The organism is Marinomonas sp. 63XJN7_9_ISO-PGPR-S23-217, from assembly GCF_056173515.1.
In genome coordinates this window covers 1205515-1263185 of the sequence record NZ_CM149678.1, presented here as the reverse complement: position 1 = coordinate 1263185, position 57671 = coordinate 1205515, and the positions used below count along the sequence as shown (strand labels likewise).

Sequence of the window (57671 nt, the reverse complement as noted above, 5' to 3'; positions counted from 1 at the left end):
GAGAGACTTCAATTTCAGACTGGCGCAGATAAACAACCTCAGAAACCGCATCCACCAAAATACCAATGACATGCCCTTCCACTTCCATAATCATAATACGAGACGAATCCGTGATATCTCCTGAAGGCAGATCAAAACGCTGACGCGTATCGATAACCGTCACAACCGTACCACGTAAATGGATAATACCCAATACAAAACTGGGCGCCCCTGGAACCGGAGCAATCTCAGTGTATCGCAGGACCTCCTTGACTTGCATAACATTCACACCGTAGATCTCATTTTCTAAACGAAACGTCACCCACTGAAGAATTGGATCTTCCGATTGCTTAGACTCATTTAACGCTATGCTCTTTGTTGTCATCGTCTCTCTCCATGATCACTCAGCATGATCAATCAACTTTGTTTAAGGTGTTTTTTAAACCCATTGTCGGGGTCTTCCAAAAGCTCGATAAACCCCTGCACATCTAGTATGGCACACATATGATCAATTACCGTACCTGCCAACCAAGGTCGTTTACTCCTATCACTGCGCCACTTCACTTGCGACGGTTCTAGTGAAATGGCTTCAGCCACTTTTTCACAAGCAATAGACCAATCAGATCGGTCCAGTTGAATCACAAATTTAAAATGTTCTTTTAAATCACCTTGATAGTGATTTGGCATCACCCAACGTGCCGTATCCACGGTACGCAAGTTGAAATCGCCGACATTCGCGACTCCCATAAACCAATCAGGCTGTCCAAAAATGGCGGTAAGTTTGTCATGGCTACTTTGGTGTATACCACCAAGTTCAACTAAAGGAACCGCCATTTTTAGCCCGCCAACGTAAAACAAGAGACATTCAAAACGACTCTTAGCCCAAGGCAAAGGTTCTGTTTTCGCCACCCATCGGCTTTTTATGGGCTCTGGCTCTGGCTCTGGCTCTGGCTCTGGCTCTGGCTCTGGCTCTGGCTCAATAGCCTCTGCTTCAGTTGTACTTTCTTGCAAGGCCTCTCCTTGCATACCAGAAATGGCGTTCTCAAAATCGGCAAAGGAAGCATCTAACGCCTCAAGAGACGCTTCACTGTATTCTTTTTCAACACCATCCGCCGTTAACCCCCAGTCCTCAAGAGAAGGAGCTTCAGAGAAACTATCTTCTGAATCGGTGACCTGCTCCTCTTTTGTCTCTCGTTCTTCAGCGTCTTCTGTAACCTCACCAAATGAATCGTCTATATCTTCTTCATTGACTTTCTTTTCATCCGATGCTTCTTCTAATGCATCCGGTTCAGAAGATTCAGGCTCATCTGAATCAACGATCGTCGCCTCTTGCAGCAAATCATCAAGATACCTCTGCACCGCAAGTTGGGGACCAACCAATTGATCTTTTGTTTTCGTTTCTTTCATAACCATTTAACCCACTGGGTTCAATAAGGAGTCCATCAGACTCGCATACGCTTTTACACCTCGCGCACTCGCATCAAGCGCAGAAGGAGCAACACCTGCGGTACTGGCATCTCGTAACTTAGTGTCGACGGGGATAACAGAATGCCACACCAGTTCCTCATAAGAATCTTTCAGGCTTCTCAAGCTTTTATTGGACGCTTGCGTACGTCGGTCAAATAGGGTTGGCACAATCAAATAAGGAACAGGGCGTTTCCTTGCACGGTTAATCATAGTCAAGGTGCGCACCATTCTCTCCAAACCTTTGATGGCCAAAAACTCGGTTTGTACCGGAATCACTAACTGTTGGCAAGCCGCCAATGCATTAATCATAAGTACCCCAAGAACAGGCGGACTATCAATCAATACATAGTCATAATCATCCCATAGAATCGCAAGTGTTTTGGAAATCACCAACCCCATACCACCCTGTGCTTGGGCATGACGTTCCAAGGTCGCTAATGCCGTTGAAGCAGGCAATAAAGAAAGATTAGGATGCCCCGTTTCTAGAATAAGTTGCCGAGGCAGAGTGTCTGGTATTTTCCCGCTGACTTGAAAAAGGTCATAAGCACTATGTTCAATCGAGTCTGGGTCAAAACGAAAATAACTCGTTAATGATCCATGTGGATCAAGATCTACCATCAGAACTCTGTTGCCAGCGTCTGCCAATAATCCTGCCAATGAAACCACCGTGGTTGTTTTTCCTACTCCACCTTTCTGATTTGCCACTGCCCAAATGTGCACTCTATGTCCCCTGAGTTCTATGCTATTATTTTGCTTACACTTTCATTGCAATCATATACAGTATTGCGCTATTTAAACAAGTAATCATAAAGATTATCGGAGTTACTTTTACTAATTCGCAAGGTAACACGGCGATTTTTTTGTCTATTCTCCTCGCTGGTATTACTGACTTTTGGATCTTCGCTGGCAAACCCAATCGGCGCAATTAGTTTTGGATTTACCCCTTGATACACCAATTCATCAACTACCGAAGCCGCCCTTAAACTAGACAAATGCCAATTCGACATTAATCGACTCGACTTCACAGGTAAATCATCGGTATTACCTACCACTAATACAGGGGATGGGTAAGCTTTTAATACCCTAGAAATAGCCATTAACACAGCAACGGCCTCATTTGTCAGCTGATATTCCCCTTCTCCAAACAACAAACTAGACTGGAATTCCAAATTAACCCAATGTTTTGATTGGCTCACAGCGATTTTTCCAGACTCACTTAATCCTTGAAATTGATTGCTAATAGTAGTGTTAAGCACATCATAAATCGTCATCGGTAACGGGGAGGTATTGCTATCTTTTTTCTCGGTATTAGAGGGGGTTGTTGGAATCATTTTTGCGTCCACCGCCGCCTGCTCAGTTGACTGACCTATAATAGGCTTACCAACAGTAATCGGCTTAATCGATTTTTGCACCGCCTCAAACACACCATTTAGCGTTTCAGCTATTTTTTTATCATCCCCTTTGTGCTGAATAGAAATGGAATAGAGAGCAACAAAGAAGGCGAATAATAAGGTAATAAAATCCGCATAGGATAGTATCCAACGATCTCGACTTTGGGCACTCGACGGTCGTTTCTTTTTTAGAACTCGCCGACGACGCGAGGGCTCAGGTGAAGAAACCTCATCACTCATAACTTGTTAGCTCTCGTTCTATGCGTTGCGGATGTTTACCTGTGGCGATACCGTAAACACCATCAATCAACAACTGATTATACAGCAGTTCTTGATCTGCGTAGCCAGACAGCTTTCTAACGATCGGGAACACAACCAGATTCGCGACCCCCTGACCGTAGAGCGTAGAAACAAATGCCACAGCGATACCATGCCCTAGTGCCTCAGGGCTATCAAGATTCGCCATTGCTTGGATCAACCCCAATACAGACCCCATAATCCCAAGCGTCGGCGCGTAACCACCAATGGATTCAATAAAGGTCACGCTGGACATCCGGCGGTCATGGATGCGATTGGCTTCATCATGCAAGCGATCTGCCAATGACTCGGGATCATCACCATCGATAGCCATTTGAAAAGCCCGCGTGGCAAACTCATTAGAAAGCTGGGTTATGTCGCTTTCTAATGCGATTAAAGAGAGTCGCCTTGCCTTATAAGCCAAGGTAATCATGGAAGATCTAGCAAACGAGAAATCAAAAGTGGGGGGGAACAAACTCCATTTAGCTAGAGAAATGGCTCTTGAAGCATCTTGAATATTACTTTGCATCAAGGTTGCGCCAAAGCTCCCCAAAATAACAATAATTGCAGAAGGTAAATTAAGAAGGAGAATGACTTCTCCTCCACCAAGCCAATTAGATAAAAGGACAGAGCCAAACGCGAGAAGAAGTCCAGCCAGCGTCACCAAATCCACTAGCTAACCTCACGCGCTAGGCGCTCACCAATATGATTGAGGTCGATAATATCATCAGCCAAATTGGCTTTTTCCACCGCCATTGGCATACCGTAAATGACACAGGATTCTTCACTCTGAATCCATACTCGAGAACCAGAGCTTTTCAACATACGTGCGCCTTCTCGACCATCCACCCCCATGCCGGTCATAACAACTGACAGCACTTTACCAGGATAACATTTAGAAGCGGATCCAAAGGTCACATCAACTGAAGGCTTATAATTGAGCCGCTCATCACCATCCAAAATACGGACACAGCCCCCATTTCTAGAGTCCACCATCATTTGCTTACCACCCGGTGCCAATAAAGCAACGCCCGGCTGCAAACGATCGCCATCTTTGGCCTCTTTCACAGTAATCTTACAAATGTTATTCAATCTTTCAGCAAATGCGCCAGTAAACGCAGCAGGCATATGCTGAACCAACACCAAAGGGGCCGGAAAATTAGCGGGGAGTTTTGTTAGTACCGCTTGAAGGGCCATAGGCCCACCCGTTGACGTACCTATTGCCACTAAACTCACTTTCTTTCTAGAACGCGGGATAATCACCCCACGATCAGTAACGATAGGCTTTGGTGCCTCACGCGGCGCTAGACTCTGAACGGGCGCTCTTGACCCTCCTAGACGCGTTCGAGAAACCGTTAGTACCCGTTCCACTAACGTATGTTTCACCACCGCAGAATCTCGAGAAATATCCTCGAAATTCTTCGGCATAAAATCAACTGCCCCCGCTTCAAGCGCATCAAGGGTAACTTTGGCTCCTTCATGCGTCAAAGATGAAAACATTAATACAGGCGTTGGTTTGAGCTTCATAATATTAGCAACAGCGGAAATGCCATCTAAAACAGGCATTTCGTAATCCATTGTTACTACATCAGGCGACAAAGACTGTACTTTATCAACCGCTTCCTTGCCATTATTAGCTGTTCCAACAACGACTAATCTTGGATCTGCTTCGAAAATTTCTACTAAACGACGTCGGAAAAAACCGGAGTCATCTACAACCAGTACCTTTACCGGCATACCGCCACTCCCAAATCGAAATCTACCTACCTAGAGGCGTAACTCTTTAACATGCTAGGTACATCAAGAATTAATGCGATACGGCCATCACCAGTAATCGTCGCACCAGCCATGCCAGCGGTTCCTTGTAACATTCGGCCCAAAGGCTTAATCACCACCTCTTCTTGGCCAACCAACTGATCTACTACAAAGCCAACTTCATTAATACCCACTTGGACCACAACCACATGCGCTTCTTTTGGTGTTGTTTCACGCGTTCCGCCTTTTATCAACCAACTTTTAAGATGGAAGATGGGAAGTGTTTTGCCGCGAATAACGACCACTTGTTGACCATCTACAATGTTGGTTTTTTGTAGATTCAAGTGGAATATTTCATTCACGCTAACCAGCGGGAAAGCAAACGATTGATCTGCCAAAGTCACCATCAAGGTCGGCATAATCGCCAAAGTCAATGGTACCTTGATAATAAAACGCGATCCTTGCCCTAAAACGGATTTAATCTGTAGCGTGCCGTTTAGCTGGGAGATTTTCGTTTTCACAACGTCCATTCCCACACCACGACCCGATACATCTGTAATCTCAACCTTAGTTGAAAAGCCTGGGGCAAATATTAAATTAAATGCTTCTTCGTCTGATAATCTTTCAGCAGCGTCCGCATCCATCAAGCCTTTTTCTACGGCTTTTTTACGTAGCACATCAGGATCCATACCCGCACCATCGTCATCGATGGATAGTAGAATATGGTCGCCTTCCTGCTCAGCCGACAAAATAACATGGCCGACTCGCGGCTTACCTTTAGCTTCTCGAACATCAGGTGCTTCAACACCATGGTCAACAGAGTTTCTCACTAAGTGAACAAGTGGATCTGCGAGCGCTTCTACTAAGTTTTTATCTAGATCCGTTTCTTCCCCACGAAGTTCAAGATTCACCTCTTTCTTCAGGTTTCGAGCCAAATCACGCACCACACGAGGAAACTTACCGAATACCTTTTTAATAGGCTGCATTCGGGTCTTCATCACGGCGTTTTGCAAATCCCCCGTGACTACATCTAGGTTAGAAACCGCCTTACCCATGGACTCGTCTTCACTTTGCAAACCAAGACGAACCAGACGATTTCGTACTAAAACAAGCTCACCCACCATATTCATGATGTCATCAAGCCGTTTAGTATCCACTCGTACCGTTGCTTCTTGTGTTACTGGTACACCTGCAACTTTGTCTTTTGCCTGATGTGATGGCTGACTGTCTTCTGACTTAGGTACTCTTGGAGCTGGCTTAGGTTCCACTTTTGGCTCCACCTTTTTAGGTGCAGCTTTCGGTTTCGCTGTCTCTTCTTTCTTTGTACTAGCCGTATCAGTATTACCTTTAGGAGCACCCTTCTTACCATGAAGACTGTCTAGTAAGGATTCAAATTCATCTTCTGTGATCAAATCGGAATCAGCTGCGGAGGCACCTGACTCACTGGCAGCCTTCTTATCTTCTGAAGGCTTACTGCTGTCTTTTGCCTTAGCTTCTGTTTCCTTAGTCGTTTCCTGAACTTGATCAGAACTATCTAGGCCAGGTGCACTGCCCCCGTGCAATTGATCGAGTAGCTTTTCAAACTCGTCTTCTGTAATTTCATCTGATTCAGCAGACGATTCTTCTGATACATTTTCAGAAGCGTCACTGCTTTTGGCTTCCTTAGAACTATCAAGGCCAGGTGCTCCATTACCATGTAGCTTATCAAGCAGCTGATCAAACTCATCCTCGGTGATTTCATCAGAAGCATTATCTGAATTCACCTCAGCTTTAGTGGTTCCGCTGTCTGCTTTTTCTCCAGGAGTATCCTCACCACCTAGAGCATTAAGCAAAGATTCAAATTCATCGTCGGTAATATCAACAGGCTCTTCTGACTCATTCGCATCGGATGAGTCATCGATTAGCTCTTCTTCAACAACTTCGTCTTCCTCAATCGCCATGCTTTCATCAGACGAATCATCTTCTGGTTCCTCATCGGCATCAACACTACCTCCGGCTAACTCTTCAGCAGTGGGCGGTTTTGCATAGACACTAAGAGCCTGAATCAAATCAGGATCAGCACGCTCGGGCTCATTACCGGAGCGAACGGCTTCAAACATCTCATTGATTGCATCAAGAGCCTGTAGTACCACGTCCATTAAATCAGAGTTAATAGTACGCTGGCCATTACGCAAGATATCGAACACGTTTTCCGCATAATGACAACAATCGACCAATGCTGTTAACTGTAAAAACCCCGCCCCGCCTTTAACGGTATGGAAGCCCCTAAAGATAGCATTCAACAATTGCTTATCGTCCGGGTTTTGCTCTAGATCTACTAATTGTTCGGAAAGCTGTTCCAGGATCTCTCCAGCTTCTACCAAAAAATCCTGTAAAATTTCTTCATCGACCTCGAAACTCATCCTCAGCTCCCTTTAGAAACCAAGACTTGATAGCAAGTCGTCTACTTCGTCTTGACTATTCAGTACTTCTGGGTTGTTTTGTTTATTAATAGCTGGACCATGACCACGCGTGTCATCATGCTCGGCTTCGCTCTTGTCATGCTCCATTCCGGAGATACTATCAACTCGTCCTGCAACAGCAACGAGATGTACAAGACGTTCTTCTACATCTCGAATTAGATCATTCACTCTCGTAATTACTTGGCCAGTTAAGTCTTGATAACCTTGCTCTAAAAGAATTGTGTTAAGATTGGAATGCAAGGTCGTCGCACTGTCATCCGCATACTTTAAAAACACATCAATACGTTTGTATAATTCACGGAACTCTTGAGGCGATAAATCACGTTGAATTAAACGATTCCAGTCTTTTCGTAACTCTCTCGCTTGATTTTGCAGCTCACTCGCCACAGGAACACTTCCATCCACCATATCCATGGTCTTATTGGCCGCCGAACTTGTTAATTCAATAACATATTTCAAACGATCAGAGGCATCTGTAATTTTGGTATTACCTGATCCAGCATGCTCTTCACCAACCACCAAGTCCATTGAATCAACTTGAAAATCGCGAATTGCGTCATGGAGACTTCTTGTTAGCGTCCCGACTTCTTTATAGAAACTATTATGTCGAGCCTCGCTAAGCTCTTGAATAACCTTTATCGCACTACTAAAGTCACCGACTTCAATGTGATTCAAAAGATCAACAGCACCATCCTTCACTAGGGATTCAAAATCCCCCAAGCCTGATCCAAGTTTCTTTGACATCAAAAGCCCCTATTTAGCAGCATCTATTCGTTCGAATATTTTCTCAATCTTTTCCTTGAGTGCGACGGCAGTAAAAGGCTTAACAACATAACCGTTCACCCCGGCTTGAGCCGCAGCAATAATCTGATCACGTTTGGCTTCCGCTGTTACCATCAATACAGGAATACTTTTGAGTTTATCATCAGCCCTAACCGCTCGAAGCAATTCAATTCCAGTCATACCTGGCATGTTCCAGTCGGTTACTAGGAAGTCAATTGTCCCTGCTTGAAGAATCGGTAATGCCGTCGTTCCATCATCCGCTTCAACTGTATTGGTAAATCCCAAATCCCGTAACAAGTTTTTGATGATACGTCTCATTGTCGAGAAATCATCAACAATCAGGATCTTCATGTTTTTATCCAATGCAACCTCCACAACCCAAAGGTAGTATTTCACAATTCATAATTTAATCTCGCCAATCACTTAATCGAGCTCTTAATCTAAGAGCAGCCTGACTATGAATTTGACTGACTCTCGATTCACTAACACCTAGAACAGCGCCAATTTCTTTTAAATTCAATTCGTCATTATAATATAAAGATAAGACAAGTTTTTCTCTTTCTGGTAATTGATCAATTTCATTTGCTAATTGATCTTGAAACCCACTTTCCTCAGCCAATAAGTAAGGAGTGCCACTTGCTTCATCACTGAATGTATCCAGTACACCACCATCATCTGACTCCAACATTTCTTCATAGCTAAAAAGCTGTGTTGTCATCGATGAATGGATGATATCGTGATATTCCTCAATACTGATATTCATATGGGCTGCTACTTCCATATCGGAAACATCACGCCCAGCTTTAGCCTCCAGTTCTTTAATCGCGGCACTTACGGCTCGTCCATTGCGCCTTACCGAACGTGGAGCCCAGTCAGTTTTACGAATTTCATCCATGATAGAGCCACGAATCCGAATACCAGCATAGGTTTCAAAACTGGCCCCCTTATCAGACTCAAAACGTTTATAGGCCTCTATTAGCCCCATCATTCCGGCTTGTGTCAGATCATTTACATCCACAGTATTGGGTAAACGCGCTAACAAGTGATAAGCGATTTTTTTTACTAAATAGCCGTATTGCTCGACAATGGCATCAATCGATAATGTCGCTTTTCTAGTATAGGTGTCGTATCCGTTTTTGGTCTGCATAAAGATAAATCAGCAACCTTTTACTATTTGAGTCTGATGCACAGAATAACTGTACTACATAGTTCCATATCGCGCTCATCCAAATAACATAATTTTACTAACTACCATATCTTAGTGACCCATAGATCTGGCTGTAGTGCTCGGCGGTATAAACAGCTCGGCTGATTAAGTTATGCGCACGAGCAGGTTCTATGTCATCAGGAATTCTTTGTCCATCGGCGATGTAAACAACAGGTAAGCCCTCTTCGATAACCACGCTAATGGCTTCACCAAGAGACGCTGATTCGTCTAATTTACTTAATACACACCCGTCTAGCTGAACTTGAGAATACACATCAACGACAGACTTAAGCACCTGTCTTTGACTAGTACAAGGTAAAACTAACAATTTTTTCAAACTGGAACGCGCTCTTTTGATCATTAGCAATTGCCGCTCGAGGTTAGAATCTCTTGGATTCATACCTGCAGTGTCCACTAAAACTAAAGAATAATGAGCGTATTTAGCAAGTACTTCATTTAAATCAGAGTATTCATTCACCACTTCTACAGGAATATTTAAAATCCGGCCAAAGGTGCGTAACTGCTCATGAGCAGCAATCCGGTAAGTATCGGTTGTCACTAAGACTATGCTGTCTGAACCATATTTCAAAACATGCTGGGCCGCAATTTTACCAATGGAGGTTGTTTTTCCTACCCCTGTCGGCCCCATAAAAGCAATGCACCCTTTTAGCTCTGCCGAATTTGAACGCACTGGAATATAATCCGCAAGATGAGCAAGCAAACGATTCCAATCGTCCTCCCGACCTTTTAGGTCAATATCATCCAGCAAACGAGAGGTCACCAAATCAGACAAACCTAAACGCTTTAATTTTTCTCGGGCTTTCGCTTCAACTGAATTTTCTTTGGGCTGCGTTGCTGACTGCTGACGCTGTTGCTCCAACATTTCTTTGACACGGTGCAACTCCTGCTCCATGGCATGGAGCTGGTTATCGCTCCCTTTGTTCTGTTTTAGAGAGAGCGCCTCTTCCAACATCGGTTCGTCTTCATCATTTTCAATAGGTGGCATATCAAATGATGGGGATGATGCTCGGGGGCTATTAGTATCGGTTGGAGTTTGTTGCTTTGCCCTTTCTATACGTTCAAAATACTCAGCTGACGGGTCTTGATAAGCCTCTTTTCGTCGCTCTTTAGAGGGCCTATATGTTGATGTTGAAGGCTTTTTTTGCACCATACTAGAAGGCAAAGAGCAATCATAGTCCAACGCAATGACGATCTCTATCTCACCAGTAGGGAGGCGTTGATTCGATAAAATAACCGCATCAGGGCCCACAGCGTCACGGACTTTCCGTATCGCTTGGCGCATGTCGGGAGCTCGAAACCGCCTAATTTGCATGTATAATTGAATCCTTCTAGTGTATTTAACCTTACAAATCCATAGCTTACCCGAAAGACTTTGATAAATATAGAGACTAATTGATCACAATTGCTACAGACTATTGACCAATCACACCAACAACAGTAATTCGCTTATGATCTGGCACTTCTTGGTAAGACAGAACAGACATATTCACCATACCATAACGCATAAAACGGGCTAGCATTGGCCTGATTGGTGCTGACACTATCAGTATAGGAGTATTTCCCATTGCTTCCTGCTGTTCTGCAGACTGTTTAAGGGAAGCTTGTAATTGTTCGGCCATTTTCGGCTCTAAAATAAGCGCTTCTTCATTCTTAATACCTGATTGCTGACTCTGCTGAACCGTTTGCATCAGCATTTTTTCTAATTGAGGATCAAGCGTTAGCACAGGAATTTCTTCTACCCCATCTGCCAAAGTTTGGATAATCAAACGAGACAAGGCCGTTCGAACAGCTGCGGTTAGTACCATAGGGTCCTGACTTTTCGGCTGCACTCCCATAATGGCTTCGGCGATAGTACGCATGTCGCGAAGCGGAACCCCCTCAATCAATAAGTTTTGCAGTACTTTTAACAAGATACTCAAAGGAATGGTATTCGGCACCAATTCCTCAGCCAGCTTCGGATTATATTGTTTAAGCAAGCTAAGCAATTGCTGCACTTCATCGTGACCAATTAACTCATAGGCATGTTTATGCATAATTTGGTTAATATGCGTTGCCACCACCGTACTCACATCCACCACAGTATAACCGTAGGTTTGTGCTTGATCGCGTTTTTTAGGATCAATCCAAACAGCATCCAAACCAAACGACGGATCCTTACCTGCAATCCCATCAATAGAACCAAATACTTGCCCAGGATCGATTGCCAAATCTTTATCGGGATGCACTTCCGCTTCCGCCAAGCTAACCCCCATCAGCGTGACACGATAGGCATTGGGCATCAAATCCAAGTTATCTCGAATATGAACACTGGGCACAAGAAAGCCCAAGTCTTGCGACAACTTGCGACGAACCCCTTTAATCCTTGCTAATAACTCCCCGCCTTGAGATTTATCCACCAGAGGAATCAAGCGGTAGCCAACTTCTAACCCCAACATATCAACCGGCGCCACATCGTCCCAGCTAAGATCTTTGCTTTCTGCTGGAGGCGAGGCATCAGACGATGAGGATTTGCCTGTCGACAAAGCTCCAGCCATCGCTTTGCGCTTTTTGCGGTACTCAAGAAAGTAAGCGAAACTACCTAAAACGATGGCTAGGGACAAAAACGCAAAATGTGGCATGCCCGGTACAATGCCCATAATCCCCATAATCGCAGCGGCAATATACAATGCCTTTGGCGAACCAAACATTTGCGAGACAATCTGCGTCCCCATATCGCCCGACTCGTTAACCCGAGTCACCATGATGGCGGCCGCAGTAGAAAGCATCAAAGAAGGGAGCTGAGCCACCAGACCATCACCAATAGTCAGCAGAGAATAGCGCTGAATGGCTTCGGAAAAAGACAACCCGTGTTGCGACATACCAATCGCCAAACCACCGATTATATTGATCCCCAAAATCAGCACACCCGCAATAGCATCCCCTTTTACGAACTTAGAGGCACCGTCCATAGATCCATAAAACTCTGCTTCTGAGGCGATTTCCATTCGCCGCTGTTTGGCTTGATCCGCATCAATCATCCCTGCGTTCAAATCCGCATCAATGGCCATTTGCTTACCCGGCATGGCATCCAAAGTAAATCGAGCACTTACTTCAGAGATACGCCCCGCCCCTTTTGTCACTACGGCGAAGTTGATGATCATTAAAATGGCAAAGACCACAAAGCCGACGACATAGTTGCCACCAATCACCACCTCACCGAAGGCTTGAATCACCTTACCAGCCGCATCTCCCCCCTCATGACCATACAATAAAACAACACGGGTAGAGGCCACGTTTAATGCCAAACGCATCAAGGTAGACACCAACAAAACAGTTGGAAAAACGGCAAAATCTAAAGGGCGCAAAGAGTAAATCGCGACTAATAAGACCACAATGGCGAGCGCAATATTAAAAGTAAATAAAACGTCGAGCAGAAACGCAGGAATCGGCAGTATCATCATGGCTAAAAGTGACAGAAGCAAAATAGGAATCCCCAGATTCCCGCTCACTATCCCTTTAAACTGACCAGTCACTTTTTGGCGATCAAAATTCACACGTGGTTCCCGCAGATATTAACAATCAATTTAGCTAGGATGGCGTATTACCATCCCATTGAAACTCTTCTGGCACATCAAAACGCGGCATGGTTTCCGGCCTTGGCGCACCATGTCGTGCATTACGCAGCTGATAAACATAAGCGAGCAATTGTGCGACTACTTTAAAGAGACCATGGGGAATCTCCTCTCCGATCTTCGTATGATGATAGATCGCTCGCGTTAGTGCGGGGGATTGTACCACAGGGATATCATAGTGATTGCCTACTTCACGAATTTTCAATGCCATAAAATCACTCCCCTTAGCAATCATTATAGGAGCCTGCCCCCCACTTTGATCGTATTTTAACGCCACAGAAAAGTGTGTTGGGTTGGTAATAATAACATCCGCTTCAGGAACATCGGACATCATGCGATTCATCGCAGCCTGACGCTGTAGCTGTCGGATACGCCCACGCACTTGCGGATCCCCTTCTTGCTGCTTGTACTCATCTTTCACCTCTTGTTTGGTCATTTTCAACTTTTCTTTGTGAGACCAAATCTGAAACGGCACATCTATCGCAGCAATCAGTGCCAAAGACAAACTAATAAAAATAAACGCCCACATCACCATATCAATACCGTGAGAAATGGCAGGACGTATGGACTGAAAGGTCAACTCCAGTGCTTCGGGTAAATAATGATAAATAACCAGTGTCGATACAAAAGCAACGAGGACAACTTTGGCTATAGACTTAAGCAATTCGACTAAAGATTGAACGGAAAACATTCTTTTTAAGCCAGTAATGGGATTAATCTTACTGAGCTTAGGCATTAAGGGCTCCCATGAAAAATTCAGCCCACCCAACATAATACTGCCAATAATCCCTGCTACAGCCAGTACCAACAAAGTCACGATTAACGATTTCATCATTTCAACCGTCGAACCGTAAAGATGAAAAATCATTCGACTAATATCAAACAGATCCGACCTATCTATATTAAAGTTGAAGCGAAATACATCCCCCAAGTCTTTCGCCATTAATACACCAGTACTGTATATCGCCACAGCAGCCACAATTAGCAACAGAGCAGAACTTAACTCTTTGGAGCGAGCGATATTGCCTTTTTTTCGAGCGTCTTCGAGCTTCTTACTACTGGCACTTTCCGTTTTTTCGCTACCGTCTTCGTTTTCAGCCATGCAAACGAGCCCCCCATGTATCTTTCATCCAAGCCGTTATCTCATGGAAAAATAAACGATAGATATCCAAAAAGTCCCCTAACATCATCCAGAAAAAGAACAGAGAAAAGAGCATAATGATAGGAAAGCCTAACGCAAAAACGTTTAACTGAGGGGAGGCCTTCGCCACTACCCCAAAGGCTAAGTTCATAATTAAAACTGCAATAGCCAAGGGTAACACCACTAGCAACGCCTTCTCAAACATCCAGCTCCCTAATTGAACCAGTTGCCAATAGTGTCGACTATCAAATCCACTGCCAATTGGCCAATACTTAAAACTCTCTGCTAAGTATTCGATCATCACCAAATGACCATCTGTACCTAAAAATGCTAAGGCTACCATCGACATATAGTATTGACCCATGGTTGCAACCGATACCCCATTTGCAGGGTCATTCGACATCGCAAAACCTAGCCCCGCCTTCATGGCTGCCAACTGCCCAGCCATGGAAAAGGTTTGGAATAAAATCGTCACGACAAACCCTAATGCAAAACCAATAACCAATTGCTCCGCAATAAGTACCACAAATGCAGGGGAAATCGGATCGTAATGGGGTACTTTCACAACAGGTGTAATAATGATAGCAACTAAAAATGAAAATGCGATACGGACACGGGTGTTGACCAGCCGACTACCAAACAGCGGCAACGCCATGAAAAAAGCACCGATACGAAAAAAAGGCAGTAAAAAGCTAACAACGAGATTAATCAATTGATCCGGATGAAGCTCAAGCATCAGCCAATCATCATTGGAATATTAATAAACAGATTAGTGGTGAAATCCATCAACTTAGTCAAAATCCAAGGACCAAGCTGCATAATGACCAAAATGGTCACAATTAAGCGAGGCAGAAATGATAGGGTTTGCTCGTTAATTTGTGTCGCAGCCTGAAAAACACTGACTATCAAACCAACAACCAAACTCGGTGCCATCACCGCTGCGACGATCACCACAATGAGATAAAAGCCTTGCCCATAAAGATCTAAAACAACTTGTGGATCCATAACTACATCCCAAAACTTGCTGCAAGCGTCCCCATAATCATAGACCAACCGTCTACCATTACAAAAAGCATGATCTTAAACGGTAAAGAAATGATCACCGGAGACAACATCATCATCCCCATTGCCATCAAGACGCTAGCCACCACCATGTCGACAATCAAAAATGGAATAAAGATCATAAAGCCAATTTGAAATGCCGTCTTTAACTCACTGGTCACAAAAGCAGGCATTAGGATTGTGAAAGGTAAAGTATTAAGCGACTGGATCTTCCCTTCTTTGCCTGCCAATTTCACAAACAAAGCAATGTCAGCTTTGCGGGTTTGGGCGAGCATAAAGTCCCGCATGGGCTTTTCTGCTGCCTCGACCGCCTGTAATGAGGTCATTTTATTATTCAAGTAAGGCTGTAAGGCCACAGCATTTATCTTATTCATTGTTGGCGTCATAATAAACAAAGTCAAAAAAAGCGCCATACCAATCAGAATCTGGTTAGAAGGCGTCTGCTGCAAACCAATTGCCTGACGCAAAATGGCTAAGACCACAATAATTCTAGTAAAAGCCGTCATCATCATTAATGCCGCAGGCAACAAGGTCAGCGCGGTCATAATAAAGAGAATTTGCAGCGATACAGAATACTCTTGACTACCGTCCGGGTTAGTTACCACATTGACCGCAGGCAACCCCACCTCAGCCCACGAGACGGACGGTAGTATTAACAAACTAAGTAGCAGCAGAAGACGAATCACGATGATGCCCCGCGAGGTGAGACACTGTCATCTTGAGCAATATTATCGTCTGCTTTGTCTTGCAACGGCGCTTCTCCCATTAATTGAGCAAAGGCTTTACTATTCGGTGTGAAACTTTTGATGTGATTAATCGAATGCGATGTGACACCAATCAGAATTTTCTCGCCTTCCACTTCCACAAGAATCAATTTCTCTTTTGCCCCAAGCGACTGGCTACTAATAATTCGAATATCAGACTTACTCAATCTCATCTGAGCAAACTGCAACTTTTTCACAACCCAAAGGCTTGCAGGAATAAAAGCAATAATAAAAATCAGCGACGCAACCACCTTCCAGATGGAATAAGTCGATGTCATGGTAGGAATCGATCCTGAATCGGCTAAAGAATTAGCGTGCGCATAGGAAACAGCCATGCAAAGCATGGCTGTCATCAGAAATGTGTGCAATTTTCTATAAACAGTCACGGGGTTACTTCAATCTTCTAATACGCTCACTAGGGCTAACAACATCGGTTAGGCGGATACCATATTTATCATTCACCACAACAACTTCACCATGGGCAATCAGAGTACCGTTAACTAATACATCTAATGGCTCACCTGCAAAGCGATCTAGCTCAACGACAGATCCCTGCGTCAGCTGCATCAAATTTCGAATAGCAATTTCAGTGTTGCCAAGTTCCATTGACAGTGTAACAGGGATATCCATAATAAGATCAAGGTCCGAGCCGACCCCACCACTTGGAACAGATGGTGCAGACAATGACTCTAACTTAACAGGCTTCGCATCTTGTTCTGACATCGCGGCGGCCCATTCATCATCGACATCATCTTGTCCCCCAGTCTCTCCCGCTTCTGACATGGCAGCAGCCCACTCATCAGCAAGCCCTTCGTCCATCCCCTCTGCATCAGGATTTTGCTCTTCAGCCATATTACTTATTTACCTTGTTAGATTTAAAACTTTCTTCCATCTGAACTGCATAACGCTCATTACAGACGCCCAATTTTCCCTTAAAAGCAGGAACATTGTTTGCTCTTACAGTTACAAATTCGGGCATTTCAATAGGGATGATATCACCTGCTTTGAACTTTAAAACATCACCAAGCGAAATTTTACGGTTCGCTACATTTACTCTAAGGTTAACATTGATGTCCTTCACATCTTGCTCAAGGGATTTCCCCCAACGGTCATCCATCTCATCGACATCACTTTGCACCCCAGCATCCAACAGTTCACGCACAGGCTCAATCATCGAATAAGGTAGGGTTATATGCAGCTCACCGCCACCTCCATCTAATTCAATATGAAAGGTAGAGACCACCACTACTTCACTCGGACTGACGATATTTGCCATCGCCGGGTTAACTTCCGAGCTGATATATTCTAATTCAAGCTTTAATACCGGAGCCCAAGCTTCTGTCAGATCTTTAAACACTTGTTCTAACATAAGTTGAACAATGCGGATTTCTGTTGGGGTAAATTCACGCCCTTCAATTTTAGCGTGTCGGCCATCCCCACCAAAAAAGTTGTCAACTAATTTGAATACCAATTTAGCATCCAAGATAAATAGCGCCGTACTTCTTAGCGGGCGAAATTTCACCAAATTCAAGCTCGTCGGTACATACAAAGTATGCACATATTCGCCAAATTTCATAATTTGCAAACCACCAGACGAGACATCTGCCGTGCGACGCAACAAATTAAACAAACTAATACGAGTATAACGAGCAAAACGCTCATTGATCATTTCCAGCGTAGGCATACGCCCACGGACGATGCGCTCTTGACTGGTTATATCATAAGAGGCTACACCATTGGCATCTCTATCGTCCTCTTCTTCCGGCTTTTCATCAGGGCCATGTAAGAGAGCGTCGATTTCATCTTGGGAAAGTAAATCTTGCGCTGACATAAGCGTTATTGCATCACAAAACTAGTGAATAAGACCGCATCGATACCACCTTTACCCGTCTGCTGTTCCAATAACTTATTAATCGCTTCCAGAGCTGATTTTTTCAGCGCTAACTTACCCTTCATTGTTTTTAGATCGTTAAAGGATTGACTGGAAAAAAGCAGCACCAGACTATTACGAATTAAAGGCATGTTTTGTTTTAAAGCATCGATTTGAGACTGATCTTTGGATTTGACGGTCATATTTAGCTGCAAATAGCGCTGTTGACCATCGACGACAAAATCCAACACAAAAGGTTCATCAAATTTCAAATAAATAGAAGGCTGTTTAGAAAGGTCTGCAGCCGCTTCTGCCGATGCAGCTCCGCCTCCCGCTTCGGCGCTAGCGGCTTTATCGGATCCACTAAAAAAGAAAAAGTAAGCGGCCGCTCCACCACCGCCTAACAGCACCACAGCAAGAGCAATGATGATAATAAGCTTCTTCTTACCACCTTTTTTTCCTTCTTCGGCACCTACATCTAAATTATCTTCTTCTGCCATAATAAAACCCTTGGAAACACAGACTTATAAAACAACGCACAATACGCTTTAAGGAACCCTATTCTACAAAGAATAATGAATAGCACCATCACTTTCCTTCATTTTAGGCGTAGTAATCAATTCCTGCAGGTGTCACGTAGGACATATTACCAAGAACAGGCTCTTCTTCGTCGTTATCTTGCCCTGCTATAGAGCCTAAATTAAGCTGTGGCTGATCACCATCTGCTGTCTGATATTGAGTGCCGGACATGTCTTGCTGAGAAACATCTACATTAACATTGCCAAGATCCATTCCTTGCTGAGCTAACATGTCACGAAGACGTCCCATCTGACCTTCTAGTAAATCTCGAGCATGATGAGTCGCTGCTACAAAACTAACTTGGGTATTATTATTGTCACTGTCGACAGACACTTTCACCGTTAAACTGCCTAATTCGGGAGGATCAAGCTTAATATGAGCGCTGTGAGCGCCATTATGAGCAACCCAAGCCACTTTTTGACTCATCTCCCCTGCCCAACCAGGGTGATTTAGCGGAACAGACATGGCTAGGTTTTGTTGCTGAGTCGGTGTTGGCTGTGTTGGATTCGTTGCCCCTAATGCCGTTCCTGTCGCAGCTAAACGACCAACATTATTAGCAAGAGAACTCCCCATTCCTCCTGTATCCGAATCCTTGCTCACACCATCCAATTGCCCGACCATTTTGCCGATCATAGCATCCTGCTCTTTTTTCCGCAGTTCTATAGGTTCATTGGTTAACAAGCTGGCCTTAGAAGACCCCTTGCCATTAAGAAGACCTGACGCTTCTGTCGTAGAATCAGCATTCGCTAAAATGAGAGGTGTATCAGGTGCCCCCGTCACTGAGCCTTTCAAAGCATTGGCTAGCGCCACTTGGTCTGCAACCTTACTGGTTGAAACCTGATCACCGATTGACTGCGTCACATTTGACGATTTCGACGCTGAACTTGTACCACGAGCGGTGGCTGCCACACCAGTCACCGCTGCACTTACAGGCGCAATAGGACTGGCTCCCATTTGCGATAACACCCAAGAGAGCTCTCCATCTCCCGACTTTTTAGTCTCTTTTTTATCATTGGAAGATGGATCCGTTATGTTTTCAGCCCCCTTCTCGGACGCTTTTTTAGCACTTGCTAACGCTTGTTTTTGAGCCATAGGAGACAAGGCACTTAAATCAACATTGGACGCAGTTGATTTTACTTTATCCTCTTTGTTTTCTGCCGCCATTAACGCCCGCACTTCTGGCGGTATTTTACTCATTTTTGACGAGACATCATTTGCTTTGCCTTCGTCACCATGAACGCCTCTTTGATTATGGGATACAGGACTACCACCATTGGCGCTTAATAATAAGTCTGACGCGTCCTCGGAAGAAGGCGAGGCAACCTCTCCTTGCCCTAATACTACAGTTTTATCCGTCACAGGTTTGCCGTTTTGATCAAGATGGACAGCACCCTCTAGTGACGCCTTTTTCACAGGATTACCGTTTTGATCAAGATGAACGGTATCCTCCAGTGATGCCTTTTTCACAAGATTACCGCTTTGATCAAGATGAATGCCCCCCTCTAGTGACGCCTTTTTCACAGGATTGCCGTTTTGATCAAGCTGCACAGCAGTTGTCTGAGCATGTGTTGCTTCAGTCTTTAACGTTTTCAAACCAAGGTCACCTTCAACAGAAGAGGTTACGACCTTATTTCCCTTGGTATCAGCTTTTATGTCTAACTGCGGAGTCTGCTCTCCTTCCTGCTCCTTAATCGCCAGATGACCCGTTACCCCCTGAGAAGCGGCTTTACCCAAATGCAGATGAGGCTGACCGTCAACCATCTGTACCATACCATTTTGATTGGATAGGCGAACTGTATTCTCTTGCCCATTTGAAGGGGCTTCTTTACTGACCGCCTCATTTAGCTTACGGTCGCCAGATGCTCCTTCAGAACCAGTGAAATTTGGAGTGTTTTTAATTAGCTTACTTTGTTCAACTCCATCACTATTGATCCGATTATTCACAACATGATCATCAACACTCACCGTGCCATTGACAAACTTACCCGCTTGCTCGCTGTTTACATGCTCCTGTGATGGCGTCATGCCAGTTACTGAAGGGATTGTCTTCTCAGACTGGGGTAGATTGGAAGAAAGCTTTTCGAGCTGAGTATCTGAATCTGCCCCTACACCAGAAGATACCGCAATATGAGGGCTGGTACTTTTACTTTTCGTTGCGCTTTCATCAGAGTTGGTATGCTTAAACTCCCCACCCGCTCCAGCGCTTTCTTCTGGCGAAGATTCACCTTCAAGCTGCAATCTATTGCCGCTTACGTCAGTTTTGCCTAATGCGTTACTGTCATGATTTGCAGACGATCTAGTCCCTTTTTTTAGGGCATTCTCTTGGACACTATCAGCATCTTTTGAGGGGGAGTCAGATGGTATAGATGAGTCCGTTTGACGAGAGCCTCTTTCCAACTCTTTCTCTGGAGGGTTTTTGCTGGACGCAGACGAGTCTAAAGCTTGCTTTGCTCGATTAAAGTCCTCAGCAAATTGGCCCTGTGATGACTCAGTCGTCTGAGGCGATAAGGTGGATTTAGATGACACATTTGATGTCGGTGATAACACCGAATTGACCGTTGATTGCATAATACCCTCCAGCGATAGGATGATCTATGCAAGACAGAGGCCAATCTATTTGTTTTTTTCTGGACGCCAATGAAAATGGGCGGTTACCGTTCGACCACCATTAGAAAAACCAATCTCCTGACAAATCTGATGCAACAATGCTAAGCCGCGATTATAAGGCACTTCAGTGGATCCCAAAGTAAAGTCTAACGATTCATAATCAAAGCCTCTACCACTGTCTTCCACTTCTAGAATCAACTGTCCTAACTGTTTGTCAGAAACTACCTTAGCAGAAATCTTCACAAAACCATTCTTCAAAGAAGCTAATGCCTGTTCGCGCTCTTTATAATAAACAGAGAAGCCATCTAATGTGTTTTTCTTACTGGAATCCAACTCTAATACACCATGCTCCAATGCATTAGAATATAGCTCCGACAATATCATAAATACCTGACTAGAATAACTACTCAGTCCCGGTACGGTGGTGATGATTTGTAAGACATAAGGTAGTGGATCCGTTGTTCTAAGCGACTCTGCGCTAAGTTTATATTCAAACGAAAAATCGGCCGGAAAATCCACCAAACCAGCAAACTCTTGGTCAGTCAGAGAGTTCGCACCGATACAGGTATCAAGAGATATTCCTAAACAGGAAATATCATCATGGGGGTTGTCTAACACCCCCTCCGCCTTTAAACGATCAATCAACCAGTCGATACTATCACTGGGCTTAACATCCCCCCTATAAAGTGGTTTTAGAACTGACTCACAAAACATCACCTCATTCCGATCAGCCGCCTCATAGACACCGTCAGAGAAGGAAATGAGTGTGTCACCAGGCACATAAGAGATTGGTTCAACAACACACTCAAATATAGTAGGAGACACCGCTCCAAGGGGGAAATTTTTAGAAGTTAAGCGCCTTGGCTCCTTCTTCGATTGCGAAAAAAATAACAGATCCGGCAACCCACCATTCCAAACCTCAACATTTTTTTCATTCGCTTTAATATCAATAAAGGCAGCACTGCAAAACATATTCGCTGGCAAGATGCTTTTCAGACGAGCATTCATCTCCGGAATAATTTGGCGCATCAAAAAGCCTTTTTTTGTCCAATCGAAGAAAATATCGGCGAGCGGTAATGCACCAATAGCCGCAGATAAACCATGTCCCGTAAAATCTCCTAACAGTAAATGCATGCCCCCATTAGGTTTATAAGCCGCTAAAATCACATCACCATTAAAGGTATGACTCGCATGATGATAAGTCGTTAAAGCAGGGTCATTAAGACAATTAGAGTGGGTAATATTTTCATAAATTTCTTTCGCCATCTCCTGTTCATGAACCAACTGCTCATTGTACCAAGCCATGGCGTCACGCTGATCCTCCAGCGTTTTTTGCATCACTAACAAACGCGCAATAGCATTCAGTTTTGCCGTCACCAAGGCTGGATTATAAGGCTTGGCAATAAAGTCTGCCCCACCAACTTCGAGACAATTAGACAGCGCAACAGGGTCTGTCACACCAGAAAGAAATACAATAGGAATAAAACTATCTAGAGAAAGGTTCTGAATTTCAACAGCGGCTTCCCAACCATTTTTATGCGGCATTCTGACATCTAAACAGACTAGCTGGATAACCGCTGGGTCAAAAAGGTCAACGGCCTCTTGCCCATCTTTGGCGACAACCACATGGTGACCAAACTGCTTAAGCATAGCGCCCAATAGCAGCCGGTCGGATGGATTATCGTCAGCAATTAAAATAGTTAAAGCGCTTTTCATATACTACTCAGACATATCGAACAAACGGTTGAAGTTTGCCATTTTCAATAAATCATTAACCGCCTTTGAACTATTTGTTAAAGCAACATGGGCCTCTTCACCACCAGCATAGTCCCTTAACAAAAGCAACATCCCTAAAGCCGAACTATCAAGGTACTCCACATGCGAAAGATCCACCTCATAACTTTTGGCTCGGGGCGCCAAAACAAAAGCATCTCGAAAAACCTTATGGCAACTGTAATCAAAACGACCATTAACGCGTATTACGAGGTGCTCGACATTTGCATCAAATACATTTTCAACCACTATATACTCCTTGAGTTATAGCAATTGAAATCACTAGAACTCATCTATTTGGTCGCTATTGTCATTCTTGGAAATCAAGCCAATCGGTGAAGCCTCATCTTGTTGATAGGAACGCTCTTTGTCCAATAAGACATGAATACGCTCCCCCAGCTCAACTACTGATTGTTTTGCCCGTTCCAGCCTAGCCAACCCAACACTCCTGTCTGCTGCTAACAGAGACAGAGTTGAATCAACCATTTCTTTAATAGACTCAATATGTCTTTGAACCGTATCAATGTCGTGATTCAGGTCCATCGAAAAACGACGACGCACCGTCTCACTTTCCCCGTCCGTTGCCGCTAAACTGGATAAGACCCCTGCTCTAACCTCATTCAGGCAACGATAGACTTCGTCAAGCAACATGGCATCACCCGCGATATCTTTTTCTACCATTGTTAGCCTTTGCAACAGCAACTCATACCCAACTAATACAGAATCGTGGATCTGCTCAGATAAATACGACATAGATCCAAGCTCATCTAGCAACTGCACGTCAGACAGAGGATGAACCACTTCTTTAGGCACCACTAAGACATCTTCATCATAGGAATGATTGTCGTTTATTTCTTTATTTAAAAGGGTTTCGATTTGTTGTAGTTTAGTAATCTTGACCTTATCATCAGCTAGATTTTGTTTCTCTTGTGCACACTCTATTAAGGACTGCACCCTCTGTCTTACCCCCTCCAAGTCTCTAGAAAAGGCAGAAAAAGGCGAGTCTTCGCGCAAAATACGGATAGGCAAACTCCACACGTCTTGTCTCATTAGCGCTGCACTTTTGCGAATAACTTCGATCTCAGCCATATCAGACAAAGAGGTTAGCGTCATCAAATAATAATCAGAAACTTCCTGCTGCCCCTCTTCAAGATTCATCTTGACATCACCGATTCGTTGAATGTGAATAACATAATTACCCTCAATCAATAGCAAGCGTGCTTCGTTTAGTCCTAATAATACACGACTGGATAATTGCTCGCCTAACGGACTGTCCAAACCATCATCAATCTCAAAATATGCTTCAAATTTGTCAATGTTGTTTTTCCATAAAGTCATCAACCCCTGACTCACCCAAACAACATCACCGTTATGTTTAGCAATCAAGAATGGAGCATTCAATTGACCGATTGCCAACTGGATCACATCCAAGCAATCTTGAGCAGCTTGGCGATCAAACTCTCGCGCTGAGAGTTCATTATCCACAAGACGCCCTATGTCAGTGAATTCATCTATACGATGATAATTCGCATCTTGCGTCAAACCACCTTGTTTATGACGCTCAAGCACGAGCTGCAAATGAGACAAGCCTTTAGATAATCGTCTAACAAAATAATAACCAAACAGAATGACAACAATACTCAGCCCGCTAAACACGGCAAAAAGTAACCAAGTTATTTTATGATTAAAGACCGCATCATTAAAATCCTCCGATACCTCCACCTCCATTAGTTTAATGTCGATACGGTTATTCTTTTTAATAATGTCATAAATACTAGAACGCTCTTGGGCACTTATTGGAACATTCTCTTTTACCTTTTTTTCAAGCTTTTTCAGAAAAGACAACACATCATCAAAATTGAGGTCAGACAGTTGATAATCATCTTTTTTCAACACACTTAATTGCAAATTAATTTCAGAATATTCATTCATTAACGCGTTATGTATCTCCTCAACGGAGTGTGCGTTTTGCGGCGGGCTAACTTGACTATCACTGATAGAAAGCCACTCCAGCCAATCAATTTCAGCATGATGAAGCCTATTTTCTAACGACAGTAAATCATTATTATGAGAGGATCGCTGATCGGATCCAACATCCATGAACTTATACAAACCAAAAGCGCTAATAATCAACAGCAAAACAATGCAGAAAAAACCTTTTTGCACCGTGCTAACAAGCTGCGTTCTTGGCTGACTAAGAGGAGAATGTGGCTTTTTCATAATTCATTATTCCTTTGGTAAAGACAACGTCGGCCAAACAGAGGCAACAAAGTCAGCAACGTTTCTTGTATTAAGAATATAGTCTTTATTATTTTCATTATTACAAAGAGTCACAACATAATCCGTCTCTTTTTGCACTATAAAGGAAGCGCTTTCTTCACCCAGTTCTGTTGATATGTTCTCGTGCCATACACAAGTTTCCGTATCGATAACAAAACCGCCTAAAGCTTTTATTACTATAGAGAAAGCCGCTGTTTGCTCGTCTCTCCCCCTAATAAACCGCTGAAAATACTGTATACCATAAACCAATATATTCCCTACTCTTTTACAAGTTTCATAGGGCAATATGACTTGAACCAACGATGCTTCAAGCCAAATAGCAACACCAGATACGTTCAGCTGATAATAACCAATTTTTTCCATATTAATGGCATTATTCTTTTTTGGGACGATGTGATTTATAAACAATGTATTTTGCATCAGCCAAGGCTCTAAAAAGATGTCTCCATAGGCCGTCAACCAAATATTTTTTGCCAACGGCCCAATACAATCACAGTGCCCACATACCGCTTCAGAAATCGTCACCTTGGAACCAATAACCGCGTATAGCTTTCCCCCTTGTACAATCAAGACAACTTGCTCATTTCCCTCCAATGCAGCACTCTGATCACCCATTCCATCCAATGTCATGTCGGCAAATACAACCTTTGCCACTCGTCCTTCTTGACAGATATAGCACCATTGATTTTCATGCTCATCCGCCTGGTATAGGGCGGTAGCATTAAAAGGATAGACGCCTTGACAGTCTTCTTGATCAAAGACAAACACACGATTTTGACTTTCTACCACATACACATTGGACGAGAGATGATCGCCTCCCAAATAAACAAGCTCATTGTGCTTATCTTGACTCAACATAAATGACGGATCACTCTGTTCATCTTGACAGCACACCCAAAAAGCACCAGAGATTCTTATTGGCGAAGCGGAAAGAGTAGAGCTTTTGAGCGATATGGGATGGGCTACCCCCCTAAAGGGTACCCGACGCGAAGCCTGTTCAATATGTCCCACAAAATGTACTTGAGAAAAGCACTCAGCAAAAACTTGGTAATCGTTAGAATGAATCCATGTCGCTAAAGCATCCAATACATAATAATGCTCTTGTCTTGGGAGATGCTTTGATAAAAAAAGACTTGAGTATGTGGCTACAGGGAAGGCTAGTTGCTGTACTGGATTCCTTTTCCTAGCATCTACCTCATCACATTGTCGCCATGTAAGTGTAAGATAAGCATGCTGTGATTGTAGCCAAGCCATTGGTTGGGGGGTTTTCAACTCAATAATACCGTTAAGTTCTCCCTGTGATGACACACTGTCAAGACGATAAGTTACCTCACCAATTTGAGCCAATGATTGCAACATCTTATTTAAAGGAAAGCGTGAAGACTCTTTGAACTCAGTATAATAATGACATACTGGTGAATAAGCTCGACGTCCAAGGGAGGCCTCTAATACCTGCCAACAAGTACGCTGTCGATCTAATAAAAACTGGGTTTGCTCAGCATAATCGCCTTCAAGAGAAGACGCATAAAAAACTTGCTCAAGGGCATCAGCTGCTGCAAAGAAAGCCTGATACAAATCGGCATCATAAACAGCGCCTAAACGAACCGAAGATACCGCAGCCTCCTGCATTAACTCTAAACGAGCCAGAAGAAAGGGGGAATGAAACTCTCGCTCTGTATGTTGGCGAAGTGAAGAAACTGCCTTTTCTAGCGCCTCCATCCCTTGTTTTGGTGAAGACGAATACAAATAGAGTGCCGAGGAAAGGCTACTCAGGGAGGAAAAAACGGTAGACGTATGGTTTTCTAGCAACATCCTTTAACCCCTCGCCCATCTTTTCCTTTCAACATTCAATATCTATTATCAAAAAAACGCCGTATAGAAAGCTCATCGTTTTGTCGCTGTTCCTTTCTATCTTCCTGCGTTTGCTCAGCTTTTTTATATTTACTTTTTAGCCAATCCATACTTTGCGTCTTAGCTTTTGCTGCCTGCCAACTCCGCATTGTCATATCCGCTTGCTGCTCAGATCGCCCTATGGCTGCTTCTTGCTGATGAATAGCCTGCTGAACACGATCCACAAAATGCTGATAGTTGGTTGTTAGATACGGACTTAACCCTAACAAGTTGCGTTCTGACTCATATTGCCCAGCATACTCTTTAAGTTCATTCAGTTTGTTTTTATCGTATTCCACTTTCGCTCTATCACTGGCAAGTTGCCTCGCAATGGCCTCCTCTTTTCGCTTAGCAACATCAATTAAAAGCTGTACTCGTTGTGATTTACGCGCCATGTCTATTCTCTTCTAAGTAAGCCCAACTCTCACATTCATCTGTATGCTTTAACTATTCAACAAAGGTTCATCTTGTCTTTTTTAGACAATAACAATAAAACAATAATGACATTCTATAGAAAAAAAGGGGATTTATTTGCACCTTTTATGCCTATTATCTATTAAATACTAGACGACATCAGGCTTCAATGCATAAATTGCTCACTAAAAGCTTACGCTAAAAGCATTCATTTACTCTTTTGTCATGGCCGCAACAAGGGCCTCTAGGCTTTCATCAATAGTGAATTTTTCGGTGAGAGATTGCTGAAGAAACGTTCTAATGTCTGGCATACGATAAATCGCTTGATCCAAGTCAGGATCACTGCCCTGATTATAAGCACCAATAGCGATTAAATCCTGATTTTGCTGGTATTTTGAATAAAGCTGCTTAATACGCATCGCACCTTGTAAATGGGCTTCGCTCACAATATTGGGCATGGCTCGAGAAATGGATGCCTCTATATCAATAGCGGGATAGTGCCCTTCCTCTGCCAAACGACGCGACAAAACTAAATGGCCATCTAGAATCGCACGAGCAGCGTCGGCAATAGGGTCTTGTTGGTCATCCCCTTCTGTTAACACTGTATAAAAAGCCGTTATGGAACCACCACCATCGCGACCATTTCCCGCCCGTTCGACCAGCTGAGGTAATTTCGAAAAAACCGAGGGTGGATAGCCTTTGGTTGCTGGCGGTTCGCCGACCGACAAGGCAATTTCCCTTTGTGCTTGAGCATATCGCGTTAATGAATCCATCAAAAGCAAAACACTTTTCCCTTGATCTCGGTAATACTCTGCAATACGCGTGGTAAGCATTGCTGCTCGCAAGCGCATCAATGCAGAATCATCCGCTGGAGAAGCCACAACAACAGAGCGAGCCAACCCCTCTTCTCCCAAAATTTGTTCTATAAACTCCTTTACTTCTCGCCCCCGCTCACCAATCAAACCAACAACGGTGATGTCCGCTTCTGTAAAGCGCGTCATCATGCCCAACAGCATACTTTTGCCCACCCCACTGCCTGCAAACAAGCCCAAACGCTGCCCTTTACCCACAGTCAGCAAGCTATTAATGGCTTTAATACCGACATCCAACGGTTCACTAATCGGTTTACGTTGCAAAGGGTTGATAGCATCACACTGCAAGCCCACAGTATCTTTGGCTTTGACTACACCTTTACCATCCAGTGGTTTACCTAAACCATTAATCACACGGCCTAATAGCTCTTCTCCAATTGGTAACTTGCCTTCTTCAAGCATCGGCCGGACACGCGCCCCAGGAGAAATGCCGTCAATGGCCTCTGTAGGCATTAAATAGGTTAGGTTACCAGTAAAGCCAACCACTTCGGATTCAACCCACCGATCTTTACGGACTTGAACTAGGCAACGATCCCCCAAGGCTACAATACAACCTACCGCTTCCATGGTTAGCCCTACCATGCGCGTTACTTTTCCCTCCAACTGGGGGAGTATAGGAACAGAGGAGATATTGAGTAGCTTTTGCAAACGTTCTTCGAGAGTGGACACCAATAAGGCCTTATTCTTCGGAACTAGAAAGGTAACGCAGCTCATTACAGACGGCTTCTAAACGCTGTTCGACACGACCATCAACGTGAAATGACTTACAGTCCAACACAAAACCGCCTTCGATCAGACTGTCATCAGGCTCAACTTGTATAGCGAGACGGCCATCGACGTCCAAAGACGCCAATACATCAACCGTATCAGGGTGAAGTTTCAGGCGTATACGCCCCTCAAATTCCCCCATTTGATCAAAAATACGCGCCAACTGATCTTTCAATACACGATGGCCTTCTTCCTTCATTTGCGATAAGCAAATATTTTCAACCATTCGTACCATCGTTTTGTACAACAGATCTTCCACACCAGCACGACTCTCTTCCAAGGGATGGACAATTTCCTGAACCACGTTGGCTAACACGTTCTCTAACGTTTCTAACTGTGTTTTAGCCAAGGCGATGGCTTCAGAACGACCTTCTTCCGTGCCTTTTTCAACGCCTTTTTCAAATCCGGATTCAAAGCCATCTATCTCGCCTTGCGCACGGCCATCCTCATAACCTTTTGCATGGCCTTCCGACTCTCCTTGAATGAAACCTTCTTCATAGGCTGCTGATCTTATCTCTTCCAACTGGGATGCTGTCAAGGGCTCGTAAACCAAGCTATCGTGGTCTACTTCTTCCATCGTGACCGTTTCTTCTTCTTTCTGAACAAGAATACCAGGAGAGAAAGTCTTTTTTTCTTGATTACTTTCTAAATGTGGTAACTCCCAGCGTTCATAAGCGGTTAGCTTACGCTCGGAATCATCCTTTTTTTTATCTGACATTACTTAATTAAACCATCTGCTCACCGCCGCCACCGAGTACGATTTCCCCGTTTTCAGCGAGACGTCTGGCAACCGCCAGAATTTCTTTTTGAGCAACTTCCACTTCACTGACTCGAACTGGACCTTTTGCCTCAAGATCATCTTTAAGCATGTCCGCTGCACGAGATGACATATTTTTGAAGATCTTTTCTTGCATATCAGGATCAGCACCTTTGAGCGCCAAAATCAACGTTTCAGACTCCACTTCACGCAGAATCACCTGAATGCCACGATCATCCACATCCAATAAGTTGTCAAAGACAAACATAAGATCCTGAATAGTATTGGCTAAGTCTTCATCCACATCACGAATGGATTCCATCAACTCAGACTCAACAGAGCTATCAATAAAGTTCATGATATTAGCAGCGGTACGAACCCCACCAATCGAAGTTGATTGGGTAGATTGATTTCCAGAAAACTGCCTTTCGAGAATATCGTTTAGTTCTTGCAAAGCCGCTGGTTGCACTGTTTCCAGCGAAGCGACCCGAAGCACAATATCCAAACGCACACGCTCATCAAAGTTTGCTAAAATATCTGCAGCTTGATCAGGATCCAAATAAGAGATAACAATGGCTTGAATCTGCGGGTGCTCATAACGAATAACGTCAGCAACAGCGCGCGGCTCCATCCACTTGAGCGTATCAAGACCAGTGGTGTTTCCGCCCAACAATATGCGATCAATCAAGCTACCTGCTTTTTCATCACCCAGCGCTTCTTTCAACATATTTCGAATATAGCCATCGGCGCCCAAACCAAGGCCCGTTTGATCGCCAACCAAGACTAAAAAATCGTCTAATACTTTTTCTACTTGATGACGCTGCACATTAGATAGCTGCGCCATCGTTTGACCAATGCGTTGAACTTCCTTTGGTCCCATGTGCTTTAGAATTTGCGCAGCATCAGACTCACCCAACGACATCAACAGGATGGCGGCTTTTTCCAAGGAGCTTAAATCAGTTTGCCCAGTATTGCTCATTTACCCTTCCATCACCCATTGTTTAACAACCTGCGCCACCCGCTCTGGCTCTTCAGCAATCAGGCCACGAATTGCGTTAATCTGACGGTCAATCTTCTCCGGTGAACCTGGTACCATCACGTCTTCTGCACTGACCAAAGACACTTGATCATCGGATATTTCATCGGTCTCATCGGAGAAAATATTCGCTTCGGTATCCTCTGCAACGGCGATCTTGTTCTGATCACTAAGGGATTTCAAAATTGGGCGAACCACCACCAGTAATAACAATAGAACAAAAATCCCAACTAAGCTTGGCTTCAACAAATCCAAGAACCAAGTCTGCTTGTAAAAAGGCGGTTCTGGTGCGGGCTCTTGGGATTCAACGGGGGCAAACGGTGAATTAATAACACTGACACTGTCCCCTCTTGATGGGTCATAACCTACCGCATCACGAACCAAGAGTGTTAGACGCCCCAATTCTTCATCACTCCAAGGCGTCCTGACTACTTTATTCGTTTTGGGATCAATGGAAGTAATGTCATCAACTACAACAGCCACGGACAGGCGTTTAATTTTCCCTTGCTGATGTTTGGTATAACTAATACTTCGGTCAAGCTCAAAATTTCGCGTTGTCTCGACTTTAGACTGACCATCCGTTACTTTATTCGTTGTTGAAGCGCCAATGGGCGCACCATTTTGATCAACTGTTTCTGGTGCAGACACGGCTCCTGGAGGCTGATTACTCAACGCTCCTGGTATACCACCATTTGCTGCTCCCCCAGTTTTATTTTCTTTCAGAGTTTGCTCACTGCGCAACGCCAGCAAATCAGGATTGTATTGTTCTGCGGTTTGCTCAACGGCATTAAAATCCACATCTGCTGACACTTCGGCTTTAAAATGTCCGCTTCCGACCACCGGATCAAGAATACTATTAACGCGCTGTTGCAGCGCATCTTCCACTTTTCGAGTGTATTCAAATTGCTTTCCAGCCACAGACAGATCCGATGACTTATCTTTTTCAGTTAAGAGGGTGCCTCTTTGATCCACTACGGTAACATTATCATCGGTTAATTCAGGAATACTCGAAGACACTAAGTTAACAATGGCGTCCACCTGACCAGAGTCCAAACGACGGCCTGGGTAAAGCTCTACAAACACGGAAGCCGTTGGCTTTCGCGTGTCACGAACAAATACTGACTCTTTGGGAATAGCCAGGTGTACTCGTGCCGATTTAACACTTTGTAAGCTGGCAATGGTTTTACTTAACTCTCCCTCCAAGCCTAGCCGGTAACGAGCATTTTCAACGAACTGAGAGGTACCGAAACCTTGGTTTTTATCCATGATTTCCATACCAATATTCCTGTCAGAGACAATACCGGAACCCGCTAACTTAAGACGAGCTTGTTGATATTTATCAGATGCCACCAACAAAGCACCTGTGTTTTCGTCAATTTTGAAGGGAATACCGTTAGAATTGAGAAGGTCTACGATTTGGTCAGCATTATAATTTGTAATACTGCTCAGAACAGGTTTGTAATCCGTTCCATTTGACCACAGCACTGCCGCAAGCGCGATGGCAATAGACGCAGCAAGACCGACCATTAATGCTAACTGTCTGATGACAGTTAATTTATTAAAGCCTGTCAGAAGCTCAAGGTAGAGCTTTTGTTCTGATTGTTCTGCAGGGACATTATCCATTTAAAAGCGCCAAGCGATGTATCATACCTAAATAGGCATATTCATGATTTTTTCATACGCGTCGACCAGTTTGTTTCGTACTTGGGTCATAGCTTCAAATGAAACACTCGATTTTTGCAGACCTATCATCACTTGAGGCAAATCCACCCCTTGGTCTCCTCGCTCATAAGCCTGAGCAAGATTTGACGCATTCTTCTGCAACTCATTCACATTATCGACTGCCGTTTTTAACATTTCTGCAAAATCTGGGCGCGCAATGGTATTGCCATCACCACCTTGTTCACCACTAATTTTAGCAATATTTGGCATCGACAAGTCGGGTGCTTGAACCTGCGCTTTCATCTCTCTCATTTGAGAAAGAACTTGATTAATGTCTGGTCTATTAGTGACCATACTTCCCACCTACAAAAAACGTGTATATATAGCTTAGCATAACATTCATAAAACTTAGCATATACAGATTTAAAAGAAGACTCAAAAATCAATCTACATCAATCCCACATTCTCGCATTTTAGCAATTTTATAGCGCAATGTCCTTGGACTGATGCCCAGCTTATCCGCGACAAGCTTGCGTTTTCCATTCGCATCAATCAAAGCTTGTGCAATAATTCTAAATTCATGCTGCTGAACGCCTTTTCCTAAGATAGATGCAGCACTATTTTCTTCCGGCTCTTCGTTGATATCACTGGCGGCAGGCACACTCATCATATCAAAAACAATATGATCTTCATGTATCTGGCCATTGGGACTCAAAATTAACGCCCGTTGAATCACATTATCCAGTTCACGAACATTGCCAGGCCAAGGGTGTGCTTCAAGCTTACTTTGTGCAGAGGGCTTTAGTACCGCATTAGTCACACGCATTTTTGCAGAATGCCTTTCTAATGAACTTTGCGCAATAGGTAAAATATCACCTTTACGTTCTCGAATGGGCAACCAACGCAAAGGAAAGACATTCAGACGGTAGTATAAGTCTTCTCGGAATCCCCCTTCACGAACATATTCCGCCAAGTCTCGGTTCGTTGTGGCAATAATACGCACATCTAATGGGATGGCCTTTTTTCCTCCTAACCGTTCAACTTCTTGTTCCTGCAAAACACGCAATATTTTCGCCTGTAAGCCAATATCCATTTCAGAAATTTCATCCAGCAACAACGTCCCACCGTTAGCCTGCTCAAACTTCCCTGCCTGAGACGATACCGCCCCAGTATAAGCGCCTTTTTCATAGCCAAATAAAATAGCTTCCAGCATATTCTCAGGTATTGCCGCGCAGTTAATGGCCACAAAAGGGGATTTATGACGGTTGGATTCCTGATGAATATAGTTCGCTAATACTTCTTTACCAGTCCCACTTTCACCACAAATAAGAACCGTTGAATCCGTCACCGCGACACGCTTCGCCAACTCCAACATGGCAATGCTGGATGGATCTTTAGCAATGGGTTGATTTCCCTGAGCCACAACCTTTTTGACCGTGTATTTTTCAATTGCAGAAAGCAACTCGCTCTCTTGAAACGGCTTTAATAAATAATCCACTGCCCCATCGCGCATGGCTTCCACCGCATGAGCAATGTCACCATAAGCGGTCATCAGCATCATAGGTAACTCTGGATAAGTATCGATTACATGGCGTAATAACTCGTAGCCATCCATACCTGGCAAATTAACATCGGATACCACCATATCAAAGGCGCTTTGCTTAAGGGCTATGACAGCGTCTTCTGCAGAAAAAACCAGCTTACATTGATAACCAGCTAACATAAGGGTATCTTCTAATGCTTCCGCCAGCCCTTTATCATCTTCAACAATCAGTAATTTAACATCAGACATATCACACCTTTATAAGAGGAAGCTGCAGTGTTGCCGTCGTTCCAACACCCTCTTTACTATCTATTTCAAAAATCCCATGATGCGCTCTGGCAATCGCCTTCACCACCATCAAACCTAACCCCGTACCATGCTGCTTTGTGGTAACAAACCCTTCTTGAACATGCGCTAACTGCTCAGAGGACATACCCTTGCCATTATCAACAAACGAAAAGCGGATGACACTGTCATCACAATACCAACGAAGAAGGATATTAGTCCCCTCCGACTGAGCATCGATGGCATTGTTCAATAAATTTAATAAAGCACCTTTTAGTGTATCTTTATTACAGTGTATCCACACAGACGTGTTATCGCCTTCCCCATCGACCGTAAGTGTCATATTTTTTTGTTCGCACACTTCACGTCCTTCAACTACTAATTCCTCAAGAAATACTGCGCCATTTACATGATCACTCAATTTAATTTCACTGCGAGAGAAGATCAGCATATCGCGAATTTGGCGCTCAATATTCGCCAGACGATCTGCCAATTTATCCGCAAAACGCTGGCGCATAATAGGGGATAAATCTGTTTTTTGCAGATGCCCTGCGTAAAGAGTAGCAGAAGAAAGAGGGGTACGAACTTGATGGGCCAAGGCAGCTACCATTTTTCCCATCGTCGATAAGCGTTCGTGATGCGTGAGCTTTTTTTGTAACAAATACGCTTCGGTCAAATCCACAAAAATCAATAATTGACCAGGAACATCACCTAGCGATGATGTTTCTACGCGAACACGTCGACCCGATGTCATACTCACCTCATGTCCATCATCTTTTTGAGGAGTAAAGCATACAGGCACAATATCAGACCAAGACTCCCCAACCAATGCCATGTCAAAAAGCCCATCCGCTACAGGGTTCGCCATCACGATAATGCCTTCCGCATTAAGTAACAAAACCCCCACTGGCATGGATTCAAAGAGTTGCTGGAACTGTTGAACCAAAATACGGTTTTTATCTTGTTCTTCTCGACGATCTTGCTCTGATTTTTCAAGTTGCGCAGACAATTGTTCAACTTGCTTTTGTAAATCCAAATAGGACTTAGCGAGGATCTCAGATGACTCAGAAAACGCATAAAAAGCAGCCTTTAACTCGGCGATTTCTTCATCCTTAGTCACTAAAACTCCGACTTATCAATATTGTAACGGCGCATTTTTTCAATCAAGGTAGTACGCTGAATCTGCAAGTTTTGAGCGGCTTTTGACACTACCCCTTGCGCAGACACCAGCGCCTGACGAATCAACAACGCCTCTAAATGACGAACATGCAGATTCAAGTTCACCCCAGATGGCTGAGGCATACGGCGCCTCTGCTGAATTTCTTTAAGAATGCTCCATAAAGTCTGAGAGCGCCAAGGCAAAGGGCAAAACCATACATTGTCTTGGGGTATTATAGACAAAGTCTCACTGAGAGATACAATAGAAATGGATTCATCTAACTCGATTGACTCAATAGACTGACCTATCACAACAAAATCAGGCAACTGAAACGCAGTGAAAGAGGTACTGTGCTCTATGCCGATAAACGTCAGCACACTTGATACAGACATTAACTCTTCATCATCTAACCCACATAACCAGGCCTTCACGTTGCTACCCTCTGTTAATCTCAATAAGGTGTGCGACACACCTCTTAACCTAAATAATGCGAATTTTATCTAAGGTTTCAACCCTTAACCGTTAAATAAGAGCCCAACTCTAAAAGGTCTTTTGATTATAGCTGAGCCAAGATATGATCAAACTCCTTATTTGCCGTTGTCTCCTTATCTTGCCAACTCAACGTACCTAACAAGGGGGCAGATAGTAAAGCTTGTAAACTAGCCAAGTTTTCCTCATAACGGAGCATACTCTCTTGACCACCATTCGCCACCCAACCGGCTAAAGGCAACCCGTCCCGAACAATTGCTTCGGCACTTAATAACGCATGATTCAAACAACCCAACTTCATATTAACAACAAGGATCACAGGAAAACCAAGCGATTTCGCCAAATCGGATAACATCTCTCTATCATTTAATGGCACACGCCAACCACCCGCGCCTTCAATCAGTGCCAAGTCATTAGGTGTTAACAAAGCGCCTTTTAAATAACCTTCCAATCGAGAAACCGTCACCAATCGCCTCTCATCCGCTGCGGCAATATGCGGTGCGATGGCAGATTCTAACACTACTGGGTTGACTTGCTCATAGGGCAATTGAACACTGCTTGAGGACTGAATCAGTAACGCATCGTCATTACGCAATATACCATCAATCTTATCCGCCCCCGCCGCAATCGGTTTAAGTCCAAGAGAGCGCAGACCCGCACGCCCCGCAGCTCTTAATAGCCCTGTAGTGACATAGGTTTTACCCGCATCTGTATCCGTTGCAGTAACAAAAAACTTCTTTCCCATAAAACACTCTACTCTCTTCTCTAACCAAAAAACCTTTCATTCCAAACATCTTTAAGCAAAGTGTTCGGTCAATTTCTAACAGGCTTTTTGCGCCACAATAAACGCCACTTGATAACTTAACGGCACCCCAGCAGTTTGACGCAACTGAGCGTATTGCCTTAAAAAGGCCCGCCATTTCGACGGCGACATACCTTTCGACGCTTGACCTCTTACCAACCCAGCACCTACCTTTTTAATAGAATCAACGGCCTCTTCTGGCGAATCAAACCACATGGTTATGGGTTCTAAAACGGCATCATCTATTGTCCAGCCGCCTTTCCCTACCTGCTCAAGCAAAGACGTATAAGTAGCGTATTGATTCACATGGATGTTGTCGTCTAACCCTTTCCACGCCTGATCAATTTGCGGCATAGAGCCATGACACAGAGTGGAAAACACTATATAACCACCAGGCTTGACAGCCCGATACAAACCATCAAATAAGACGTCAGGGCAAAGACACCATTGCAATGCAAGGCTCGACAACACCAAATCAAATGTTTCATCCACAAAGGGCAAAGCTTCGGCATCAGCACAGATAAAAGATGTCGCCTGAGAAGGGGCTGCCATTCTGGCTTGCGACAACATTTGCTGCGACAGATCCATGGCAACCAAACGATCAGGAGAGAATAAAGAGCGCAGCAAAGGAATAGCTCGTCCTGTCCCTGTCCCCAGATCTAACACAGAGTCCACCTTTATCATCGGCAGCACTTGGAATAGGCGCTCAAGAACTTGTTGCTGAAAACGTGCGTAAACACCATAAGTCACAGCTGCACGGTCAAAGCGCTGGGCAACTTGTTGCTTATACGACGTTAGATTTTCACGACTAGAGAGAGTTGGCATCAATAAATTGTTCAATATGACGTAAACAGACAGACTCATTTTCCATAAAACTTTGATGCGCCACATCAGGCATAACAATCACTTCTTGATGTGGATTCACATCGGCTTGAGTGGTTAATGTTTGATAAGAAACAAGTCCATCACACTGCCCAAGAACATGAAGATTAGGACGATCTAAAAGCGACCATTCGCGTCGCACATCTAACGTTCTCAACAAACGCAAACCACCTACCAAAGCCGCTTTGTTCAGCGTGCTAGTCGGTAACAAAGGCTGCAACTGTTTTACCAGTGTTCGCTCATTAGCCGCCCCTTTGGTTTGCAACATCACAAAACGCTTTAGACCTTGCTCTGGCTGATTCGCTGTTAACGTCGCAAAATCATCAAATAACGAGACCTCCATCCCATGAGGCCATCCCTCTCGCTGCAAGAAACTAGGCGAAGCGGATAAGGTGATCAATCCCTTCACACAACTTGAACGCCGTGCCGCCACATACGCCGACACCATGCCACCAAGCGACCAACCGATCCACCAGCAATGCTTCGGTGCCACCGCAATCAACTGCTCGCTCAACGCATCAATATCGTAATTAGGGCCAATTCGAGTACGGCTAATCCAACTTTCATCCAACGACACTCCTGGCAAGTTAGCCAAAACGACATAAAACCTACTACTCAAACGCTCCGCTAAAGGACGCATGGTTTCCTTTGGCATTCCCCAGCCAGGTACCATAAAAATTGCTGGATTCGTCGAATCCCCTAACTGCTCTGTTTCTATTGGTCTGCGCATGTTTCCCCTTCAGCTCAACTAACCTTTACTTAACTAGGACTTATTCGCACTTTGCCTTAACGACCAATACCGACTCTAGCGAATCACATAATAAAACTACATCTTCTTTACTATGTGAGGCACTCAACGTAATACGCAGTCGAGCACTGCCAATGGGAACCGTTGGCGGACGAATCGCCGTACACCATACCCCCAAGGCCTTTAATGCCTCGCTCGCTCTAAGCGCTTTATCACTATCACCAATAATAATTGGTTGTATCGCCGTATCTGATGACATCAAAAGAACAGGAAGTTCAGCCATTCGTTGACGGAAATAACGAATATGACTGGCTAAGATTGCTCGCCGCTCCTCCCCTTCATCTGACCGAATCAGACGCAAAGCCGCCAAGGTTGCCCCTGCTATCGCAGGTGACATAGAGGTAGTGTATATGTAAGGGCGAGCAAATTGTGTCAAATAATCAGCAATTTCATTCGATGTGGCCACAAAAGCCCCAGATGTGCCAAATGCTTTGCCAAAGGTACCCACCAAGACAGGTACAGAATGTGAATCCAAGCTCTCTAGAGAAAGACTGCCGCGCCCATTATTGCCCAAACAACCTAATCCATGGGCATCATCGACCATAAAAAGCCAATCTTCTTCCTGAGCTAATGCCGCTAAGGAGGCTAAGGGAGCAAGATCGCCATCCATACTAAACACGCCATCTGTCACCAATAAACCGGGGGCTGCGATTTTCTGCAGCAATCTTCGAGCACTGGACACATCACCATGAAGGTAACGGCGCAGTGGTGATTGAGCCAATACGCTACCATCAATTAAAGAGGCATGATTAAGCTTATCTTGAACCACTGGTCGCGATTTCGCAGCCAACGCAGAAATCACGCCTAAATTGGCCATATAACCAGTACTAAATAACATCACCCTCTCATAACCGAGCCAATCAGCCAGCGCATCTTCTAACGCTTGATGGGGGGCCAAATGACCACAAACTAAATGCGATGCGCCCCCACCGACACCATATTGCTCTGCGCTAGCCTGTACAGCTCGAATCAAATCAGGGTGATTAGCCAATCCCAAGTAATCATTTGAACAAAAAGAAGTATACGCAGAGCCGTTAAAACACGCCTTTGGTGTTTGCGGCCCCTCTAACGTCACCGTTTGACGCAGTAAGGCCTGTTGACGGCGCTCGTCAAGTGCCGTCTTTATCCAGGATGGTGTATTAGGCATTAGCATCGTAAAACAGTTTAGATTCTTCCTGCTTCACAACCTGATCAGCAATGGCTTCCATCACTGCTTGGTCTGAATGCTCTTCACGCTTTTCAGGAGTAATACCCAATTTGCTGAATAAATTCATGTCTTTATCCGCTTCTGGGTTGGCTGTAGTCAGTAATTTTTCACCATAAAAAATAGAATTAGCGCCCGCCATAAAACACAAAGCTTGCGTTTGCTCACTCATACCTTGGCGGCCAGCGGACAAACGCACATGAGACATGGGCATAACAATACGAGCTACCGCAATGGTGCGGATAAATTCGAACTCATCAAGGTCCTCCACATTAGCCATTGGCGTCCCTTCCACTTTTACCAACATATTAATTGGCACACTTTCGGGGTGGGGTGTCATTTGAGACAACTGGCGAATCAGACCCACACGATCTTTTTGCTCTTCTCCCATCCCCATAATACCGCCACAGCATAATTTAATGCCTGAATCACGTACTCGAGACAAGGTATCTAGACGATCTTGATAAGTACGGGTCGTGATAATACTGTCGTAAAATTCTGCCGACGTATCCAAGTTGTGGTTGTAATAATCTAAGCCAACGTCTGATAAACGCTGTGCTTGCTCATCGCTCAACGTACCGAGCGTGACACAAGATTCAAGCCCTAAGGCTTTTACCCCTTTGATCATTTCGAGTACATAGGGAAAATCTTTTTCTGAGGGATGCTTCCAAGCTGCCCCCATACAGAAACGGCTCGCGCCCTTTTCTTTGGCCAACTGAGCTTCTTCCAGCACCTTTTGAACTTCCATCAGTTTCTCTTTTTCCAGCTCTGTATTGTAATGCCCACTCTGTGGGCAATATTTACAATCCTCTGGACAAGCACCCGTCTTAATTGATAATAACGTACTCACCTGAACTTCATTGGGTGCAAAGTTTTGACGATGGACCGTTTGAGCGCGAAACATCAGATCCATAAAAGGTAGATTAAAAAGCTCTGTAATTTCAGCATGAGTCCAATCAAAACGTGGCTCAATCAAGTTAGTGACAGGCATAATATCCTCAAAAAATATAGCGTTAAGGATGGCAATACTAATGGACTGGAGACAACTGTCAACCTCATTTTTATCCAAGGTTTACTATAGTATATTTTCAAAACAATGCAGTATTTGCCAATCTCACAGTCAAACAGCCGTTTGTGAGTATTGCAAAGTAGGGTTTGAACACAATCGCCATGCTTGTTCTGTCTGCCAACGCCCCCTATCGCAACAACAGATAGCCCAACATGACTCCCAACAAAGTCTATGTGGAAAATGCCAAGCAGCCCCACCCCCCTATTATCGCTGTTTAGCTCCCTTACGCTACGAAGGGACAACAAGAATCTTGATTCAAAATATTAAATTTCACCAACAAGCCCACTTTATTCAACCACTAATGGAAATAGTGAGAGATCACCTCGTCACCTATTATTCACAAAACGCACCTTGGCCAAACCAAATAGTATTCGTACCAAGCCATCCGCAGCGCATAAAAGAACGCGGTTTCTGTCAAACCCAAATAATGGTCAACACATTGCATTCCCTTCTCAAATCCACCCTAACCAGCGACCTCCCTTACATAGCTACTCGCAACCCAATACACAAAAGTGTTCACACACAAGCACAACACACTTTAAGTCGAAAACTGCGCATACAAAACCAACAAGGTGTGTACCAAGTTCAAGGACCAATAGAAGAACACGTTGCGCTATTCGACGACGTCATGACCACAGGCAGCACATTAGAGAGCTGCACTAAGGCACTACAAAGAAAAGGCGCAAAACGCGTCGACATATGGGTTATTGCTAGAACCCCCGATGATAAACACGGCTAAATTGTCCCGTCTCAGAGTCAGTTTACTCTCTTTGAACACGACAGACTGGTGGCAAAGATACGTCGCTTTGTTTAGACTCCAAGCGCCTCTACAAGAAGAAATGGTTTTACAATGCAAGATTATCCCTCCCATCAAAACTATATAGAGCTAGACAAACAACTGCTTTGGCACCCTTATACCTCAATGAGCACACCAACGCCCCAGTATTTGGTGGAACGTGCTTTAGGCTGCGAAATTCATTTGGCTAGCGGTCAAACACTGATCGACGGTATGTCCTCTTGGTGGAGCGTCATCCATGGCTATAACCACCCAGCCATGAACCAAGCAATGAAACAGCAGATCGATCAATTTTCCCATGTTATGTTTGGCGGGCTGACACACAAACCCGCCATTGACCTCGCCCAGAAATTGGTTGCTATGACACCAAAGTCCCTGACGCGCGTATTCTTCTCCGACTCGGGTTCCGTCTCGGTAGAGGTAGCATTAAAAATGGCCATCCAGTATTGGCATACCCAAGGTAAAGCAGACAAACAATTCTTTGCCACCCCCAAAAGTGGTTACCATGGCGATACTTTTGCTGCCATGTCTGTCTGCGATCCTGAAAATGGCATGCATAACTTATTCAATGGAGCTGTCACCCAGCAGTACTTTGTCTCTCCACCACCAACAGGCATAGACACTCCCATTAAAGACAGTTATATCGACGAAATTCGTGCTCTTTTCACTACCAAACATAACAAGATTGCCGGTTTTATCATTGAGCCCGTCGTACAAAATGCGGGCGGTATGCGTTTCTACAATCCCGACTATCTCAACCGTCTTCGAGCACTGTGTGATGAGTTTGATATTCTCTTGATTTTCGATGAAATCGCCACCGGATTTGGCCGAACAGGCAAACCATTTGCAACAGATCACACTGCCATTAGCCCAGACATCATGTGTGTTGGCAAAGCGCTAACCGGGGGTTATATTACCTTAGCCGCCACACTGGCCAGCGACAAAGTCGCCCTTGGCATCAGTGATAATGGCGGCGTCTTTATGCATGGCCCAACCTTCATGGGAAACCCTCTAGCTTGTTCTGCGGCCAATGCTAGCCTCGAATTATTGGCGAGCTACGACATAGAAAATACTGTCAAACGAATAGAAGATTGGATGAAGGAGGCACTAGAACCTTGCCGCACCTTAGATCAGGTACAAGATGTGCGCTGCTTTGGAGCAATTGGTGTCGTTGAGTTAAAACAAGCGGTTAATCAGCATGAAATACAACCAAAATTTGTTGAACAGGGTGTTTGGATAAGGCCATTTGGCAAACTGATTTACTTGATGCCTCCCTATATCATCACTAAAGAACAAATCAACACGTTAGGAAAAGCAATTTACAAAGTCGCCAGTGAAGAAGCCAACCCAGTATAAAGGTTGGCCTCTCTATCAACTTACAAACCTAACGACCATCAAAACTGACCTATCGCCAAAACCAACGGCTAGAAAATCTCACCTGGCGATAAATCAAACTTCTTCAAGTCCGATTTGTCGTATTCAATGGCCCCATCATTAATGGGTTTATCATCCGTTTGCATTTTCGGTCTCGACAGATCATTTTGCCTGATAACAATTTCCACACGTCGATTCATTGCTCGATGTGCTGGCGTATCATTTGGCACCAAAGGTCGGGTATCAGCGTAACCAACTACCGCAAAGCGATTTTGATCCAACCTACCATCAGCAAATAACTCTTCCGCCACTGACAAGGCACGGGCGGATGATAATGCCCAGTTTGATTTAAACTTCTTACTGACAATAGGCACATTATCGGTATGCCCCTCAACAGAGATTGTCCCTTTAATACCGACTAAAACATCACGAATCATATCGATCACGGGGATAAAATCGTAGTTTAATTCCGCCGACCCAGATTTAAATGAGCCATTATCTTTCAAACGAATCGTGATAGTTTGTTCCTGCGTTTCAACCTCAACGGTTCCTTTAGAAATTTCCTCTCGCAATACAGAAGCTACTTGCTGCGCATCTTCTTCCGTTTGCTTAATTTTCTTTTCTTGTTCCAAGTTCGCTTTCGATTGGTCCACAAAAATCTGTTTAGACGGCAAACCAGCACTGTCTTTATTGTTTAAATCCGCTTGACCTGGTTTACACAGAACTTCTAGCGTGTTTTTAGGAATATTATCCGTTTTTTGCCTAACCTCATTAATGGGCGTTGGATCCGGCCTTCCTGGACTAAACTCTTGGGCAATAATGGATGTTCCCATAGGAATGGATTCAGCCTTTACCTCTTTTTGAACGCCAAATGCCTCACGCATGGACCCAGCTAGTTGTTTAAATTTTAAAACATCCATTTCAGAAAAAGACAGTAACAGCACAAAGAAACACATCAATAGAGACATTAAGTCTGCGAATGTCCCCATATAAGCTGGTAAGCCTTCTACGCACTCAGGACATTCTTGTTCTTCTTCATCACTCATTTAGTTAATCCGGTCACAACTTGACAATTCATTAACAGCTGGGTTATTCGCGTTCAACACGCTTACCTTCTGCAATATAGGTTTTCAACACGCCGTCGATAACACGAGGATTTTGCCCAGTTTGAATGGCTAACAAGGCATCAAGAATCAGCTTCTGGCAGGTTAACTCTTCGTTTGCACGATTCATTAGTTTCGCTTGTAGAGGCAAACACACCATGTTTGCTAACATCGCACCATATAAGGTAGTCAGCAATGCAACGGCCATAGCAGGACCTATGGCCTTAGGATCACTCATATTGGCCAACATCTGCACCAGCCCCACTAGTGTTCCGATCATCCCCATGGCTGGGCCTGTGTCACCAAACGCTTTAAAGATCTTCGCGCCATTGTCATGACGGGTAAACGACATACTCATGTCTTTAGACAGTTGGGCACGAACCACACTGCCATCGTGACCATCGACGAGCATTTGAATACCTTTAGATAAAAAAGGATGGCTAACCTCCTTGCCTTCCAAAGACAATAAACCACCTTTTCGAGCTTCATCAGCTAGAGCATAAATTTCATCGATTAATGCATCTAGAGGCACACTTTTAAACATAAATGCTTTTACAACCACTTTGCCAGTTGATAAAAACTGACTTAAGGGATACTGAATGAGCACAACAAAAAGCGAACCAACCAGTACAATCAAGATGGAGGCTGGGTCGATAAACTCACCTAGAGATCCCCCTAACAGGATGGCCATAAAAACAATTGCTAACGAACCAACAAGCCCGATTAACGTTGCGATATCCACACACGTCTCCTACAAAAAAAGCTATAATGCTCAACAGTTTTCCTAATTCTAAACGAAAGAGAAGAGAAGGTTCACTCCTTGATCCTTTATTTTTGTAATTTCCCTACAATTGAACTCGAAGATTTCGTCTTTTTCTGTTAAAAATTGTAGATAACAACGAGAGATATTATCATGCCCCCTAAAACAGCGGTCCGTCACTTCGAAGACAACCTAACCGACTTGGACACCATAGTGACGCAACTTGAGTCAAATCAGTTATCCCTAGAAGACGCGCTTAAAGCCTTTGAAAAAGGGGTAAAATTAAGCCAAGAGTGCCAGCGAGTCTTAACCCAAGCCGAGCAAAAAGTGCAAATTCTACTCGATAAGCAAGATGGCGAACACTTAGAACCTTTTGATCCGGAAACAAATTCGTGAACCTAGACCAATTCTCCAACTACGCGCGTCAACGAGTCGATTGTTACTTAAAGCAAACATTAGACACATATCCGCCAGCCGCTTCCTTACAGGCTGCAATGAATTATAGTCTATTTAATGGGGGGAAGCGTATTCGCCCTATGCTGACATTCGCCAGTGCCGCCCTCTTTGCAGAACCCACCCCGCTGACGGATGCTTGTGCTGCGGCCATAGAGGCGATTCACGCTTACTCATTGATTCACGACGACCTACCTGCGATGGACGATGATGATTTACGCCGAGGCCAACCAACGTGCCATATTCAATTTGATGAGGCCACAGCGATTCTTGCAGGAGACGCCTTGCAAGCCTTCGCTTTTGAATTACTCAGCTGCCCATCCCTTAACCAAGCTCAGTGCCAATTACAACTCATTCAAGAGTTAGCCTGTGCCGCTGGACGACATGGGATGGTAACCGGACAAATGATAGATTTATCAAACGTTGGACAGGATATCGATATTCAGGCACTAGAAGAAATGCATGCCCATAAAACAGGCGCTCTGATCCGTGCCAGCGTTCGCATGGGAGCCATCAGTGTTGGGCTAAAGGATGCCAAACAGCTGGCTGCACTGGATGACTACGCCACTGCCATTGGATTGGCATTTCAAGTTCAAGATGACATTATCGACATTACCAGCGATACGCAAACCTTAGGAAAAACGCAATTTGCTGATGCCGATGCCAACAAGCCAACTTATCCTAAATTACTTGGCTTAGAAGGGGCAAAACATTTAGCAACAACCCTTAATCAACAAGCAATTGCAAAAATTTCGCCTTTTGGTGACGCTGCGCAACCTTTAATAGAGCTTGCGAACTATATTATTGGTCGCAACCACTGATATACTAGCCCGCTTATTATGACTTTATTAATGTGACCATACTGGTGCCCATGTTCGACGAAATCCCAACCTCACGACCTAACACTCCACTACTTGATCAGGTGAATTCTCCAGCGGACCTGCGCAAGTTAAAAAAAGAGCAGCTGCCTAAACTTGTACGCGAGCTTCGTGAATATATGCTCTTCAGTGTGGGCCAGACAGGTGGACACTTCGGAGCAGGCTTGGGCGTCATAGAACTGACGGTCGCCTTACATTATTTATACAACACTCCAGAAGACCGTATCGTGTGGGACGTTGGTCATCAGGCTTACCCACATAAAATATTAACTGGGCGCCGTGATGCACTACTGAATATTCGCCAGGAAAATGGCATTTCCGGCTTTCCAAAGCGCGAAGAAAGCGAATACGACACCTTTGGCGTCGGCCATTCCAGTACCTCCATTGGCGCCGCTTTAGGAATGTCACTCGCTTCTCGTCTTCTACACAAGCCACGTAAAGCCGTAGCTGTCATTGGCGATGGTGCGATGTCGGCCGGAATGGCCTTTGAAGCATTGAATCACGCAGGGGATGTGAAAGCCGATATGCTGGTTATCTTAAACGATAACGAAATGTCTATCTCCAAACCCGTTGGTGCATTATCCAGCTACTTTGCTCGCATGTGGGCCAGCAAAACTTACGATCACATTCGTAAAGGTGGTCAAAAAGTCTTTTCAGGCCTCCCTTCAGCGCTCGAAGAGCTTGCTCGTAAAGCAGAAGAACATATGAAAGGCTTGGTCTCTCCTGCCACCATGTTTGAAGAGTTAGGATTTAACTATATAGGTCCAATCGACGGTCACGATATGGACCATCTACTCACCACCATCAACAACATGAAAGATCGCTCTGGCCCGCAGTTCTTGCATATCATCACCAAAAAAGGCAAGGGCTTCGAACCCGCCGAAGGCGACCCGATTGGCTTCCATGCCATCAGTAAAATAGAACAAGATAATCCAAGTGCCCCCCCCAAAAAGAGCTTACCAAAATACTGCAACATCTTTGGTGAATGGATTTGTGATGCCGCTGAGCGCGATAGCCAGCTTGTTGCCATCACCCCTGCCATGAAAGAAGGTTCCGACCTGATAGCCTTCGCAGATCGCTTTCCAACACGCTACTTTGATGTCGCCATCGCCGAACAGCATGCCGTCACCTTAGCCGCTGGTATGGCCTGTGATGGCTTAAAACCTGTTGTCGCCATTTACTCCACTTTTTTACAGCGCGCTTATGACCAATTGATTCACGATGTCGCTCTGCAAAATCTCGATGTTCTTTTTGCCATCGACCGTGCTGGACTAGTAGGGGAAGATGGTCCCACCCATGCAGGCGCCTATGATTTAAGTTATTTACGCTGCATTCCTAACATGGTGATCATGGCCCCCTCTGATGAAGATGAATGCCGCAAAATGCTACAAACGGGGTACGAATACCAAGGGCCAGCAGCCGTTCGCTACCCACGCGGCACCGGAAGAGGCATCGAGACAGAAAACACACTTGAGACCATTCCTATAGGCGAAGCCCGCACACTCTATACTGGCCACTCCGACATTGTCATTTTGGGTTTTGGACGACCCACCTACGATGCGCTACAAGCGGCTAAGCATTTAGATGCGACACTACTGGACATGCGCTTTGTTAAACCATTGGACAAAGCAGCCTTACTGAAGCATCAACATGCCAAACTTATCGTGACAGTGGAAGAAAATGCGATTATGGGCGGTGCTGGCTCAGCAGTCAGTGAATTCTTACTCTCTAATAATATCAATGTTCCAACCCTACATATCGGACTGCCGGACCAATACGAAGAACATGCTAGCCATGGGGCAATGCTTAAACGCATCGGGTTAGATGCTGACGGTATCGAACAACAGATCAAACAGAAATTAGCACAAATCTAATTCACTGCCTTTTTCTACAACGCAATCCAATATGAAAAGCCGACGTAAAAATCGGCTTTTCATGTTCAGCAACCTACCTAAAAATGTCCATCAAGTATGCAAACCTCAGCCAAGGGGTTTAACTTTGAGACTCTCGCCTAATATAGTAGGTAAAGGCAACTAACTTAGGGAGTCAGGTAATGAGTAAAACCTTAATCATTGGTGCAAGTGGCCAAATTGGTAACATCATCACGCAAACAATGGCACAAACAAATGAACCTGCACGAGCGCTTGTCCGTGACAAAAGCAAACTCAGTCACATCACGGGTAAGCAACTTGAAGTCATAGAAATGGATCTAGAAGGAGATTTTAGCGTCGCCTTTGAAGGGATTGATCGCGTCATTTTTACAGCAGGCTCTGGAGCTAAAACCGGACCAGACAAAACCCTGCTGATTGATTTATGGGCAGCAAAAAAAGCCGTAGACTATGCAAAAGACGCCCAAGTCAAGCAATTCATCCTAGTGAGTAGCATAGGCGCCGATGATCCAGATGCACTAGAATCTAACATCAAACCTTACCTTGTTGCGAAACACATGGCGGATGATTACCTAATAAAATCTGGTGTTCCGTATACCATTGTTCGCCCAGGCCCTCTTACGAATGACAAAAGCCAAGGTAAAATCACTATCAAACGTCCTGATTCACATGCAGAAATGGCCATACCCCGTGTCGATGTTGCCAAAGCTGTTATGTTTATTCTCAGTAAAGACAATTTGAACGGAAAGGTATTTGAACTGTTCAACGGCACCTACGACTTTGATAACGTATTGGTCCCGCCTGCTTAATTTAATCTCTAATGCTAATAAACAAGCATTCCCCAAACTGAGGCAGACACTCAGTTTGGGGAATTTTATCCTATTCAATTAGCTAATAATAAGGTTACGTTCTGGAATGTTTGCCAAACAGTAGCTTTTTATTCCATTATGAAGTGCATTGGCAATCTTGTTTTGGAATGCTTTTGTTCTCAACTTCTTCTCTTGAGTCGGATTGGAAATAAAGGCGGTTTCCACTAAAGCAGATGGAATATCAGGCGATTTCAAAACAACAAACGCCGCTCGCTCTACCTTGCGGTGAAGTACGCGTTCACTTTCTGCCAAATTATGGATCATAGTATGGGCAAGATCGGAACTGGCCGATATGGTTCCCGTCTGAGACAAATCTAATAAGACTTTAGCCAACATACTACCCTTATCTTTTAGCGATACACCACCAATTAGATCAGAGTCGTTTTCTCTATCCGCCAAACGACGTGCCATCACACTACTAGCACCTTTATTTGACAAAATATAGACCGAAGAACCTTTTACAGAACGATCATCACAGGCATCCGCATGAACCGAGACAAAAACATCAGCTTTGTGCTTATGAGCAATATTAACCCGTTGACGTAATGGAATAAAAATATCCTTGTCCCGTGTCATCACGACTCTAAAGCCTGGCGTATTATCCAACTTACGTTTCAGCATACGACTAATTTCTAACACCACATTTTTTTCATGAGTGCCGTATTTTCCGGTGGCACCTGGATCTTTGCCACCATGTCCAGGATCCACAACCACAATAATATCACGCTTAACCGGGTGCCTTTCCATGACGGCATGATGCACCAAGTTATTGCTAAAATCTAAAGCCAGATGCCCAGTGCGTTTATCAATAGAAGCACCATCGAAAGAGGTTTGATGCGGTAAGTCAAAAACCACCCGTAGCGTTTTATCATGGTGGACAGCCCAGCGAACATTATCGAATAGACCGCTTCTTTTTAGCGAATCCAGATTGCTGCTATTGGTTGTATCATGTAAATCCACCACCAACCTTGCAGGGTTTGATAGTGTAAAAACGTCGTAATGGGGGACTTTTGCCAAATCAAATGTTAGGCGAGTTAGTTTGCCATCATGAGTGGAATGAACCGCTTTTAAAATGTTAGAGCGATTCGCTGCCAAAACCGGGGCAGATAATAAAACAGCGCCAGATGCCATTAGGAGCCGCTGAATAAATTCACGTCGAGTAGTGCTTGACATAGGAAATACGCCATCTTCGTTTGAGCAAATTGTTTACAACAACAAAGCCTATGGGAGAAGAGGAAGATGGGGCCTCTATTATCTATCTCAAGTTTTTCGAAAAACGTCAAAGAGCGCGTTTTAAAAGCCAGTATTTACTGCAAATCGCCTCGATCAATAGGTCTACTATTTACACGGGACGCGTGCTCCAAGGAGCAAACTTTTTGTTCAAACTCAGAGAAAAGAGAACCAATTCATACCTTCCCAAGACTAAGTTAACACAGTTATGTAACCACGAATAAACCAAAATCTCAAAAAAATACCCAGCACTTCCAAAAACTTTACGCTAGAATTACGACCAGAAAAAGCAGCATCCCCCACCAAATTTCCGTAAAACACTGCATAATAATCAAAAAAAGGACCAAGACAGCATCGCTATTTTGGTCCTTTTTTTGTGTCATTTCTTCTCAAAGAAAAACGCAACAAAAGCTTAGATAGGGTTAGCAACCAAGTCTAAACGTCTTCTAAAGCCCATGACAGCAAGGCTAGCTAACACCCCAACACCGCATACAAAAGCCACATAATAAGCAGGTGCAAGTGGGTCTTCTCTTAACAAGGTACTCACGACTAACGGCGTCGTCCCACCGAAAATGGCATAAGCCAAATTATAAGAGAAAGACAACCCTGAAAAACGAATCGCAGCCGGAAAGCTCTTTACCGCGATGGCTGGTACCACACCCGTCAACCCGACAAAGAAGCCGACCAATGCATACATCGGAAACAACAAGGACGTATCATGCAACATGGTGCTGTAAAACATCCAATAACTCACGCCCAGACCAATACTGAAAATCGCCAAAATAGGGCCATTACCAAAACGATCCGCCAATGCACCACAAACCCAGCAGCCGATGATAACGCAAATAATCGCTAAGCTGTTTGCTTCTAGCGAGGTTTGAGGGTCCAGATGAATCAACTTCTGTAACAAGGCTGGCGTCATTAAAATCGTCACCACTACAGCAGCCGTTAATACCCAAGTCACCGCCATAGAAATCAACACAGAAGGAATGTGTTTTTTAACCACAGATTTAATAGGCAACTCTTGCGCTAATTCTTTACGCGATTCCATTTCCTTAAAGACAGGCGTTTCCTGTAGCCAACGACGTAAGTACATGGTAATAAAACCAAACAAACCACCTAGAATAAAAGGATAACGCCAAGCATAACTGTGAATCTCAGCAGCACTGTAAATAGAATGCATAAAGGTGGCGACCAAAGACCCAATCAAAATCCCTGCCACAAGACCCGACGACAAGACCCCACATGCAAATCCCACATGACGCTTAGACACGTGCTCTGTCACAAAGACCCACGCCCCAGGCGCTTCACCACCAATCGCGGCACCTTGCAAGACACGGAAGAACAGCAAGAGTAAAGGTGCGGCAATACCAATCGTCTCATAGGTTGGCATAAGACCAATGGCTAAGGTAGGTACAGCCATCAGCAAAATACTCATCATAAACATACGTTTACGACCCAGTATGTCACCAAAGTGCGCCATAATAACGCCGCCCAATGGACGAGCTAAGTAACCCGCAGCGAAAATTCCGTAGGTTTGTACTTGGCGAAGCCATTCGGGCATATCAGCGGGAAAGAAAAGACTGCCAACGACATTGGCAAAATAAACGAAAATAACAAAATCGTAAAACTCCAATGCGCCACCAAGGGCGGATAGACTTAACGTTTTTGCATCACTTCGATTTAAACGACGATGAGCATCTGACCCACCCTCGGCTTGATTTGGTTGAGAGTTTGTTTTTGTATTCATGATTGATAGACAACTACTTTTAAAGGATACTTTTGTTTAAGAGTCCTGCCTGCTTCTACCACGGTTATATATTATGTCATGAACGCAAATTCACGAGTGCGATATGAAGTATTTTCAAACAGGGGGGAATGAAGTTTACTGATGAGACACAACAAAATAAAGGCATTTTGTTGGTTTTGTCGACAAATTATTCCGTAGATGCAGAAAAAAGCCTAAATGTATTTTCAGCTCAATTAAAAAGTGCACAATCCAAGAAAATAGGCCATTTTCAATAACCAACAATAAGGCAATGCTGTTAATGATTTACAGCCATATATAGGCACTTTAGCCATATCCAGCCCATCAGACTAAAGAAATACCGCCATCCACCACTAACGTATGCCCAACAATATAATTTGCTTTATCAGAAGATAAAAACTCAATCGCATCCACAATTTCTTCCACCTCAGCAAAGCGTTTAATGGGCACCACATCAGATACCTCTTCTTTGATCCTTGGTGTTTCTCGTTGCCGTTCTTGCCAACGAGGAGTCCAGGTCACTCCAGGAGCAACCCCATTGACACGCACACCTTTTTCAATAGCCTCTAAGGCAACAGAACGCGTTAAACCTTCTAATCCATGCTTTGCCGAACTGTACATGGCGGCGTTGGGGGTTGGACGCAAACCATTAACCGAACTCATATTCACCACACAGGCCCCAGTGGACATCAACGCCAGCTCATACTTAAGGCATAATACATACGACCAATAATCATTGAGCATGGTTTCTTTTAATGCGTCCACACAAACCGATTCAAAACGCCCCTTAGAGGCTAATAGCGGTGAGGCATTATTAATCGCAATATCTAACTTGCCATACTGTGTTTCAATATAAGCAAATAATTGAGAGACCGCTTCTTCTTTCGATAAATCTGCCTGGACATAATCAACAGCATGAAGTTCAGGGTGCTGAGACAACACGTCACCCCATACTGCCGGTTCACGAGAGCACGTAACCACTTGATAACCCAGTTCAACAAAACGCAATACAGAAGCAAGCCCGATGCCTTTACTTCCACCTGAAACAAATACAACTTTCATAAAACCCCTTTTCTGCGTTTAGCATCCGTTCTCACAAATAAAATAAATAAGAGACAACCTATTAATAAGTATCTATAGGAGTGATAATTTCATGTATTGAACATTAGACTCTTTGGATAACGCTTGATCTAAGCGATAGCCCAAACCTTGATACCAGCCAAAAGCGGTTTTATTAGACGGTTCAACACCTAGCACTAAGGTTTTAATAGAACAGTCTAGAGACACAGTTTCCATAAACCTCATCAATGCCCTGCCGATCCCCAAATGTTGACTGGTCGGCTTCACGTACATTTGAATAATTTCACCAGCGTCTGGCAATAGTGTTGTTTCAAAGGTTACACCACAAATTCCGACAAGCTCAGCATTGATAAACGCGCCTGCCATCTTTCCTTTCGTAGAGCCTTCCTTTATCAAGCGCTCAAAGTACAAGGTTGGCAAGGCTTTTTGCTGCTCATAATCCGCCGCAAAACAATCTGGATAAGTGTTTAGCGCTTCTAGCCTAATCTCTCGATAAACACTGGCTTCATTGGGCTCAAGCAATCTTATTTGATACACCTATTTATCCTTTTTAAGAAAGCGCAAAGGCAACGGCCGCATCCGCATGCAGCTTTGTGGTGTCGTACAAGGGCACATGAGTATGACGCTGCTGCACCAACAGCCCAATCTCAGTACAACCTAAAATCACCGCTTGGGCGCCACGTTTATGAAGCAAATCAATGATGGCTAAATAGCGCTCTCGCGACTCCGTATAAATTTGCCCTTGGCACAATTCATCATAAATAATATTGTGCACGCACTCTCGATCCGCTTCACCAGGAACCACCACATCGATGCCAAAATGCTCGATTAAGCGATTTTTATAAAAGTCCTGTTCCATGGTAAAACGTGTTCCCAACAGCCCCACCTTAGTAATGCCATCGACTTTTAACACGTCCGCTGTTGCGTCGGCTATGTGCAAAATGGGGATGGAAATATGCTCGGCAATATAAGGCGCCACTTGATGCATAGTATTCGTACAAATCAGAAGAAAATCCGCCCCACCCGCTTCGACAGACTTTGCCCCATTGGCTAAAATGGCCGCCGTTTCTTCCCACTTTCCCTCATGTTGTAAGGTTTTAATCTCCTCAAAATCCACACTATGAAGACAAATTTTCGCAGAATGTAAACCACCTAATGCGGCTTTGATGCCTTTATTGAGCGCCTCGTAGTAAGTCACAGTTGATTCCCAACTCATGCCTCCTAACATGCCAATCGTTTTCATGATCTCTCCATATTGTTTTAGATATAAATGAACAAACACAGGTTGAAATATTGGGTGGCATCGGGCGACATTTGCTTCTCGAAGCATTTAAAACACGCCTTTGATAGACTGCAACTTAATCTGCATTAACCCAAGTATTTTCTCTTACGTTATAATGGGTTACATAATGATCCGGTTGTAACTCATACTTATCATCTTCTGGGTAGAGCTTTGCTACCCCAATGTCTTCACCAGCAAAAGCTTTTATACTCTCAACATCCGTCCAATAAGTAATCAAGGTGATTTCGGCCCCTTCACTACTATCACGATTAAATATTTGAGCGCCAAGAAAGCCATCCGTTTTAGCGGTATCTTTTACACCTGTTTCATATAAATACGCAATGAAGCCTTCTTCATGTATTGTTGGGCATTTGGCTTTCCATTCACGAGCAATCACTTACACCTCCTTAACCACTTCGATAAACCACTTTGGCTGCATCTCAGCAAAATCTGTTCGACTGTTAGAGGGGAGATAACTGGCAGAATCCAGAACGACAGGCTGACCGTTGACTCGCTTAAATACAACCCAATGCCAAAAATCCTTGCCATCTTCTTGATGATGCTTAATCGCTAACAACGCCAAATCCGGCAAGGCGTCCCAAGAGACAAATGGTGTTTCATTGTCTGAGGCTTTCACCCCGCATGCTAGCAATATGCGTCTAACATAACCCGTATCAGACCATAGCGAGGTATCTGAGGCAAAAATACCTAAATCATTGGCGATTGCTTTCATTTGTGAATAGGTTTTGCCAACAATATTCGCCACTGACGCAATGCCACAGCCCGTCGCTTCTTCTTGGACCACAATAGCCAAACTCACTCTCCATTATTGATTTTTTATAAAGCACTCTCTCCAGAGCGCTTTATTTGGCAGCAAAATGCATCCAGCCCGGCCTTTAGCATTCCTGATAATTCAGGATTTTCAAGAATCCCCTCTTTATCCAGTTCGCTACTTAATAAAGGAATCGAGACAAACGCACTGTCGATAATGACACCCGACATAGTCGTTAATACTTCCCGCAAAGCAGCCAAACCGTGACTAGCTCGTGGCGAGGTGTTAATCAACATAATGGGCTTATAGGGAAACTCTACCCCGCTGACCAACCAGTCCAATGCGTTTTTCATGGGGCCACTGATGCCGTGTGCGTATTCTGGACTAGCTATAATTAAACCGGAGGCTTGTGCAAGCTGTGCTTTTAACCTCTGTAGTGCTGGAATCTGAGCCTCATCCAAATCAGGGTTAAACAAAGGAAGGGCTTTAATCTCACCTATTTCCACGATCACATCATCAGGTGAAAGCTCACCTAAGGCTTTAAGTGCCGCCGTATTATAAGAACATTCACGCAAACTGCCTGATAAGGCGAGTATTTTCATTCCTTCGATCCTTTCCTACCATTCAATTAATAACCTATGACTTGCCAACCACACACTGAACCAATAATTTCAATCGATCTACATCCGTAGGGTCATCATAAACATCGTAAAATAACTGATAAGCAACGGCATCATTTTCTTGCAAATAACGCAGGCTTTTCTTAGGGCCAAAAAACCATAACCCGCGAAGCTGAAAATAGATTTCTAATAACTCAAACTGCAACCAATGGCGTCGATATTTCCCTTCCAAGTCATCTAATTCAATTCGAGACAACATTTTAGAGATCCATTCAAAAGTATGTGAACGGTCTGTCTCATCTAATATTTCCGGCCCTGCCTCGATTCGCTCTTCTATCGCCGCAAGGTACTGACCACCAAGGCCTCGTTGATCCAATAAACAGATGCCATCACCAAAACGCAATGCATCGTCCGAGACTAAGGTCATCTTCTCAGAGGGGTATACCCAAGCGTCCAAATACACGCCATGAAACAAACGCGCCTCTTTGGTTTCTGTACCGCTATCTACAAAACATGCGATATCAATATCACTCGCCTGCGTCGCCTCGCCCCTTGCTCTAGAGCCGTAGAGAATAATGGTATGTGGCTGATATCGTTTTATCAGATCCTCAACAGCTAAACGAATCAGTTTATCCATAAAATAGCAGCCTCTTTACCTTGTTGAATAGATACAGATTTCATCATTTTTTACCCGCAGGTGTCTTACTAGAGGGTTCAATCAGCCTTGCTAATCTGGGCTCTCATAATAAATATCAAATTCTTCTTCATGTGTTTTTATAAAGCCAGAATGGGGCCAAGGCACCCACTCTAACGTATTCCAAAAAATCAGTACATCAATAGGTGTGATTGCTTTTCAGAGGGATAACAAATGAATTCAACACCATTTTTCACGAGTTGCTATCAAAAAAACAGCGAAGACAGGAAGCAAATGTGCTTTTAGCCTAGTTTAAAGCGAAGAGAAACGACTAACATGTCGTTGCTAGCTTGGTAGAGGAATGTATTAAATAAAAGTAGTTAGGCGAGCAGTTTAGTGCTTTGCTGACAGGATAGTTGCCTTCAAAATTTGCCTGTCGAGCAATTGGCTCATTCAACTCTTTCATATGTTCCCTTTAGGGTATAAATCAGCTAATGACTGTAAGGCGATTTCTAAAGGTTTCGGCTGACGATTCCACCAACGCCACAGCATAATCAGGCAATGATTCCCCTCTCACGAATTGCTGAGTAAACAAGGTTCCTTTATGTAACTTATACCACCTTTGCAGAACCTCTAATGTAGACCACTTCGCCGCTTTTCTGCATTGATATGCAACACCACATGAAGGTGGTTACTCATTACCGCATAGGCACAAACATCGATAGCAAAGACACTGGCTAAGAATAACAAACGCTCTTCAACCCAGCCACGGCGATGCTCAAAGCTTGCACCAGAAACCGGATCTTCTCCACACAAAAACGCCCTACGAACACAACGTACTCTCTACAAAGGAAAGTACAATGACAGTAAGGCGTATCTTGTAAACTAATTTTCTGACTTCTGGCTCTTGGCATGGCGAAACCTCTCTTCCATAAGAAATATACTGGTTAAATATACAGTTTTGAGAAAAATCGTCAAGTTACGATGGGTGTCTCTTAGGAGGGTCCCATTAAATGCTTAAGATGCGTGTCCCATTAAATTCGTGTCCCATTAAATTAGATGTATGAGCCTTGAAAAAACTGACTTCTTAAGATGCGTGTCCCATTAAATTTCCATATTTATTATAATGGGTGTCTCATTATATTATTATTATTGTGTCAAGAGTAATACCATTCAATAAAATCATAAAAAGATGTGAACCAAGGGCTTTTTTTACCTGACTCCATCAATTCTTCTTCTCCCCAATTCACGTCGTAGACAGAATCAGTTTCTATATCATAAAAATAGCTGCCTTCACCTTCGATAGAAGTAAATTGTAAATAACGGCTACCAGCTGCATTTTCTTCTAAAACCAAATTTAGATCATATAACTCTTCACCATTACCAATGGGGAAATCCCGATAGCACTTCATTAAATGATAGAATGCAGAATCACAAGACACACTTAGCTTCATCATTATATTAGCAGCTTGAT

58 protein-coding genes (2 of these 58 only partly in view) are annotated in these 57671 nt (G+C 44.0%); 6 read left to right on the top strand and 52 right to left on the bottom strand.

Annotated features, from left to right (window positions below; all coding sequences use genetic code 11):
* From AC0VYI_RS05830 to bioB, 39 genes are all read right to left on the bottom strand, one after another.
* Positions 1-364: the 5' portion of a chemotaxis protein CheW gene (locus AC0VYI_RS05830; RefSeq protein WP_233407814.1), read on the bottom strand. The gene continues 131 nt to the left of window position 1, outside the view; only the first 364 of its 495 coding nucleotides appear in the window; it begins with the start codon at positions 362-364; its stop codon lies beyond the left edge, outside the window.
* Positions 365-396: 32 nt separating this feature from the next.
* Complete coding sequence (locus AC0VYI_RS05825; protein ID WP_475447927.1) at positions 397-1386, bottom strand: chemotaxis protein CheW; 990 nt, start codon at positions 1384-1386, stop codon at positions 397-399.
* A gap of 6 nt (positions 1387-1392) precedes the next feature.
* Entirely contained in the window at positions 1393-2166 is a 774-nt protein-coding gene (locus tag AC0VYI_RS05820) for a ParA family protein (protein WP_199476932.1), read from the bottom strand.
* 68 nt (positions 2167-2234) lie between these two features.
* Positions 2235-3077: an OmpA family protein gene (locus tag AC0VYI_RS05815; protein ID WP_475447925.1), complete on the bottom strand. Its 843-nt coding sequence runs from the start codon at positions 3075-3077 to the stop codon at positions 2235-2237.
* Positions 3070-3807 carry a motility protein A gene (locus AC0VYI_RS05810; protein WP_475447923.1) on the bottom strand — a complete coding sequence of 246 codons (738 nt, stop codon included), beginning with the start codon at positions 3805-3807 and terminating at the stop codon, positions 3070-3072. Before AC0VYI_RS05810 ends, AC0VYI_RS05815 begins: the two co-directional genes overlap by 8 nt.
* Positions 3807-4871, bottom strand: a complete 1065-nt coding sequence (locus AC0VYI_RS05805; RefSeq protein ID WP_199476929.1) for a protein-glutamate methylesterase/protein-glutamine glutaminase — start codon at positions 4869-4871, stop codon at positions 3807-3809. The genes AC0VYI_RS05810 and AC0VYI_RS05805 overlap by 1 nt, the downstream gene beginning before the upstream one ends.
* Before the next feature lie 26 nt (positions 4872-4897).
* Positions 4898-7291 (bottom strand): chemotaxis protein CheA, encoded by a 2394-nt coding sequence (locus AC0VYI_RS05800; RefSeq protein WP_475447921.1) that lies wholly within the window; start codon positions 7289-7291, stop codon positions 4898-4900.
* Between the two features lie 12 nt (positions 7292-7303).
* Entirely contained in the window at positions 7304-8095 is a 792-nt protein-coding gene (locus AC0VYI_RS05795; protein ID WP_199476927.1) for a protein phosphatase CheZ, read from the bottom strand.
* A gap of 9 nt (positions 8096-8104) precedes the next feature.
* The gene (locus tag AC0VYI_RS05790; protein WP_206610596.1) at positions 8105-8485 is read right to left on the bottom strand and encodes a chemotaxis response regulator CheY; all 381 of its coding nucleotides are present in this window, start codon (positions 8483-8485) and stop codon (positions 8105-8107) included.
* Between the two features lie 55 nt (positions 8486-8540).
* Positions 8541-9281 (bottom strand): RNA polymerase sigma factor FliA, encoded by a 741-nt coding sequence (locus tag AC0VYI_RS05785; RefSeq protein ID WP_199476926.1) that lies wholly within the window; start codon positions 9279-9281, stop codon positions 8541-8543.
* Positions 9282-9378: 97 nt separating this feature from the next.
* On the bottom strand, positions 9379-10644 hold the full coding sequence (gene flhF, locus AC0VYI_RS05780; RefSeq protein WP_475447919.1) for a flagellar biosynthesis protein FlhF: 1266 nt from the start codon (positions 10642-10644) through the stop codon (positions 9379-9381).
* 130 nt (positions 10645-10774) lie between these two features.
* Complete coding sequence (flhA, locus tag AC0VYI_RS05775; protein ID WP_325097294.1) at positions 10775-12895, bottom strand: flagellar biosynthesis protein FlhA; 2121 nt, start codon at positions 12893-12895, stop codon at positions 10775-10777.
* Positions 12896-12929: 34 nt separating this feature from the next.
* Positions 12930-14075, bottom strand: a complete 1146-nt coding sequence (gene flhB / locus AC0VYI_RS05770; protein ID WP_199476924.1) for a flagellar biosynthesis protein FlhB — start codon at positions 14073-14075, stop codon at positions 12930-12932.
* The gene (gene fliR / locus AC0VYI_RS05765) at positions 14068-14850 is read right to left on the bottom strand and encodes a flagellar biosynthetic protein FliR (protein WP_199476923.1); all 783 of its coding nucleotides are present in this window, start codon (positions 14848-14850) and stop codon (positions 14068-14070) included. Before fliR ends, flhB begins: the two co-directional genes overlap by 8 nt.
* On the bottom strand, positions 14850-15119 hold the full coding sequence (gene fliQ / locus AC0VYI_RS05760) for a flagellar biosynthesis protein FliQ (protein ID WP_067016938.1): 270 nt from the start codon (positions 15117-15119) through the stop codon (positions 14850-14852). The genes fliR and fliQ overlap by 1 nt, the downstream gene beginning before the upstream one ends.
* A 2-nt stretch (positions 15120-15121) precedes the next feature.
* Complete coding sequence (gene fliP, locus AC0VYI_RS05755; RefSeq protein WP_199476922.1) at positions 15122-15862, bottom strand: flagellar type III secretion system pore protein FliP; 741 nt, start codon at positions 15860-15862, stop codon at positions 15122-15124.
* A complete protein-coding gene (fliO, locus tag AC0VYI_RS05750) occupies positions 15859-16218 on the bottom strand; it encodes a flagellar biosynthetic protein FliO (RefSeq protein WP_233407813.1) in 360 nt (119 codons plus the stop codon). The genes fliP and fliO overlap by 4 nt, the downstream gene beginning before the upstream one ends.
* A 112-nt stretch (positions 16219-16330) precedes the next feature.
* Positions 16331-16792, bottom strand: a complete 462-nt coding sequence (gene fliN, locus AC0VYI_RS05745) for a flagellar motor switch protein FliN (protein WP_199476921.1) — start codon at positions 16790-16792, stop codon at positions 16331-16333.
* A gap of 1 nt (position 16793) precedes the next feature.
* Positions 16794-17771: a flagellar motor switch protein FliM gene (fliM, locus tag AC0VYI_RS05740; RefSeq protein WP_199476920.1), complete on the bottom strand. Its 978-nt coding sequence runs from the start codon at positions 17769-17771 to the stop codon at positions 16794-16796.
* Between the two features lie 5 nt (positions 17772-17776).
* On the bottom strand, positions 17777-18310 hold the full coding sequence (locus AC0VYI_RS05735; RefSeq protein WP_199476919.1) for a flagellar basal body-associated FliL family protein: 534 nt from the start codon (positions 18308-18310) through the stop codon (positions 17777-17779).
* 103 nt (positions 18311-18413) lie between these two features.
* Positions 18414-20957 carry a flagellar hook-length control protein FliK gene (locus AC0VYI_RS05730; RefSeq protein ID WP_475447915.1) on the bottom strand — a complete coding sequence of 848 codons (2544 nt, stop codon included), beginning with the start codon at positions 20955-20957 and terminating at the stop codon, positions 18414-18416.
* A gap of 45 nt (positions 20958-21002) precedes the next feature.
* Positions 21003-22712 (bottom strand): ATP-binding SpoIIE family protein phosphatase, encoded by a 1710-nt coding sequence (locus tag AC0VYI_RS05725; RefSeq protein WP_475447913.1) that lies wholly within the window; start codon positions 22710-22712, stop codon positions 21003-21005.
* Between the two features lie 3 nt (positions 22713-22715).
* Complete coding sequence (locus AC0VYI_RS05720; RefSeq protein ID WP_199476916.1) at positions 22716-23018, bottom strand: STAS domain-containing protein; 303 nt, start codon at positions 23016-23018, stop codon at positions 22716-22718.
* A gap of 33 nt (positions 23019-23051) precedes the next feature.
* On the bottom strand, positions 23052-24989 hold the full coding sequence (locus tag AC0VYI_RS05715) for a hypothetical protein (protein WP_475447911.1): 1938 nt from the start codon (positions 24987-24989) through the stop codon (positions 23052-23054).
* 6 nt (positions 24990-24995) lie between these two features.
* Positions 24996-26861, bottom strand: coding sequence for a hypothetical protein (locus AC0VYI_RS05710; RefSeq protein ID WP_475447909.1), 1866 nt, complete (start codon positions 26859-26861; stop codon positions 24996-24998).
* 35 nt (positions 26862-26896) lie between these two features.
* Positions 26897-27334 carry a flagellar export protein FliJ gene (gene fliJ, locus AC0VYI_RS05705; RefSeq protein ID WP_475447907.1) on the bottom strand — a complete coding sequence of 146 codons (438 nt, stop codon included), beginning with the start codon at positions 27332-27334 and terminating at the stop codon, positions 26897-26899.
* Between the two features lie 231 nt (positions 27335-27565).
* Positions 27566-28939, bottom strand: coding sequence for a flagellar protein export ATPase FliI (fliI, locus tag AC0VYI_RS05700; RefSeq protein ID WP_475447905.1), 1374 nt, complete (start codon positions 28937-28939; stop codon positions 27566-27568).
* Positions 28905-29711, bottom strand: coding sequence for a FliH/SctL family protein (locus AC0VYI_RS05695; RefSeq protein WP_199476911.1), 807 nt, complete (start codon positions 29709-29711; stop codon positions 28905-28907). The genes fliI and AC0VYI_RS05695 overlap by 35 nt, the downstream gene beginning before the upstream one ends.
* A 7-nt stretch (positions 29712-29718) precedes the next feature.
* Positions 29719-30729, bottom strand: coding sequence for a flagellar motor switch protein FliG (fliG, locus tag AC0VYI_RS05690; RefSeq protein ID WP_199476910.1), 1011 nt, complete (start codon positions 30727-30729; stop codon positions 29719-29721).
* Positions 30730-32409, bottom strand: coding sequence for a flagellar basal-body MS-ring/collar protein FliF (fliF, locus tag AC0VYI_RS05685; RefSeq protein WP_475447903.1), 1680 nt, complete (start codon positions 32407-32409; stop codon positions 30730-30732).
* Positions 32410-32436: 27 nt separating this feature from the next.
* Positions 32437-32802 (bottom strand): flagellar hook-basal body complex protein FliE, encoded by a 366-nt coding sequence (fliE, locus tag AC0VYI_RS05680; RefSeq protein ID WP_475447901.1) that lies wholly within the window; start codon positions 32800-32802, stop codon positions 32437-32439.
* 88 nt (positions 32803-32890) lie between these two features.
* A complete protein-coding gene (locus AC0VYI_RS05675; RefSeq protein WP_475447899.1) occupies positions 32891-34240 on the bottom strand; it encodes a sigma-54-dependent transcriptional regulator in 1350 nt (449 codons plus the stop codon).
* Position 34241: 1 nt separating this feature from the next.
* Entirely contained in the window at positions 34242-35396 is a 1155-nt protein-coding gene (locus AC0VYI_RS05670) for a sensor histidine kinase (RefSeq protein WP_475447897.1), read from the bottom strand.
* Positions 35396-35866: a helix-turn-helix domain-containing protein gene (locus AC0VYI_RS05665; RefSeq protein WP_199476905.1), complete on the bottom strand. Its 471-nt coding sequence runs from the start codon at positions 35864-35866 to the stop codon at positions 35396-35398. Before AC0VYI_RS05665 ends, AC0VYI_RS05670 begins: the two co-directional genes overlap by 1 nt.
* Before the next feature lie 125 nt (positions 35867-35991).
* Positions 35992-36669, bottom strand: coding sequence for a dethiobiotin synthase (bioD, locus tag AC0VYI_RS05660; protein ID WP_475447895.1), 678 nt, complete (start codon positions 36667-36669; stop codon positions 35992-35994).
* A gap of 75 nt (positions 36670-36744) precedes the next feature.
* Positions 36745-37590 (bottom strand): malonyl-ACP O-methyltransferase BioC, encoded by an 846-nt coding sequence (gene bioC / locus AC0VYI_RS05655; RefSeq protein WP_475447893.1) that lies wholly within the window; start codon positions 37588-37590, stop codon positions 36745-36747.
* Positions 37535-38338, bottom strand: coding sequence for an alpha/beta fold hydrolase (locus AC0VYI_RS05650; protein WP_475447891.1), 804 nt, complete (start codon positions 38336-38338; stop codon positions 37535-37537). The genes bioC and AC0VYI_RS05650 overlap by 56 nt, the downstream gene beginning before the upstream one ends.
* A 40-nt stretch (positions 38339-38378) precedes the next feature.
* Complete coding sequence (gene bioF / locus AC0VYI_RS05645; protein WP_475447889.1) at positions 38379-39563, bottom strand: 8-amino-7-oxononanoate synthase; 1185 nt, start codon at positions 39561-39563, stop codon at positions 38379-38381.
* On the bottom strand, positions 39556-40611 hold the full coding sequence (gene bioB / locus AC0VYI_RS05640) for a biotin synthase BioB (RefSeq protein ID WP_475447887.1): 1056 nt from the start codon (positions 40609-40611) through the stop codon (positions 39556-39558). Before bioB ends, bioF begins: the two co-directional genes overlap by 8 nt.
* A 328-nt stretch (positions 40612-40939) precedes the next feature.
* Here bioB and AC0VYI_RS05635 point away from each other — a divergent pair, with 328 nt between their 5' ends.
* Both AC0VYI_RS05635 and bioA read left to right on the top strand, forming a co-directional pair.
* Complete coding sequence (locus AC0VYI_RS05635) at positions 40940-41428, top strand: ComF family protein (RefSeq protein WP_233407811.1); 489 nt, start codon at positions 40940-40942, stop codon at positions 41426-41428.
* 111 nt (positions 41429-41539) lie between these two features.
* Positions 41540-42841, top strand: a complete 1302-nt coding sequence (gene bioA / locus AC0VYI_RS05630; RefSeq protein WP_475447885.1) for an adenosylmethionine--8-amino-7-oxononanoate transaminase — start codon at positions 41540-41542, stop codon at positions 42839-42841.
* 68 nt (positions 42842-42909) lie between these two features.
* On the opposite strand, the gene AC0VYI_RS05625 is transcribed toward bioA, so the two are convergent.
* Positions 42910-43905, bottom strand: a complete 996-nt coding sequence (locus AC0VYI_RS05625; protein ID WP_475447883.1) for a flagellar motor protein MotB — start codon at positions 43903-43905, stop codon at positions 42910-42912.
* A gap of 43 nt (positions 43906-43948) precedes the next feature.
* A complete protein-coding gene (gene pomA, locus AC0VYI_RS05620) occupies positions 43949-44704 on the bottom strand; it encodes a flagellar motor protein PomA (RefSeq protein WP_199476897.1) in 756 nt (251 codons plus the stop codon).
* Between the two features lie 171 nt (positions 44705-44875).
* Here pomA and AC0VYI_RS05615 point away from each other — a divergent pair, with 171 nt between their 5' ends.
* From AC0VYI_RS05615 to AC0VYI_RS05600, 4 genes are all read left to right on the top strand, one after another.
* Complete coding sequence (locus AC0VYI_RS05615) at positions 44876-45118, top strand: exodeoxyribonuclease VII small subunit (protein ID WP_199476896.1); 243 nt, start codon at positions 44876-44878, stop codon at positions 45116-45118.
* Positions 45115-45996, top strand: coding sequence for a polyprenyl synthetase family protein (locus AC0VYI_RS05610; RefSeq protein WP_199476895.1), 882 nt, complete (start codon positions 45115-45117; stop codon positions 45994-45996). Before AC0VYI_RS05615 ends, AC0VYI_RS05610 begins: the two co-directional genes overlap by 4 nt.
* Before the next feature lie 50 nt (positions 45997-46046).
* A complete protein-coding gene (gene dxs, locus AC0VYI_RS05605) occupies positions 46047-47927 on the top strand; it encodes a 1-deoxy-D-xylulose-5-phosphate synthase (RefSeq protein WP_475447881.1) in 1881 nt (626 codons plus the stop codon).
* 179 nt (positions 47928-48106) lie between these two features.
* A complete protein-coding gene (locus tag AC0VYI_RS05600) occupies positions 48107-48751 on the top strand; it encodes an SDR family oxidoreductase (RefSeq protein WP_475447879.1) in 645 nt (214 codons plus the stop codon).
* 78 nt (positions 48752-48829) lie between these two features.
* Here AC0VYI_RS05600 and AC0VYI_RS05595 read toward each other — a convergent pair whose 3' ends face one another.
* The 11 genes from AC0VYI_RS05595 to AC0VYI_RS05545 all read right to left on the bottom strand — a co-directional run.
* Positions 48830-49984, bottom strand: coding sequence for an N-acetylmuramoyl-L-alanine amidase (locus tag AC0VYI_RS05595; protein ID WP_199476892.1), 1155 nt, complete (start codon positions 49982-49984; stop codon positions 48830-48832).
* A gap of 469 nt (positions 49985-50453) precedes the next feature.
* The gene (locus tag AC0VYI_RS05590; RefSeq protein WP_475447877.1) at positions 50454-51791 is read right to left on the bottom strand and encodes an MFS transporter; all 1338 of its coding nucleotides are present in this window, start codon (positions 51789-51791) and stop codon (positions 50454-50456) included.
* 342 nt (positions 51792-52133) lie between these two features.
* Positions 52134-52871, bottom strand: a complete 738-nt coding sequence (locus tag AC0VYI_RS05585; protein ID WP_475447875.1) for an SDR family NAD(P)-dependent oxidoreductase — start codon at positions 52869-52871, stop codon at positions 52134-52136.
* Between the two features lie 72 nt (positions 52872-52943).
* Positions 52944-53426 carry a GNAT family N-acetyltransferase gene (locus tag AC0VYI_RS05580; RefSeq protein ID WP_475447874.1) on the bottom strand — a complete coding sequence of 161 codons (483 nt, stop codon included), beginning with the start codon at positions 53424-53426 and terminating at the stop codon, positions 52944-52946.
* Between the two features lie 13 nt (positions 53427-53439).
* Positions 53440-54132, bottom strand: a complete 693-nt coding sequence (locus AC0VYI_RS05575; RefSeq protein WP_475447872.1) for an aspartate/glutamate racemase family protein — start codon at positions 54130-54132, stop codon at positions 53440-53442.
* 115 nt (positions 54133-54247) lie between these two features.
* Complete coding sequence (locus AC0VYI_RS05570; RefSeq protein ID WP_475447870.1) at positions 54248-54568, bottom strand: antibiotic biosynthesis monooxygenase family protein; 321 nt, start codon at positions 54566-54568, stop codon at positions 54248-54250.
* Positions 54569-54985, bottom strand: coding sequence for a hypothetical protein (locus AC0VYI_RS05565; protein ID WP_475447868.1), 417 nt, complete (start codon positions 54983-54985; stop codon positions 54569-54571).
* Positions 54986-55008: 23 nt separating this feature from the next.
* Positions 55009-55545 carry an NADPH-dependent FMN reductase gene (locus AC0VYI_RS05560; RefSeq protein ID WP_475447866.1) on the bottom strand — a complete coding sequence of 179 codons (537 nt, stop codon included), beginning with the start codon at positions 55543-55545 and terminating at the stop codon, positions 55009-55011.
* Positions 55546-55579: 34 nt separating this feature from the next.
* A complete protein-coding gene (locus AC0VYI_RS05555) occupies positions 55580-56200 on the bottom strand; it encodes a nucleotidyltransferase domain-containing protein (protein WP_475447864.1) in 621 nt (206 codons plus the stop codon).
* Between the two features lie 630 nt (positions 56201-56830).
* Positions 56831-57013, bottom strand: a complete 183-nt coding sequence (locus AC0VYI_RS05550) for a hypothetical protein (protein WP_475447862.1) — start codon at positions 57011-57013, stop codon at positions 56831-56833.
* A 341-nt stretch (positions 57014-57354) separates the two neighbouring features.
* A protein-coding gene (locus tag AC0VYI_RS05545; protein WP_475447860.1) for a hypothetical protein crosses the window boundary here: on the bottom strand, positions 57355-57671 show its 3' portion. 145 nt of this gene lie beyond the right edge of the window; 317 of the gene's 462 nt are visible here — the last part of the coding sequence; the start codon falls outside the window, past its right edge; it ends in the stop codon at positions 57355-57357.

Bases quoted from the DNA above. Each gene is read 5' to 3' on its own strand.
- AC0VYI_RS05825 (WP_475447927.1), bottom strand. From the start codon at position 1,386: ATGAAAGAAACGAAAACAAAAGATCAATTGGTTGGTCCCCAACTTGCG.
- AC0VYI_RS05815 (WP_475447925.1), bottom strand. From the start codon at position 3,077: ATGAGTGATGAGGTTTCTTCACCTGAGCCCTCGCGTCGTCGGCGAGTT.
- AC0VYI_RS05805 (WP_199476929.1), bottom strand. From the start codon at position 4,871: ATGCCGGTAAAGGTACTGGTTGTAGATGACTCCGGTTTTTTCCGACGT.
- AC0VYI_RS05800 (WP_475447921.1), bottom strand. From the start codon at position 7,291: ATGAGTTTCGAGGTCGATGAAGAAATTTTACAGGATTTTTTGGTAGAA.
- AC0VYI_RS05795 (WP_199476927.1), bottom strand. From the start codon at position 8,095: ATGTCAAAGAAACTTGGATCAGGCTTGGGGGATTTTGAATCCCTAGTG.
- AC0VYI_RS05790 (WP_206610596.1), bottom strand. From the start codon at position 8,485: ATGAAGATCCTGATTGTTGATGATTTCTCGACAATGAGACGTATCATC.
- AC0VYI_RS05785 (WP_199476926.1), bottom strand. From the start codon at position 9,281: ATGCAGACCAAAAACGGATACGACACCTATACTAGAAAAGCGACATTA.
- flhF (WP_475447919.1), bottom strand. From the start codon at position 10,644: ATGCGCCAAGCGATACGGAAAGTCCGTGACGCTGTGGGCCCTGATGCG.
- flhB (WP_199476924.1), bottom strand. From the start codon at position 14,075: ATGGCTGAAAACGAAGACGGTAGCGAAAAAACGGAAAGTGCCAGTAGT.
- fliR (WP_199476923.1), bottom strand. From the start codon at position 14,850: ATGCTTGAGCTTCATCCGGATCAATTGATTAATCTCGTTGTTAGCTTT.
- fliQ (WP_067016938.1), bottom strand. From the start codon at position 15,119: ATGGATCCACAAGTTGTTTTAGATCTTTATGGGCAAGGCTTTTATCTC.
- fliO (WP_233407813.1), bottom strand. From the start codon at position 16,218: ATGACATCGACTTATTCCATCTGGAAGGTGGTTGCGTCGCTGATTTTT.
- fliN (WP_199476921.1), bottom strand. From the start codon at position 16,792: ATGGCTGAAGAGCAAAATCCTGATGCAGAGGGGATGGACGAAGGGCTT.
- fliM (WP_199476920.1), bottom strand. From the start codon at position 17,771: ATGTCAGCGCAAGATTTACTTTCCCAAGATGAAATCGACGCTCTCTTA.
- AC0VYI_RS05735 (WP_199476919.1), bottom strand. From the start codon at position 18,310: ATGGCAGAAGAAGATAATTTAGATGTAGGTGCCGAAGAAGGAAAAAAA.
- AC0VYI_RS05730 (WP_475447915.1), bottom strand. From the start codon at position 20,957: ATGCAATCAACGGTCAATTCGGTGTTATCACCGACATCAAATGTGTCA.
- AC0VYI_RS05725 (WP_475447913.1), bottom strand. From the start codon at position 22,712: ATGAAAAGCGCTTTAACTATTTTAATTGCTGACGATAATCCATCCGAC.
- AC0VYI_RS05715 (WP_475447911.1), bottom strand. From the start codon at position 24,989: ATGAAAAAGCCACATTCTCCTCTTAGTCAGCCAAGAACGCAGCTTGTT.
- AC0VYI_RS05710 (WP_475447909.1), bottom strand. From the start codon at position 26,861: ATGTTGCTAGAAAACCATACGTCTACCGTTTTTTCCTCCCTGAGTAGC.
- fliJ (WP_475447907.1), bottom strand. From the start codon at position 27,334: ATGGCGCGTAAATCACAACGAGTACAGCTTTTAATTGATGTTGCTAAG.
- fliI (WP_475447905.1), bottom strand. From the start codon at position 28,939: ATGAGCTGCGTTACCTTTCTAGTTCCGAAGAATAAGGCCTTATTGGTG.
- AC0VYI_RS05695 (WP_199476911.1), bottom strand. From the start codon at position 29,711: ATGTCAGATAAAAAAAAGGATGATTCCGAGCGTAAGCTAACCGCTTAT.
- fliG (WP_199476910.1), bottom strand. From the start codon at position 30,729: ATGAGCAATACTGGGCAAACTGATTTAAGCTCCTTGGAAAAAGCCGCC.
- fliF (WP_475447903.1), bottom strand. From the start codon at position 32,409: ATGGATAATGTCCCTGCAGAACAATCAGAACAAAAGCTCTACCTTGAG.
- fliE (WP_475447901.1), bottom strand. From the start codon at position 32,802: ATGGTCACTAATAGACCAGACATTAATCAAGTTCTTTCTCAAATGAGA.
- AC0VYI_RS05675 (WP_475447899.1), bottom strand. From the start codon at position 34,240: ATGTCTGATGTTAAATTACTGATTGTTGAAGATGATAAAGGGCTGGCG.
- bioD (WP_475447895.1), bottom strand. From the start codon at position 36,669: ATGGGAAAGAAGTTTTTTGTTACTGCAACGGATACAGATGCGGGTAAA.
- bioC (WP_475447893.1), bottom strand. From the start codon at position 37,590: ATGAGTCTGTCTGTTTACGTCATATTGAACAATTTATTGATGCCAACT.
- AC0VYI_RS05650 (WP_475447891.1), bottom strand. From the start codon at position 38,338: ATGCGCAGACCAATAGAAACAGAGCAGTTAGGGGATTCGACGAATCCA.
- bioF (WP_475447889.1), bottom strand. From the start codon at position 39,563: ATGCCTAATACACCATCCTGGATAAAGACGGCACTTGACGAGCGCCGT.
- bioB (WP_475447887.1), bottom strand. From the start codon at position 40,611: ATGCCTGTCACTAACTTGATTGAGCCACGTTTTGATTGGACTCATGCT.
- bioA (WP_475447885.1), top strand. From the start codon at position 41,540: ATGCAAGATTATCCCTCCCATCAAAACTATATAGAGCTAGACAAACAA.
- AC0VYI_RS05625 (WP_475447883.1), bottom strand. From the start codon at position 43,905: ATGAGTGATGAAGAAGAACAAGAATGTCCTGAGTGCGTAGAAGGCTTA.
- AC0VYI_RS05615 (WP_199476896.1), top strand. From the start codon at position 44,876: ATGCCCCCTAAAACAGCGGTCCGTCACTTCGAAGACAACCTAACCGAC.
- dxs (WP_475447881.1), top strand. From the start codon at position 46,047: ATGTTCGACGAAATCCCAACCTCACGACCTAACACTCCACTACTTGAT.
- AC0VYI_RS05600 (WP_475447879.1), top strand. From the start codon at position 48,107: ATGAGTAAAACCTTAATCATTGGTGCAAGTGGCCAAATTGGTAACATC.
- AC0VYI_RS05595 (WP_199476892.1), bottom strand. From the start codon at position 49,984: ATGTCAAGCACTACTCGACGTGAATTTATTCAGCGGCTCCTAATGGCA.
- AC0VYI_RS05590 (WP_475447877.1), bottom strand. From the start codon at position 51,791: ATGAATACAAAAACAAACTCTCAACCAAATCAAGCCGAGGGTGGGTCA.
- AC0VYI_RS05585 (WP_475447875.1), bottom strand. From the start codon at position 52,871: ATGAAAGTTGTATTTGTTTCAGGTGGAAGTAAAGGCATCGGGCTTGCT.
- AC0VYI_RS05575 (WP_475447872.1), bottom strand. From the start codon at position 54,132: ATGAAAACGATTGGCATGTTAGGAGGCATGAGTTGGGAATCAACTGTG.
- AC0VYI_RS05560 (WP_475447866.1), bottom strand. From the start codon at position 55,545: ATGAAAATACTCGCCTTATCAGGCAGTTTGCGTGAATGTTCTTATAAT.
- AC0VYI_RS05555 (WP_475447864.1), bottom strand. From the start codon at position 56,200: ATGGATAAACTGATTCGTTTAGCTGTTGAGGATCTGATAAAACGATAT.